This window comes from Xanthomonas sp. AC360 (assembly GCF_979258225.1).
In genome coordinates, this window is record NZ_OZ409846.1 from 2,528,911 (window position 1) to 2,583,350 (window position 54,440).

The 54,440-nt window shown below is 65.7% G+C and carries 55 protein-coding genes and 2 other RNA genes (2 of these 57 only partly in view); 23 read left to right on the forward strand and 34 right to left on the reverse strand.

Features of this window, described 5'->3' with window-relative positions; all coding sequences use genetic code 11:
• The 3 genes from ACZZ0O_RS10800 to ACZZ0O_RS10810 form a co-directional block, all read right to left on the reverse strand.
• Positions 1-217, reverse strand: partial view of an EF-hand domain-containing protein gene (locus ACZZ0O_RS10800; protein ID WP_323521724.1) — the 5' portion only. Its footprint begins 179 nt before the window's first position; only the first 217 of its 396 coding nucleotides appear in the window; its start codon is at positions 215-217; its stop codon lies beyond the left edge, outside the window.
• Between the two features lie 180 nt (positions 218-397).
• Entirely contained in the window at positions 398-1,120 is a 723-nt protein-coding gene (locus ACZZ0O_RS10805) for a hypothetical protein (protein WP_463590767.1), read from the reverse strand.
• An 82-nt stretch (positions 1,121-1,202) separates the two neighbouring features.
• Complete coding sequence (locus tag ACZZ0O_RS10810) at positions 1,203-2,108, reverse strand: SMP-30/gluconolactonase/LRE family protein (protein WP_463590768.1); 906 nt, start codon at positions 2,106-2,108, stop codon at positions 1,203-1,205.
• 256 nt (positions 2,109-2,364) lie between these two features.
• Here ACZZ0O_RS10810 and ACZZ0O_RS10815 point away from each other — a divergent pair, with 256 nt between their 5' ends.
• Positions 2,365-3,474, forward strand: coding sequence for a Gfo/Idh/MocA family protein (locus tag ACZZ0O_RS10815; protein WP_463590769.1), 1,110 nt, complete (start codon positions 2,365-2,367; stop codon positions 3,472-3,474).
• Positions 3,475-3,907: 433 nt separating this feature from the next.
• Here ACZZ0O_RS10815 and rlmM read toward each other — a convergent pair whose 3' ends face one another.
• The 5 genes from rlmM to ACZZ0O_RS10840 form a co-directional block, all read right to left on the reverse strand.
• Positions 3,908-4,951: a 23S rRNA (cytidine(2498)-2'-O)-methyltransferase RlmM gene (rlmM, locus tag ACZZ0O_RS10820; RefSeq protein ID WP_323515171.1), complete on the reverse strand. Its 1,044-nt coding sequence runs from the start codon at positions 4,949-4,951 to the stop codon at positions 3,908-3,910.
• Positions 4,952-4,972: 21 nt separating this feature from the next.
• Complete coding sequence (locus ACZZ0O_RS10825) at positions 4,973-5,533, reverse strand: nucleoside deaminase (protein ID WP_055851196.1); 561 nt, start codon at positions 5,531-5,533, stop codon at positions 4,973-4,975.
• Positions 5,534-5,557: 24 nt separating this feature from the next.
• Positions 5,558-5,926 (reverse strand): hypothetical protein, encoded by a 369-nt coding sequence (locus ACZZ0O_RS10830; protein WP_463590770.1) that lies wholly within the window; start codon positions 5,924-5,926, stop codon positions 5,558-5,560.
• A 265-nt stretch (positions 5,927-6,191) separates the two neighbouring features.
• Positions 6,192-6,431, reverse strand: coding sequence for a hypothetical protein (locus ACZZ0O_RS10835; RefSeq protein WP_055851202.1), 240 nt, complete (start codon positions 6,429-6,431; stop codon positions 6,192-6,194).
• Between the two features lie 60 nt (positions 6,432-6,491).
• Entirely contained in the window at positions 6,492-7,421 is a 930-nt protein-coding gene (locus ACZZ0O_RS10840) for a DMT family transporter (protein WP_463590771.1), read from the reverse strand.
• Between the two features lie 376 nt (positions 7,422-7,797).
• On the opposite strand from ACZZ0O_RS10840, the gene ACZZ0O_RS10845 reads away from it, so the two are divergent.
• Positions 7,798-7,874, forward strand: a non-coding RNA gene (locus tag ACZZ0O_RS10845) — sX9 sRNA.
• 59 nt (positions 7,875-7,933) lie between these two features.
• Here the strand turns inward: ACZZ0O_RS10845 and ACZZ0O_RS10850 are convergent.
• A complete protein-coding gene (locus ACZZ0O_RS10850) occupies positions 7,934-9,673 on the reverse strand; it encodes a glutamine--tRNA ligase/YqeY domain fusion protein (protein ID WP_463590772.1) in 1,740 nt (579 codons plus the stop codon).
• 310 nt (positions 9,674-9,983) lie between these two features.
• Here ACZZ0O_RS10850 and ACZZ0O_RS10855 point away from each other — a divergent pair, with 310 nt between their 5' ends.
• Positions 9,984-10,625, forward strand: a complete 642-nt coding sequence (locus ACZZ0O_RS10855; RefSeq protein WP_463590773.1) for a glutathione S-transferase family protein — start codon at positions 9,984-9,986, stop codon at positions 10,623-10,625.
• Entirely contained in the window at positions 10,625-10,855 is a 231-nt protein-coding gene (locus ACZZ0O_RS10860) for a putative signal transducing protein (RefSeq protein WP_055851211.1), read from the forward strand. The genes ACZZ0O_RS10855 and ACZZ0O_RS10860 overlap by 1 nt, the downstream gene beginning before the upstream one ends.
• Before the next feature lie 151 nt (positions 10,856-11,006).
• On the opposite strand, the gene ACZZ0O_RS10865 is transcribed toward ACZZ0O_RS10860, so the two are convergent.
• From ACZZ0O_RS10865 to ACZZ0O_RS10875, 3 genes are read right to left on the reverse strand one after another with little or no spacing between them, the layout of a single operon-like run.
• The gene (locus tag ACZZ0O_RS10865) at positions 11,007-11,471 is read right to left on the reverse strand and encodes a response regulator (RefSeq protein ID WP_055851215.1); all 465 of its coding nucleotides are present in this window, start codon (positions 11,469-11,471) and stop codon (positions 11,007-11,009) included.
• The gene (locus tag ACZZ0O_RS10870; protein WP_055851218.1) at positions 11,468-13,378 is read right to left on the reverse strand and encodes an ATP-binding protein; all 1,911 of its coding nucleotides are present in this window, start codon (positions 13,376-13,378) and stop codon (positions 11,468-11,470) included. Before ACZZ0O_RS10870 ends, ACZZ0O_RS10865 begins: the two co-directional genes overlap by 4 nt.
• Entirely contained in the window at positions 13,375-14,082 is a 708-nt protein-coding gene (locus tag ACZZ0O_RS10875) for a helix-turn-helix transcriptional regulator (protein WP_463590774.1), read from the reverse strand. The genes ACZZ0O_RS10870 and ACZZ0O_RS10875 overlap by 4 nt, the downstream gene beginning before the upstream one ends.
• Positions 14,083-14,206: 124 nt before the next feature.
• Between ACZZ0O_RS10875 and ACZZ0O_RS10880 the strand changes: the two genes are divergently transcribed.
• Positions 14,207-14,722 (forward strand): SgcJ/EcaC family oxidoreductase, encoded by a 516-nt coding sequence (locus ACZZ0O_RS10880; protein ID WP_323521732.1) that lies wholly within the window; start codon positions 14,207-14,209, stop codon positions 14,720-14,722.
• Positions 14,723-14,818: 96 nt separating this feature from the next.
• Entirely contained in the window at positions 14,819-15,469 is a 651-nt protein-coding gene (msrA, locus tag ACZZ0O_RS10885; protein ID WP_463590775.1) for a peptide-methionine (S)-S-oxide reductase MsrA, read from the forward strand.
• A gap of 314 nt (positions 15,470-15,783) precedes the next feature.
• On the opposite strand, the gene ACZZ0O_RS10890 is transcribed toward msrA, so the two are convergent.
• From ACZZ0O_RS10890 to ahpC, 6 genes are all read right to left on the reverse strand, one after another.
• A complete protein-coding gene (locus ACZZ0O_RS10890; protein WP_055851227.1) occupies positions 15,784-16,353 on the reverse strand; it encodes a type 1 glutamine amidotransferase family protein in 570 nt (189 codons plus the stop codon).
• Positions 16,354-16,768: 415 nt separating this feature from the next.
• Positions 16,769-17,737: a transaldolase gene (gene tal / locus ACZZ0O_RS10895; RefSeq protein WP_463590776.1), complete on the reverse strand. Its 969-nt coding sequence runs from the start codon at positions 17,735-17,737 to the stop codon at positions 16,769-16,771.
• A 51-nt stretch (positions 17,738-17,788) separates the two neighbouring features.
• Positions 17,789-18,229: a nucleoside diphosphate kinase regulator gene (gene rnk / locus ACZZ0O_RS10900; RefSeq protein WP_055851460.1), complete on the reverse strand. Its 441-nt coding sequence runs from the start codon at positions 18,227-18,229 to the stop codon at positions 17,789-17,791.
• Between the two features lie 397 nt (positions 18,230-18,626).
• Entirely contained in the window at positions 18,627-19,568 is a 942-nt protein-coding gene (locus tag ACZZ0O_RS10905; protein WP_055851233.1) for a LysR substrate-binding domain-containing protein, read from the reverse strand.
• Between the two features lie 90 nt (positions 19,569-19,658).
• The gene (ahpF, locus tag ACZZ0O_RS10910; RefSeq protein ID WP_463590777.1) at positions 19,659-21,251 is read right to left on the reverse strand and encodes an alkyl hydroperoxide reductase subunit F; all 1,593 of its coding nucleotides are present in this window, start codon (positions 21,249-21,251) and stop codon (positions 19,659-19,661) included.
• A gap of 190 nt (positions 21,252-21,441) precedes the next feature.
• A complete protein-coding gene (gene ahpC / locus ACZZ0O_RS10915; RefSeq protein ID WP_011036070.1) occupies positions 21,442-22,005 on the reverse strand; it encodes an alkyl hydroperoxide reductase subunit C in 564 nt (187 codons plus the stop codon).
• 203 nt (positions 22,006-22,208) lie between these two features.
• On the opposite strand from ahpC, the gene prmC reads away from it, so the two are divergent.
• Positions 22,209-23,063, forward strand: coding sequence for a peptide chain release factor N(5)-glutamine methyltransferase (gene prmC, locus ACZZ0O_RS10920; RefSeq protein ID WP_463590778.1), 855 nt, complete (start codon positions 22,209-22,211; stop codon positions 23,061-23,063).
• Positions 23,064-23,198: 135 nt separating this feature from the next.
• A complete protein-coding gene (gene pip, locus ACZZ0O_RS10925; RefSeq protein ID WP_115512442.1) occupies positions 23,199-24,140 on the forward strand; it encodes a prolyl aminopeptidase in 942 nt (313 codons plus the stop codon).
• Positions 24,141-24,276: 136 nt separating this feature from the next.
• Here pip and ACZZ0O_RS10930 read toward each other — a convergent pair whose 3' ends face one another.
• The 4 genes from ACZZ0O_RS10930 to ACZZ0O_RS10945 are packed head-to-tail and all read right to left on the reverse strand — an operon-like array spanning position 24,277 to position 27,161.
• On the reverse strand, positions 24,277-25,074 hold the full coding sequence (locus tag ACZZ0O_RS10930; protein WP_463590779.1) for an N-formylglutamate amidohydrolase: 798 nt from the start codon (positions 25,072-25,074) through the stop codon (positions 24,277-24,279).
• A complete protein-coding gene (locus tag ACZZ0O_RS10935; RefSeq protein ID WP_005988855.1) occupies positions 25,055-25,606 on the reverse strand; it encodes an NUDIX hydrolase in 552 nt (183 codons plus the stop codon). The genes ACZZ0O_RS10930 and ACZZ0O_RS10935 overlap by 20 nt, the downstream gene beginning before the upstream one ends.
• The gene (locus tag ACZZ0O_RS10940) at positions 25,603-26,589 is read right to left on the reverse strand and encodes a 5'-3' exonuclease (protein WP_463590780.1); all 987 of its coding nucleotides are present in this window, start codon (positions 26,587-26,589) and stop codon (positions 25,603-25,605) included. Before ACZZ0O_RS10940 ends, ACZZ0O_RS10935 begins: the two co-directional genes overlap by 4 nt.
• A complete protein-coding gene (locus ACZZ0O_RS10945) occupies positions 26,586-27,161 on the reverse strand; it encodes a nitroreductase family protein (RefSeq protein ID WP_115553101.1) in 576 nt (191 codons plus the stop codon). Before ACZZ0O_RS10945 ends, ACZZ0O_RS10940 begins: the two co-directional genes overlap by 4 nt.
• A 133-nt stretch (positions 27,162-27,294) precedes the next feature.
• Here ACZZ0O_RS10945 and ACZZ0O_RS10950 point away from each other — a divergent pair, with 133 nt between their 5' ends.
• Both ACZZ0O_RS10950 and ACZZ0O_RS10955 read left to right on the forward strand, forming a co-directional pair.
• Complete coding sequence (locus tag ACZZ0O_RS10950) at positions 27,295-29,526, forward strand: DUF1631 domain-containing protein (RefSeq protein ID WP_463590781.1); 2,232 nt, start codon at positions 27,295-27,297, stop codon at positions 29,524-29,526.
• Positions 29,527-29,748: 222 nt separating this feature from the next.
• A complete protein-coding gene (locus tag ACZZ0O_RS10955; RefSeq protein WP_463590782.1) occupies positions 29,749-32,103 on the forward strand; it encodes a DUF1631 domain-containing protein in 2,355 nt (784 codons plus the stop codon).
• A 332-nt stretch (positions 32,104-32,435) separates the two neighbouring features.
• On the opposite strand, the gene ACZZ0O_RS10960 is transcribed toward ACZZ0O_RS10955, so the two are convergent.
• Together ACZZ0O_RS10960 and ACZZ0O_RS10965 are read right to left on the reverse strand one after the other, a co-directional pair.
• A non-coding RNA gene (locus ACZZ0O_RS10960) (sX9 sRNA) lies at positions 32,436-32,511 on the reverse strand.
• A 135-nt stretch (positions 32,512-32,646) separates the two neighbouring features.
• On the reverse strand, positions 32,647-33,510 hold the full coding sequence (locus ACZZ0O_RS10965; protein WP_463590783.1) for an alpha/beta hydrolase: 864 nt from the start codon (positions 33,508-33,510) through the stop codon (positions 32,647-32,649).
• A 130-nt stretch (positions 33,511-33,640) separates the two neighbouring features.
• On the opposite strand from ACZZ0O_RS10965, the gene ACZZ0O_RS10970 reads away from it, so the two are divergent.
• Complete coding sequence (locus ACZZ0O_RS10970) at positions 33,641-34,240, forward strand: TetR/AcrR family transcriptional regulator (RefSeq protein ID WP_115512436.1); 600 nt, start codon at positions 33,641-33,643, stop codon at positions 34,238-34,240.
• Between the two features lie 132 nt (positions 34,241-34,372).
• Positions 34,373-35,464, forward strand: coding sequence for an NAD(P) transhydrogenase subunit alpha (locus ACZZ0O_RS10975; RefSeq protein WP_323517739.1), 1,092 nt, complete (start codon positions 34,373-34,375; stop codon positions 35,462-35,464).
• 111 nt (positions 35,465-35,575) lie between these two features.
• Here the strand turns inward: ACZZ0O_RS10975 and ACZZ0O_RS10980 are convergent, their stop codons facing one another.
• From ACZZ0O_RS10980 to ACZZ0O_RS10990, 3 genes are read right to left on the reverse strand one after another with little or no spacing between them, the layout of a single operon-like run.
• Positions 35,576-36,067 carry a DUF3106 domain-containing protein gene (locus ACZZ0O_RS10980; RefSeq protein WP_463590784.1) on the reverse strand — a complete coding sequence of 164 codons (492 nt, stop codon included), beginning with the start codon at positions 36,065-36,067 and terminating at the stop codon, positions 35,576-35,578.
• Between the two features lie 5 nt (positions 36,068-36,072).
• On the reverse strand, positions 36,073-36,420 hold the full coding sequence (locus ACZZ0O_RS10985; protein WP_463590785.1) for a hypothetical protein: 348 nt from the start codon (positions 36,418-36,420) through the stop codon (positions 36,073-36,075).
• Positions 36,417-36,980, reverse strand: a complete 564-nt coding sequence (locus ACZZ0O_RS10990; RefSeq protein WP_323538825.1) for an RNA polymerase sigma factor — start codon at positions 36,978-36,980, stop codon at positions 36,417-36,419. The genes ACZZ0O_RS10985 and ACZZ0O_RS10990 overlap by 4 nt, the downstream gene beginning before the upstream one ends.
• Before the next feature lie 113 nt (positions 36,981-37,093).
• Between ACZZ0O_RS10990 and ACZZ0O_RS10995 the strand changes: the two genes are divergently transcribed.
• Together ACZZ0O_RS10995 and ACZZ0O_RS11000 are read left to right on the forward strand one after the other, a co-directional pair.
• Positions 37,094-37,405 (forward strand): NAD(P) transhydrogenase subunit alpha part 2, encoded by a 312-nt coding sequence (locus ACZZ0O_RS10995; protein WP_055851467.1) that lies wholly within the window; start codon positions 37,094-37,096, stop codon positions 37,403-37,405.
• A gap of 131 nt (positions 37,406-37,536) precedes the next feature.
• Complete coding sequence (locus tag ACZZ0O_RS11000) at positions 37,537-38,979, forward strand: NAD(P)(+) transhydrogenase (Re/Si-specific) subunit beta (RefSeq protein ID WP_407078658.1); 1,443 nt, start codon at positions 37,537-37,539, stop codon at positions 38,977-38,979.
• 771 nt (positions 38,980-39,750) lie between these two features.
• Here ACZZ0O_RS11000 and ACZZ0O_RS11005 read toward each other — a convergent pair.
• Positions 39,751-40,170 (reverse strand): hypothetical protein, encoded by a 420-nt coding sequence (locus ACZZ0O_RS11005; protein ID WP_463590786.1) that lies wholly within the window; start codon positions 40,168-40,170, stop codon positions 39,751-39,753.
• 174 nt (positions 40,171-40,344) lie between these two features.
• Here ACZZ0O_RS11005 and sufT point away from each other — a divergent pair, with 174 nt between their 5' ends.
• The 5 genes from sufT to ACZZ0O_RS11030 all read left to right on the forward strand — a co-directional run bounded on the left by sufT (position 40,345) and on the right by ACZZ0O_RS11030 (position 47,823).
• A complete protein-coding gene (sufT, locus tag ACZZ0O_RS11010; RefSeq protein ID WP_011260066.1) occupies positions 40,345-40,899 on the forward strand; it encodes a putative Fe-S cluster assembly protein SufT in 555 nt (184 codons plus the stop codon).
• 65 nt (positions 40,900-40,964) lie between these two features.
• On the forward strand, positions 40,965-42,050 hold the full coding sequence (locus tag ACZZ0O_RS11015; protein WP_463590787.1) for a branched-chain amino acid aminotransferase: 1,086 nt from the start codon (positions 40,965-40,967) through the stop codon (positions 42,048-42,050).
• Positions 42,051-42,365: 315 nt separating this feature from the next.
• Positions 42,366-44,111: a S8 family peptidase gene (locus ACZZ0O_RS11020; RefSeq protein WP_463590788.1), complete on the forward strand. Its 1,746-nt coding sequence runs from the start codon at positions 42,366-42,368 to the stop codon at positions 44,109-44,111.
• A gap of 263 nt (positions 44,112-44,374) precedes the next feature.
• Positions 44,375-45,784 carry a S8 family peptidase gene (locus tag ACZZ0O_RS11025; protein ID WP_463590789.1) on the forward strand — a complete coding sequence of 470 codons (1,410 nt, stop codon included), beginning with the start codon at positions 44,375-44,377 and terminating at the stop codon, positions 45,782-45,784.
• Positions 45,785-46,125: 341 nt separating this feature from the next.
• Positions 46,126-47,823, forward strand: coding sequence for a S8 family peptidase (locus ACZZ0O_RS11030; RefSeq protein ID WP_463590790.1), 1,698 nt, complete (start codon positions 46,126-46,128; stop codon positions 47,821-47,823).
• 177 nt (positions 47,824-48,000) lie between these two features.
• On the opposite strand, the gene ybaK is transcribed toward ACZZ0O_RS11030, so the two are convergent.
• The 4 genes from ybaK to wrbA all read right to left on the reverse strand — a co-directional run bounded on the left by ybaK (position 48,001) and on the right by wrbA (position 49,990).
• The gene (ybaK, locus tag ACZZ0O_RS11035; protein WP_323517733.1) at positions 48,001-48,474 is read right to left on the reverse strand and encodes a Cys-tRNA(Pro) deacylase; all 474 of its coding nucleotides are present in this window, start codon (positions 48,472-48,474) and stop codon (positions 48,001-48,003) included.
• 4 nt (positions 48,475-48,478) lie between these two features.
• Entirely contained in the window at positions 48,479-48,964 is a 486-nt protein-coding gene (locus ACZZ0O_RS11040; RefSeq protein ID WP_055851295.1) for an asparaginase domain-containing protein, read from the reverse strand.
• Between the two features lie 88 nt (positions 48,965-49,052).
• The gene (locus tag ACZZ0O_RS11045; RefSeq protein ID WP_323538831.1) at positions 49,053-49,397 is read right to left on the reverse strand and encodes a DUF2069 domain-containing protein; all 345 of its coding nucleotides are present in this window, start codon (positions 49,395-49,397) and stop codon (positions 49,053-49,055) included.
• Positions 49,394-49,990, reverse strand: a complete 597-nt coding sequence (gene wrbA / locus ACZZ0O_RS11050; protein WP_055851304.1) for an NAD(P)H:quinone oxidoreductase — start codon at positions 49,988-49,990, stop codon at positions 49,394-49,396. Before wrbA ends, ACZZ0O_RS11045 begins: the two co-directional genes overlap by 4 nt.
• A 110-nt stretch (positions 49,991-50,100) precedes the next feature.
• Here wrbA and ACZZ0O_RS11055 point away from each other — a divergent pair, with 110 nt between their 5' ends.
• From ACZZ0O_RS11055 to ACZZ0O_RS11070, 4 genes are all read left to right on the forward strand, one after another.
• The gene (locus ACZZ0O_RS11055) at positions 50,101-51,378 is read left to right on the forward strand and encodes a YihY family inner membrane protein (protein WP_115527186.1); all 1,278 of its coding nucleotides are present in this window, start codon (positions 50,101-50,103) and stop codon (positions 51,376-51,378) included.
• Positions 51,375-51,983: a TlpA family protein disulfide reductase gene (locus ACZZ0O_RS11060; RefSeq protein ID WP_463590791.1), complete on the forward strand. Its 609-nt coding sequence runs from the start codon at positions 51,375-51,377 to the stop codon at positions 51,981-51,983. Before ACZZ0O_RS11055 ends, ACZZ0O_RS11060 begins: the two co-directional genes overlap by 4 nt.
• On the forward strand, positions 51,983-52,249 hold the full coding sequence (locus ACZZ0O_RS11065; RefSeq protein WP_463590792.1) for an acylphosphatase: 267 nt from the start codon (positions 51,983-51,985) through the stop codon (positions 52,247-52,249). The genes ACZZ0O_RS11060 and ACZZ0O_RS11065 overlap by 1 nt, the downstream gene beginning before the upstream one ends.
• 84 nt (positions 52,250-52,333) lie before the next feature.
• A complete protein-coding gene (locus ACZZ0O_RS11070) occupies positions 52,334-53,563 on the forward strand; it encodes a hypothetical protein (protein WP_323521760.1) in 1,230 nt (409 codons plus the stop codon).
• Here the strand turns inward: ACZZ0O_RS11070 and ppk2 are convergent.
• Both ppk2 and moaB read right to left on the reverse strand, forming a co-directional pair.
• Positions 53,545-54,327: a polyphosphate kinase 2 gene (gene ppk2, locus ACZZ0O_RS11075; protein WP_311240289.1), complete on the reverse strand. Its 783-nt coding sequence runs from the start codon at positions 54,325-54,327 to the stop codon at positions 53,545-53,547. The genes ACZZ0O_RS11070 and ppk2 overlap by 19 nt on opposite strands.
• Positions 54,328-54,358: 31 nt before the next feature.
• Positions 54,359-54,440: the 3' end of a molybdenum cofactor biosynthesis protein B gene (gene moaB, locus ACZZ0O_RS11080; protein WP_463590793.1), read on the reverse strand. It continues 437 nt past the right edge of the window; 82 of the gene's 519 nt are visible here — the last part of the coding sequence; its start codon lies beyond the right edge, outside the window; its stop codon occupies positions 54,359-54,361.

Genomic DNA, 54,440 nt, shown 5'->3' on the forward strand with positions numbered 1-54,440 from the left:
TGGGCTGGATCGAGCGCACGATCACGCTCGATTCGCCGCGCGGGCGTTCCAGTTGGGTCTGGTGCGTGACTTCGCCGCTGGACAGCGGTTGGGTGCGGATGACGTTGGGTACATCGATCAGCGGCATGCTGCTGGCCGGCGTAGGTGCCTGCTGGGCGGAGGCGATGCCGCAAACGAGCAGCAGTGCGGTGAGTGTGGCGATACGGCGGATGGTCATCAGATCCCCCTGATGTGGAACAGCCGGCAAGGATAGAGGGTGCGGGCAGCTTGCGGTGGGTGGCATGCGGGTGGGATGTGGCGCATCGCCAGATCCTTTGCGCAAGCTGGGCGCAGCGGCGTCGGCATCAACGCTGGATCTGGCGGGGCGACGGCACGTTGCCGTCGCCTTGCAGGTCACTCAGCCGGGGATGAAGGGAAACACGATCTTGAGCAAGCCCTTCAAGCCGCCTTCCGCGGTGCTGGCCACCGCTTTGGCGCCCAGACTGTTGAGTGCGCGACGCACATCGTCCCAGCGCAGCTGCGCAATGTCCTTTTTCAGCAAATCCGCCACTTCTTCGGCGGTGGGCGTGAGCTTCTGCAATTCGCGTACCGCCGCCTGCGGATCCTGCTGCAGATAGCCCCAGCGTTCGGCGATTTTCAGCAGCGTGTCGAAGCGCACCGCCACCACTTCGCGATTGCGTTCGTATACCGGCAACGCGCCGACATCGAGAATGGCTTGCTCGAATTGCTGTGCGTCGTCGGGATGTTCGATCCGCACCGCCAGAAAACCTTCTTTGCGGCTGCGTTCGCTGACGTGCTTGGCACCAGAGCGCAGGTTGTCTTCGGTGAGCACGTTGGCCACGATGCGCTGCATCGCCGCGTCGCCTTCTTCGGGCACCAACGCGCGCCAACGCGCATAGCCATCGCGACGCAAGGCCTTGACCTTGGCCGAGGTGACACGCAGCTGCAGTGCGACAAGGGCGTTGGAGCTATTGCGCGAGATGGCGCCATCGCGCTCCAGCAGCACGAAGATCAACAGTTCCAGGTCGCGTTTGGTCAGCGACTGAAACCCCTGCAACAGGGTCAATCGCAGGAATTCGCTGCCAAAGGCGGCCGCGTCCTTGAGTTCGATGGCTTGCATGGGGGAGTCCTCCGCGGGTGACCTGCAGGATGCCAGGATGCTGTTGCGCGGCCTGAGAACCAATGCGACGCGCGCAGCAGTTTCAGCGTCCGGTTTCGCGCCCGGGGCGATCGGATCTGAACGTTTCAACTGCGCCGCGATCCTGCAGGGTGACGAACACCTGTTTGCCATCGCTGCCACCGAAGGCGACGTTGCTGGCCTTGCGGCCTTTCAGCGCGACCGTGCGCAGCAACTTGCCTGCCGGCGACACCACCGCGATCTGTCCGGCATCGTAACGGGCGATATACAGATTGCCGTCGGCATCGCAGCGCATGCCGTCCATACCGAAATCGGGAAACGCGATCAGCAGACGTTTGTTGCGCACGCTGCCATCGTCCAGGCGGTCGTACACCCACACCTTGCGCGACATGCTTTCGTTGACGTAGAGGCGCTTGCCGTCCGGGCTGACGTCCAGTCCATTCGGCGTGGTCATGCCCGATTCCAGCAGCCGCACTGCGCCATCGCGACCGATGTGCCACAAACGGCCGCTGTTGTCTTTCCAGTTCGGATCGCTGGCATAGAAACTGCCATCGGGTGCCAGTGCCAGATCGTTGGGACCATCGGAATCGGGCAGCGAAGCGAAGGTGCTCACCGCGCGCGTCTGCAAATTCACTCGCAGGATCTTGTGGCTGGTGTAATCGGCCACGTACATTGCGCCGTCGCGAAAGCGAATGCCGTTGCCGGTGCTGCCGGCAGGCAAGGTGACAAACACCTCGGCAGTTGCGCTGCCGTCTGTTTGCAACGCGATGCGTGCAATGGTGCCGTCCTTGCCCAGATTCACCGCATACAGCGCGCCGTCCGGGCCTGCTGCCGGGCCCTCGGCGTTATGCGTGAATGCGCCATCTCCGATCAGGTCGCGCGCAACGAACGGCGGATCGGCAGCGATGGCGAGCGAGCTGGACAACAGCAGCGCCAGTGGCAGGAAACGATGGCGGGCAGCAGCGGTCATGCGGAGTCCTCCAGAGATGATCGTCGGCAGTGTGCCAGACCGTGCAGCGCGACCATGGCGATGATCACGTGCGATCAAGTAAGGTGCGCGGGCAGTAGTGGATCGGAGCAGCCGATACATAACGGCGTGTCGTCGAGCCGATGTGGCCGATGCGTGTCATGTCGCGCCTGCATCGCAGCGTCCGCTGCGCTAATGCTGTCTGCACGATGCCGCTTGGCAAACGCTGGTCGCTATTCTTTCTAAGAAGGAGGTTTGCATGTCCGTGGAATCCTTGACACGTCGCCGTTTGCTTGCCGCCTTCGGCAGCGCCGGCATCCTGCTTGGCGCACCTGCATGGGCGTTGCCGAAAAAGAAGCCGGGAAAACCGCTCAATGTGGCACTGGCAGGCTTGGGAAGTTATGCCAGCGAGCAACTCGCGCCGGGCCTGGCTTTGACCAAACACTGCAAGCTGGCGGGCATCGTGACCGGCACGCCGTCGAAGATTGGGCAGTGGCAATCCAAGTACGGCATTGCCGATCGCAATGTCTACAACTACGACAACTTCGACCGTATCGCCGACAACGACGACATCGATGTGGTCTACATCGTCACGCCGACTCACATGCATGCACCGCTTGCATTGCGTGCGGCGGCGGCCGGTAAGCACGTGTGGTGCGAAAAGCCGATGGCAATGCATGCGGGCGAATGCGAGGCGATGATTGCCGCCTGCAAACGCAACAAGGTGGCGTTGACGATCGGCTACCGCATGCAGCACGAACCCAATACGCGGCGCCTGATTACGATGGCCGGCGAGAAGCCGTTCGGCGCGATGCAACGCGTGCGTGCCGAGGCCGGTTACAACGGCTATCGCGATACGACCAAGGCCGATCGCCCGTGGCGGCTACGCTCGGAATTCGGTGGCGGTGCGATGTACGACATGGGCGTGTATCCGCTCAATGCCGCGCGTTACACCGTGGGCGCCGAGCCGCTGGCGGTCACCGCCAAGCGCTGGACCGACCGTCCCGAGTTGTTCGACGAGGTCGACGAACATATGGATTTCACGCTGGAATTTCCCAATGCCGTGCGTGCGGCATGCAAGACCAGCTTCGGTGCCAACATGAACGTGCTACGCGCCGACTGCGAGCGCGGCTGGTACGAGCTGTCGCCGTTTCAGAGCTATCAAGGCGTCACCGGCAAGGCCAGCGACGGCAGCGTCTTCGATGTCAAAGTGCCGCATCAGCAGGCATTGCAGATGGACGAAGACGCATTGGCGATCATCAATGGCACGCCGTTGCGTGCGCCGGGCGAAGAAGGCTTGCGGGATATCCGTATCGTCGATGCGATCTACCGCTCCGCGCGTGAAGGCAGCAAGCGCATCGTGCTGTAAGTCGGCAGGTGTCGGCGGTCGACAGGCCGCCGACATAGTGAATCAGCAAACCGCAGGAATGTGCGACCGAAGCATGGGGCTGGAAGCTGCCACCAGCCTTCAAGATCCACCACCAGCCACCGCTGCTCCAATTCCATTCCAACACCTGTGCACGACAGGCACAGAGCTCATCGCGCAACGATTGCTGGAATTCATGGCGAACATGTGCCGGCAACGCGCCGATCAAACGCTTCTACGAATCCCGAGTCTCGAACTCCTGTGTCCCCGCATCTGCTCCAGCGTCTGCAGGAGCATCACAAAGGCAGTGCTCACTGCGCAATAACTGCCGGAATCTACGGCTAACACGTGCAAACAACGCGCCGCCCAACCGCTTCTACCACTCCCCAATCCCGACTCCCCAATCCCAGCTCAGCTCAGCTCAGCTCAGCTCAGCTCAGTCACGCATCGCAAGCACGGTGATCTCTTCGCGATCGTGATACAGCTGCTTGGCACGCACGGTCAGCGATTTTTCGGCCTGCTGTTCGAACAGGTCCAGGCACAGGCGCGTCTCGTCCCAGCGCTTTTTCATCGGCAGTTTGAGGTTGAAGATGGTGTGGCGGCACCAGCCTTCGCGTACCCAGGTGGCCATGCGTTCGGCCACGCGGCGCGGTTGCTCGACCATGTCGCAGACCATCCAGTCGAGCGGTTGCGCCGGCTTCCAGTGAAAGCCGTCGGCGCGCAGATGTTCGACCAGCCCGGTTTCCAACACATGCTCGCGTAGCGGGCCGTTGTCGACGCTGGTCACATGCACATGCTGGCGGGTGAGTACCCAGGTCCAGCCGCCGGGAGCGGCGCCCAGATCGGCCGCGCGCATGCCGGGTTTGACCAGACGCTCGCGTTCCTCGGGCGTGAGCAGGGTGAGCAGCGCTTCGTCGAGCTTCAGTGCCGAGCGCGATGGCGCTTCCGGCAGCAACTTCAGGCGCGGAATGCCCAGTGGCCACGGCGCACTGTCGTCGGCATCGGCTACCGCCAGCAGTGCGTGGTCGCCATCGAGAAAACACACATGCAAGCGCGGCAGTCGCGGTTGCGGCTTGTCGGTGAGCAGGCCGGCCTTGCGCAGTGCCGGGCGCAACGCATTGCCGAAGCTGCGCGCCAGGCCCGCCAGCGGTTTGCCAGCGTCCGAATCCGGGTGCTCCACCCACAAATCGCCAAAGCGCGCCTGCCCTTCCAGTGCGGCCAGGATCGGGGTGATGCGGTCTTTGGGGTCGATGCCCTTGAGTTCCGCCAGTACCACCAGTTTCTGTCGCGCGAAGATCAACTCGCGCCAGTGCAGCTTTGCAGCCAGTTGCGCTGCCTCATCGCAGACGAACAGCACATAGCCATCGTTGCGCTGCGTACGCGCATAGCCGGCGATGCCGACGAACGCGGCGCGCGCACTCAGTTCGGCCGCCAGTTCCGGCTCGAAGCCTTGGCGGCAATAACACAGCAGCCCGCTCATCGCAGTGCTCGCAAGGACAGGTCAATAATGATCACCGCCGCCCTCGCCGTAGCTACGCAGCACCGCACAGGCCTGTTCGCGTTGCACATCGCGGACCACCTCGATGCCGCGGCGGGTGAGCTCGCCCACCCAGTCGGCAGGCAGCGGGCCTTCATCGAATTCGGTCAGTGCCATCACGTCTTCGGCGCGTGCGCCGATCAACAGGCGGTCGATACCGGCCCAAACCGTGGCGCCATAGCACTGGCAACATGGCTGCGCAGAAGTGGCCAGCGTTACCGGCGACAGCACGTCGTTCAAGCGTGGCGTCTGCAGGCGCTGCTGCGCGAGCATGTAGGCCATGTTCTCTGCATGCGCCAGCGAGGTATTTTGCGGCACCACGCGGTTGACCGCAGCCGCGATGATGTGATGATCCGGGCCGAACACGACAGCGCCAAACGGGCCGCCGCTGCGCGCTTCCACGTTCATCCGCGACAGCGCGATGGCCAGCGCCACCTTGTCGTCGTCGCCGGGATAGGCGCGGCTGGCGTCTACAAACTCATGAATCCAGGCGGGCAGGGTGAGGTGGACTTGCGCGTAGAGCATCAGTGGACCGGTTGCTGAGACGAATCAAGGTCTCAGTGTATCGGTCGTTGCCCGCGTTGCGGCACATTGGCCGGAAACGCACTGGCAGGCGTCGATCGGGCGGAAGCCGCAGACACCCACCATCCCGCTAGCCTGGCATTGCGCCGCAACGGCCTTGGGGTTGGTGGGGCTGTTGACGTTGACGCAGGCCGGCAACTTGCCGCAACAGCTGCCCACGTCCTTGACCATGCAGTCGGCATCGGTGCGGCAGGTGGTATTCACCTGGGCGAGCTTGATCGGCGACACCACCGGACGGGTTGCAGCTTCGGTGGGCGGGGCAGTCACACAGCCCATCAGAACCAGGGATGCGATCAGGAACAGACTGCTCAGACACCAGGACAAGGCACGGGACATGTGGCTGCTCCGATCACGGTAAGTGAGTTTCATGGTAAGCCCTGGCCGCCGCGAATGTGGTCCGTATGACACCTGACGCATCGCAGAGTGCCCGGCCGGGTGACGCACTGCGCCATTTGCCGGTCACGACGCGCGCGCGAGCGAGCCGGCCGTAGAAGCGCGCGCCGATGTGCAGTGGTGGAACGCGCGTTGGTCATCGCAGTGGCGGGCGCCGTCACAGGCAATCGCCATTCGCTGGTGGGGACTGCCGGTTTTTGCGACCTCATCATCGGCGCCGGCGCAGCGCAGAGCTGCAACGGTTGGCAAGCGCTAACTGCTGCATGCTTTCATCGCGGTCGGCGTTGGGCAGCTCGGCGTCGGGCGGGTTGGGGACGAACATGCACAGCACGTCGGCCGGAGTGACCGCTTGTACGGTTTGCTGCGGCTGCGAGCAGCCCGCCAAGCCGATCGAAAGTGAAAAGACCGCTCCGTAGAGCGCTCGCTTGCCTTGTCGTGGGAGGCACATGGTGGCGTTCCATTGAAGACAGCGTGCAATCTAGGCCGATGCGCGCGCAGGCCGGTTGCGTCAATTCGCTTCCGCATGCAGCGCTGCGCACCACAGCACGCCGACCAGCAGGCAGGCGATCGCTGCCAGCTCCAGTGACGTGGGCAGGCGCATTTCCCAGGCAAACCCGTAGAGCAGCGCAAACACGGTTTCGAACACGATCATCTGCCCGACCAGGGTCAGTGGCAGCACGCGGCTGGCGCGGTTCCATAAGGCATTGCCGATCACCGATGCCAGGATGCCCAGCAGCAGCGAAACACCCCAAAAACTTGCCCAATCGATCGTTGCATGCGCTGCGCTGCCAATCATCGCCGCCGGCGCCAGCAACGCGGCCAGTGCGCCGGTGACAACACCGGTCAGCAGCGACCAGTCGCCACCGGAGAGGTCGGGACGGCGACGCAACCAGCGCGCATTGGCGATCGAATACGCCGACCACGAGACCAGTGCACCGACCGCGCACAGCAAGCCGGCAATGCGGGTGAGACGGTCGCTCGCCTGTTGCCCGGAGTCGTCCTGCACGGTGTCCAGCGCGACCAGCGCCACGCCGATGACGCACAGCGCGCACGGCGCGGCAAGCCGCCGCAGTTGCACCGCGCCGGCAGCGCGCGTGCCGATGATGGTGACCACCACCGGCAGCAACCCGATGATCAGCGCCGTGGCCGCGCTACCGGCCCACTGCACGGCGCTGCCCAGCAAGACGTAATAAATCAGATTGCCCATCAGGCTCAGACGAACCAGCGCCCACCACTCGGCGCGGCCCAACCGGGCGGCGGTTTGTCGTGCACGCGGTGCCAGCACCAGCGCGGCGACCGCGCCATACGACAGGTAGCGCGCCACCGCCAATTGCAGCGGGGTAAACGCCGACAACAACTGCGGTGCCAGAAACACCAGTCCCCACAACGCGCCCGCACCGATGCCGCAGGCGACGCCCATCATCATGCGCTCACGCATCGTGCGTCTCCTTCATGCCATCCACTGCAGCGTGCAGTGCAGCGCGGCGTTGATCAAGCTCGCCGATCACGCATGCTTGCCGCCCTGAGATGGCTGTGTCGCGATGAAGCCGTCAAAGCGGTGCGCCCGTAAACAGCGTGCCCTATGCGATCTGGCATTCCCTCAGCGATCGTTCGATTGCCGGCGTCGCGCCGGACGATTGGCCGCCGCGTGCACGGGTGGGCATTGCGACTACGACACCGCAGCGATCAGCAGCCGGATGGCCGCACGCTGGTTGTTCGAACAACGTGGGTGAACGCTTGCATGCGCACATCAAGAGCAGCTAGCAACACTCCTGTGCAGACGCCAGGCGAGTGAGGCCGGTGGCCGGTGCGGCATAGACCACTCGTACATACCGCCTCTGAGTGCGCCGTCCGCACCCACTTCACGATTGCTCGCTACGTTTTATTGGCCGCTCCAACCACTCAGCGACGCCTGCGTTGCCGCAAGCATCGCCGTAGTGGTTGCCGCACTTACTTGGCCCAGGTATCGCGCAAGGTCACGCTGCGGTTGAACACCGGCGTGGCCGCGCTGTGATCGCGGCGGTCGGCAACAAAGTAACCGGTGCGTTCGAACTGGAACGCCTGCTCCGGTGCCGCCTGCGTCGCCGACGGTTCCACATAGCCGCGCACGCTGCGCTTGGACTCGGGGTTGAGATAGTCGCGGTAGGTCTTGCCTTCGGATTCGTCGTCGGGTTTCTCCACCGAAAACAGACGGTCGTACAGGCGGATTTCCGCTTCCACCGCATGCACCGCGCTGACCCAATGGATGGTGCCCTTGACCTTGCGGTTCGCACCTTCCATGCCGGGGCGCGATTCCGGATCCAGCCAGCCGCGCAGCTCGATGATCTGCCCGGCGTCGTTCTTGATCACCTCATCCACGCGCGCGATGCCGGCGCCACGCAGACGGATTTCGCCGCCCGGCACCAACCGCTTCCAGCCCTTGGGCGGGACTTCGGCAAAATCTTCGCGATCGATCCACAGCTCGCGTGCGAACGGCACCTCACGTGTGCCGAAGCTCTCGTCCTTGGGATGATTGGAAAACTGCAGTGTCTCGGTATGGCCGTCGGGCAGGTTGGTCAGCACCAGCTTGAGCGGGTCGATCACCGCCATGCGGCGCGCTGCGGTGGTATCCAGATCTTCGCGCAGGCAGCCTTCCAGTACCGAGAAATCGATCAGCGAGTTCTGCTTGCTGATGCCCACACGGTCCACAAACAGGCGCATCGCCGCCGGCGTATAGCCGCGACGACGCAGGCCCTGCAGCGTGTACATGCGTGGGTCGTCCCAGCCATCCACCAACTGTTCTTCCACCAGCGCGGTGAGCTTGCGCTTGCTCATCACCGTGTAGTTGATGTTGAGGCGCGAAAACTCGATCTGACGCGGCTTGGCGGCTTCGCGCGGCAGGCCCTTGTCCAGCAGCGGCTGCAGCAGCGCCGGATGCCCGGCCAGGTCCACCTTGTCCACGCACCAGTCGTACAGCGGGCGGTGGTCTTCGAATTCCAGCGTGCACAGCGAGTGGGTGATGCCTTCCACCGCATCGCCCAGCGAATGCGCAAAGTCGTACATCGGATAGATCGGCCAGGCGTTGCCGGTGTTCTGATGCTCCACATGCTTGATGCGGTACAGCGCCGGGTCGCGCAGATTGATATTGCCGCTGGCCATGTCGATCTTGGCGCGCAGCGTGCGTGCGCCATCGGGGAATTCGCCGGCGCGCATGCGGCCGAACAGGTCCAGGTTTTCTTCGACGCTGCGCTCGCGGTACGGCGAATTGCGGCCCGGCTCGGTCAAGGTGCCGCGGTATTCGCGCACCTGCTCTGCACTCAGATCGCAAACGAACGCATGGCCGTCGCGGATCAGCTTCTGCGCAGCCAGGTAATACACATCGAAGTAGTCCGACGCGTGGCGCAGCTGCGCCCATTCGTAGCCCAGCCAGCGCACGTCGTCCTGGATGGCGGCCGCAAACTCGGGGTCTTCCTTGGCCGGATTGGTGTCGTCCAGGCGCAGATTGCATAGCCCGCCGAACTCGGCTGCCAGGCCGAAGTCCAGGCAGATCGCCTTGGCGTGGCCGATGTGCAGGTAGCCATTGGGCTCGGGCGGGAAGCGGGTGCGGATGACCGTGTGCTTGCCGCTGGCCAGGTCCTCGCGAACGATCTGGCGGATGAAGTCTTTCTTCTCCGCCGGGGCGGTGGCGTCGGTGGCTGGAATCTCGGACATGCGGGGCATCGGCAATAAGTAAACCGCAAGTTTAGGCGGTGGCACCGGTTAGGGGTAGGCGGTGGGGCAGTGCGGCGCCTTTTGCGATGTTTTTACCGCCGTCGGCACCGTCAGTGGGCTCCGCGCGCCCGGCCAGCAGCGACATCCAATGGTCAAGGGCCAGTCTCAAGGCGTTATCGAAGGAAGCGGCGGCAGGCGGTGGTGCCATCGCAAGCGTGCGTGAAGGGCGCTGGCAGCGCCCGATCGGCCACGGCTGGCGGTGGCCGGCCCCGACGCGTACGCTGCGCCGACCCTCTGCAGCGAGCTGCGCATGCCCTTGCCCCGTCTGGTGATCGGCGACAAAACCCTGTCTTCCTGGTCGTTGCGGCCGTGGCTGCTATTGCGGCATTTCCAGGTGCCGTTCGAGGAAGTCTGCCTGCCGCTGGACACGCCGCAGTTCCAGACGCGCATCGCCGGTTATTCGCCCACTCGCAGGGTGCCGGTGCTGTGGGACGACACCCTGCATGTCTGGGACTCGCTGGCGATTTGCGAATACATCAACGAGCGCTGGCTCGACGGCCGCGGCTGGCCGGCGGATCTGGCGGTGCGGGCCCAGGCGCGCGCGGCTGCGGCCGAAATGCATTCGGGCTTTGCCGCGTTGCGCACGCAGCTGCCGATGGATCTGGCCCGTCCGCCCGGCCCGGCGCAGTGGGATGCAGCGGCCGAGCGCGACATCACCCGCATCCAGGCCCTGTGGGCCAGCCTGCGCGCCGAGCACGGCCATGCCGGCAACTTCCTGTGCGGCGAATTCGGCATCGTCGATGCGATGTACGCCCCGGTGGCGCTGCGTTTTGCCAGCTATGGCGTACCGCTGTTCGAGGCCGCTGGCGATTACCTGGCCGCCCTGGATGCGCTGCCGGCGCTACGCGAATGGCGCAACGGCGCAGAACGCGAACGCGCGGAGCGCGGCTGATGCAGATCGCCTATCGCGCCAGTCACATCATCGATGCGCATCTGGCCAAGCACGCGCTGGAAGATGCCGGCATCACCGCCTTCGTGTTCGGCGAATCGCTGCTGGGCGGCGCCGGCGAATTGCCGGCCTTCGGCGTGCTGCAGGTGTGCGTGGCCGACCTGCAGCTGAGTCAGGCGCAGGCGGTGCTGGCCGACATCGGCCTGTGCGGCGAAGTCACCCGCGCGCTATAGCGTTGAAGCAGCGCAGCGCCACCCGTAGGAGCGCACCTGGGCGCGACGTGGCGTTTATCGACAAAACTTCATCGCGCCCAGGTGCGCTCCTGCTCGGGCGTTATCGGCAAAGCCCGGTCGCGCCCAGGTGCGCTCCTACGACGCGCACCCATCATTCCGACTGACGCCATCCTGGCGGCGCGGCCTCTGGCGCGGCCAGCGCGCGCAGGCGTTTGAACAGCACCGTGGTTTCGGCCACGTTCCAGACCCGTAGCGCGACTTCGAAGGTGTCCAGCGGCTTGGTCAAGAAGTCCTTGGCGCCCAGGCCCAGGGCGCGGTGGCGCGCGCTGCGGCTGGGGTCGGCGGTGAGCACGATCACCGGCAAGAAATGCCCCGGATCGGACAGCCGCGCCAGCTGTTCCAGCAGCGCGTAGCCGTCTAGCTCGGGCATCTTCAGATCCAGCAGGATCAGGTCCGGCGCGAACGCCGACACCAGCCCCATGACCCGCAGTGGATCGGTGGTGGCGATGACCTGCTGGAAGCCTTCGCGCTGCAGCAGGTCTTCGAGCAGCCGCACATTGGCCGGCTCGTCGTCGACGATGAGGATGCGGGAGCCCAGGATTTCGTCGCGTGTCATGCCAGCAGCCTGTCGATCACGGTGAAGAATTCCGCCACGTCGAGCGGTTTGGTCAGATACGCACGCACGCCCTGATTGCCGACGCGCGCCAGGGTGGCGGTGGTGGCATCGGCGCTGATCACCACCACCGGCACCTGCGCCGTGGCCGGCTGCGCTTGCAACTCGCGCAACAGCTCCTCGCCGTTGCCGTCGCTCAGGTGCAGATCCAGCAGGATCAGATCCGGCACGCCCTGCTGCAACAACTCGCGCGCCTGCGCCAGGCTGGCGGCTTCGAGCAAGTGCCATTGCGGGCGACGCTCGGTGAGGGTGCGGATCAGCGCCTGGTTGGACGGGTTGTCCTCGATGCTCAGCAGCCGGCACACCGCGCTGCCGCTGGTGCTGGGCGGCAGCAGGATGCGTGCTGGCTCGTTGGGCTGCGGCTCGCCTTGCGGTAGCGAGATCCAGAAGCGTGCGCCATCGCGGCTGCTGTCCACGCCAATCTGCCCACCCATCGCCTCGATCAGGCGCTTGCTCAGTGCCAGGCCCAGACCAGTCCCTTCCACGGCCGATCGCTCGGCGCCCAGTCGCTCGAACGGCGTAAACAAGCGCTCGATCTGCGCAGGCGTCAGCCCCGTGCCCTGATCGGCCACGGTGATGCGCAGTTGTTCGCCATCTGCCTGTGCGGTGACCTGCACCTGGCCGCCGGGGCGATTGAACTTGACCGCGTTCGACAGCAGATTGAGCAGCACCTGACGCAGCCGCTGCGCGTCTGCGCGGACCGTCCACGGCCCCTCGATGGCGGCCGGTTGCAATGCAATGCCGTACTTGTCGGCATCCGGCGCGATCAGGCCCAGCGCTTCGTGCACGGCAGCGCGCACCGAAATGGGTTCCGGGCTGAGATCCAGTTGATCGGCTTCGATCCGCGCGATGTCCAGCAACTCGGTGATCAGCCCCAGTAAGTGCCGGCCGGCGCCAAGAATGTGCTGCAGATGGCGGCGGTGGCCCGGTTCGGGCAGGTCCATTTCCAGCACCTGCGCATAGCCCAGAATTGCGTTGAGCGGCGTACGCAGTTCATGGCTGCTGCGCGAGAGAAATTCGGTTTTCGCGCGGTTGGCGGTTTCTGCATCGCGCCGTGCCAGTTGCGCTTCGGCCGCGCGTGCGGCCAACAGTTCGCTGGCCTGCGCCAGCCGCTGGCCGACCTGGCCCAACTCATCGCCGGCGCGCGGTTGCGGTGCCAGCGGCAGGCCTTCGCCCAGTCGGTCGGCGTTGGCCGCCAGCGTGCGCAGCCGCCCGGACAAGGCCGAGGCGAACCACGCCACCGCAAACACTGCGCCCAGGCCGCCGAGCATGGCCGCGCTCAGGGTGATGATCAGATTGCGCTGGCGCAGCCCTTGCGCCTTGGCGGTGCGCACTTGCAACTGCGCGGTTTCGTAATTGCGTAACTCGCGCAGTTCCGCACGCAGGATGTCGAGCTTGTACTTGCCGTCCCAGAGCTGACGGATCTCTTCTTCGCGGCTCAGGTCCGGTGCCAGCAAACGACGCCAACCCTGCATTTTTTCCGCAAATAGCGGCTTGATGCGCGCAAATCGCTGCGCCTGCACCGGGTCAGTGATGCGTTGCGAGAGTCGTTCGGCCACGCGTTGCAACCGCGGTTCGGCATCGCGGTACGGGGTGAGGAATTCATCGCGGCGCACCAGGCGATAGCCGCGCACACCGGCTGCGGTTTCGGCCAATAGCGCATGTGCTTCGTACAGGTCGCTCAACACTTCCAGTGTCTGGCGCACATCGTTTTCGGCGGCGATGTTCTGCCGCTCCACGCTGTAGATCGCCATCAGCGCCACGGCCAGCAACAGCAGCGGCAGGGTCACTACCGCCAGACTTTTACGGGTGATTGGCCAATCGTTCCAACGCACTGCCAATGCATTCATAGCGCGAGTCCGGCATGGACCGCGTACACCGCGGCCTGGGTGCGATCTTTTACCTCAAGTTTCTGCAGGATTCGCTCCACATGCACTTTTACCGTGCCGGGAGAAATCCCCAGTTCAGCTGCCAGCGTGGCATTGGTGAGTCCGCGCGGCAGCAGCGACAAGACCTGTTTCTCGCGTTTGCTCAGCGCACTGAGGCGGTCGTCCTGCTGGGGTTTGCGCCGACGCGTGGCGATCGGCTTGGCCGGTTCGGCCACCATTGCCGGCAGCAACAGTGCGAAGGCCTGCAGCGCCTGCACGTCATCGTTGCCGGGCGCAGTGCGGCTGTCGGTCCAGGCCACGCACAGCATGCCGTGGGTGGCGCCCAGGGCATGGATCGGTACTTTGGCTTCGCGCATGTCGCTTGGGCGCGGCGGCATCAGCCAGGCGGCTTCGTGACCGTCGCCGGCCGCACTGGCGCCGGGCGGCAGTGCCCGCCCGCGGCTGGCAAGCACCTGCGCGCGCGGCCCGCGCTGCGCCAGCACGGCGCCGTGCTCCAGGCCCAGCAACAGCAGCACGCGGCTCAGTACTGCATCGCAGGCTTGCTCCGGAGTGTGGGCCTGACGCAGGGCCACGGCCGCCTCCAAGAGCGCCTGCCAACGTGCGCTGTCTGAGGCCTCGCGCCGCAAGGTCAGGCGCCAATCGCCAGCATTGGTAGGGGCTTCCATAGGTTCGTTCTAGGCCGATCAGCATATTTGAGTATATGCCAATCGGCAGAATTGTTGGGGGTGTTTGATTTCGATACTGAGCTTGCCCGATGAGGCACCCACAACAACCTAACGGAGATTTTCCATGCGCCGCACCCTGTTCTCTTTGGTTCTGGCTCTGGCTGCCACCCCGGCGCTGGCCGGCGGTGTGATGCACTACGCAGACAAGGCCGCACTGCCGGCTGGCGGCGAAGAGCGCGAAGTCGCTGCGCTGTTCGACACCTGGAATGCCGCGCTGGCGACAGGCAACCCGCACAAGGTGGCCGATCTGTACGCGCCGGACGGCGTGCTGCTGCCGACGGTCTCCAACGAAGTGCGCGCCTCGCGCGAGCAGATCGAAAACTACTTCGAACTGTTCCTGACCAAAAAGCCCAAGGGCGTGATCAATTACCGCACCGTGCGTGTGCTCGATGACGACAGCGCGGTGGATGCCGGCGTCTACACCTTCACGCTGACCGACAAGAGCGGCAAGAAGAGCGACGTGCAGGCGCGCTACACCTTCGTCTACGAGAAGCGCGACGGCAAGTGGTTGATCATCAACCACCACAGCTCGGCGATGCCGGAAGTCGATACGCGTGCGGCGGTCGCCAAGGCCAAGTAAGCGCTGCATCGGCGGCGAGCGCCGGTCGGGCAGGCTTGAAAGCTGCTGCGGCCGGCGCCATCCAGCAGGCAATCCTCACGATTGCGGAGTTGCACCATGCTGGGAATCGGCGCCTTTAAACAACGTATGCCACGTCCGGGCGATGCACTGCCAGGACGCGAGCAAGCGCTGCCGCTACACAACACGCACCTGATCAACGGTCACCCGTTGCGCGGGGAATTTACCGGCCTGGCCCAGGTGCAATTCGGGCTTGGTTGCTTCTGGGGCGCGGAACGCAAGTTCTGGAGCGCACCGGGGGTGTACACCACCGCAGTGGGCTATGCGGGCGGCGAGACACCCAATGCGACCTACGCGGAAGTGTGCTCCGGACAGACCGGCCATACCGAAGCGGTGTTGGTGGTGTACGACGAAGCGTCGGTGTCGTTCGCGCAGTTGCTGCGCACGTTCTGGGAAAGCCATGACCCCACCCAGGGCATGCAGCAAGGCAACGATGTCGGCACGCAATACCGTTCGGCCATCTATTGCACGACGCAAGCGCAATACGACGCGGCACTTGCCAGCCGCGACGCCTATCAGCAGCAGCTGGATGCCGCAGGGTATGGCGCAATCACCACAGAGATCCGTTTCCCGGCGCCCACGTTCTACTACGCCGAAGACGATCACCAGCAGTATCTCGCCAAGCACCCCAATGGCTATTGCGGGCTTGGCGGCACGGGAGTGAGCTGCCCGATCGGGCTGGATGCCTGACGGAAAGGCAGGCCGGATTGAAGCGCTGTCAACCACGTGATCGTGGCAGCGCGCCGATGGCCAATAGTGACCGGCAGCGTTATCACGATCAGGCAGCGCATGGGAGTGCATGCCAGGCAACTTGAATGGCTACGTCGGAGACGACGTAGCCATCTTTTTTTGTGCGGCGTGCGCAAGACGCGCTGCCGTCGCCGTGTGTGGCTGCTAGACGAACTGGCCCAGCGGATCATTGCAGCCAATCGGTGCAATGATCGGTGCGGTGAACCACGGCATTCAGTGAGTGCAATGCGCTGGGCGTGCTTGTATCCGTTGGTTCAGACGAATTCGCCGGCAAACATGCCGCGCAGCTGCGCAAGCGTATCGGTGCGTTCGGGATGCAGCAGACGCATGCAGGCTAGCGCAAAGCCGACCGGGCTGGTGCCGGGTGCGGTGATGACGCCGTCAGCGGTGACGACTTTCTCATGGCGATACTGCGCGGCCCCGGCATAGGGCACCACATGTTCCTGCAAAAACGCCAGCGCGTTGCTGGTATGCGCGCGGTCGTCGAGCAGGCCGGCATAGGCCAAAGCGATGGTGGCGCCGCAGATCGCCGCGACCGGGCGCTGGTGTTGCACGCGCTCCACCAAGAGACCGCTTAAGCCGGGGATTTCGCCTGCCTGCCAGCGCTCGCTGCCGGGCAGGATCCACAGGTCCGCGTCCAGCGGCGCCAGATCAGAGAGCGCGAATTCCGGAGCGATCCGCAGCCCGCCGATGGACTGCACCGGCTGACCATCGATGCTGGCAATGGCTACCTGATCGCCAAACCACTCGCGCGCCGCTGGCAGCACCACACCGATTTCCCAATCGGCCACACCATCGACCATCACCACTGCAATGTTTGCCATTGTCCGCTACACCAGTTGAGGTCTCTGGATTCTAGGCAGTGCACGCGCGGCGATTGTAAGCAAGGTGTGCAGACGCGCAGGGGGCGGGCGGTATCGCGGCCTGGTCCATCGGCTGCTCGAACGGAGCTTGCTTGACAGATGCGCGGGGCGGCGGAGGATGGCAACGCTGTGCGAGGCACGCAGTGTCGATCAGATCCGTCGCGTTACCTGCTTTACCTCAATAGACAGCGTGGGCCAGCGCCAGAGAGGTGCACGACGCAGCGACATCGACTTGCGGGTGTTGTATCGGATACGCGGGCGGTTGTGTCCGACCGGGATTCCACGCCCCGGTGCGACTGCCGCTGCAACCCCGGAAACGACAACGCCCGCAGCATCGGCTGCGGGCGTTGGTGATCGCACTTGTAGGTTGAGACGATCAGCCGGCCAGCTTGTCGGCGATGGTCTTGCGCAGGGCCTGAAGATCCTTGGCGAAGGTGTCGATGCCGCCGGCCAGCTTTTCGGTGGTCATGGGGTCGGCCGCCAGGTCGGTGGCGAAACTGTCGCTATCGATCGGCGTGATCTGCACGGTTTCGGCTTTGGCCGGGGAGAGCTTGCGCGGCAACTCGCCGTGTTCGGCGTCGAGCTTTTCCAGCAGATCCGGCGAGATGGTCAGGCGGTCGCAGCCGGCCAGCGCTTCAATCTGCGCGGTGGAACGGAACGAGGCGCCCATCACCACGGTCGACGAGCCGCGTCGCTTGAACTCGTTGTAGACGGTGCGCACGAACACCACGCCCGGGTCTTCATCGATGTTGGCCGGGGTCTGCCCCTGGGCGACGTAGTAATCCAGGATGCGGCCCACGAACGGGGAGATCAGGAACACGCCGGCTTCCGCGCAGGCCAGCGCCTGCGAGTGGTTGAAGATCAGCGTGAGGTTGCAGTCGATGCCTTCGCGTTGCAGCTGACGGGCGGCTTCGATGCCTTCCCAGGTCGCTGCGATCTTGATCAGGATCTTGTCCTTGGACACGCCACGCTCGGCGTACATCGCAATGAACTTGCGCGCCTTGGCGATGGTGGCCTCGGTGTCGTGAGCCAGGTCGGCGTCCACTTCGGTAGACACGCGCCCCGGCACCAGTTCGGCCAGCTTGACGCCCACGCCGATGGTCAGACGGTCGGCAACCTCGTGGATGGTGGCGGTGCGATCGTCGCCGCCGTGCTCACGGCCCCAGGCCAGTTCGCGCTCGATCAGATCGGCATAGACCGGCAGGTCCAGCGCCTTCTTGACCAGGGTGGGATTGGTGGTGCAGTCGACCGGCTTCAGTCGCTTGATGGCGTCGTAATCGCCGGTGTCGGCAACAACGACAGACAGGTCGCGCAGTTGGGCAAGCTTGGAGGGGGATGCAGTCATGCGGGTTCTCTCGAATCGTGGAACGGGTCGGGGATGACGCAGCGCGCTACGTTAGCGCGCCGCGCGCTGGAAGTCGCCCGCGGCTGCGGGTTGATCGTGCACGGCGGTCACGCGCAGGCGCAGGTCGCGCCCGTCAGGCGTGCGCCAGTCGATGCTCTGGCCGACCGACAGGCCAAGCAGCGCACTGCCCACCGGCGCGAGCACCGAGATGCGGCTGTGCTGGACATCGGCTTCATGCGGGTACACAAGGGTGAGCGTATGCCGTTCGCCGTGCAGCTGGTCTTCGCATTCGATGCGCGAGTGCATGGTGACGACATCGCCGGGAATCTGGTCGGGCGGCAGCACACGTGCGCGGCCCAGTTCGTCGCTCAGCGCAGTGGCGGCGGGATGCTTGTTGAAGGCGGGGGAATCGAGCAAGGCCTCAAGCCGGGCGAGGTCGTGGCTGGAAACAAGGATGGATGGCGGCAAGCCGCTGTGGTGTTGGGAAGTCATGGCACTCTCCTGACGAATACGGCTCGCCAACATGGCAAGCGGCACCGACAAGATGAGGGCGCCGTTGGCCGATCCCAACACATGCTGCCTGGAGGAAACGTGCGGCGACTTGGGTCAGGCCGACGCGGTTCTTTTTTCAGGTCACTTTCGTTAACGAGGCGATCAAGCGAGCGCTGCAAGAAAGTTGTAAGGGCGCAGATGGCAGGATCAAATGCCTGCCCAGGTAAGCCAGACGGAGTGGCTACACCGATGAATCTGCAGCCGAAGAAAAACACCAGCTGGAAAAAACAAAAGGCGCCGCTTGCGCGCCGCCGATGTTTGTTGTCTACGACTGTCGCGCAAAGCGACCACAGCCATGAAACGCTTTTGCGATTCCCGATTCCCGATTCCCGATTCCCTAAGCCGCCACCGCCTTGGGGCCTGTCGCAGGCTGATCCAGCGTAAACAGACTCTCCGGCAATTCCTTGAACAACTGCGACAGCTGCTCCAGGAAGGCGGTCATGGCCGAGCTGCGACGCCACGCCATGGCAATGCGACGGCTGGGTTGCTTGTCTTCGCGGAAGCGAATCAGGCGGATGTTTTCCGAGCGGGCGACCGGCGGTTTGACTGCCAGGAGCGGTAGCAGGGTGACGCCGACATTGGCAGCGACCATCTGACGCAGGGTTTCCAGGCTGGTGGCCTGGAATTCCGACTTTTCCAGCGCGCCGGCCAGATGGCAGACATCCAGCGCCTGTTCGCGCAGGCAGTGGCCGTCTTCCAGCAACAACAGGCGTTGTTCGGACAGATCGTCCAGCGTCATGCTGTCGTGGCGCGACAGCGGATGGCCTTCCGGCACTGCCAGCACAAAGGGTTCTTCGAACAAGAATTCCGCATGCAGCTGGTCGTCCTGCAACGGCAGCGCCAGCAGCGCCGCATCCAGGCGGCCTTCGCGCAACTGGTGCATCAGTCGGTCGCTTTTTTCTTCGATCAACAGCAGCTCCAGCCGCGGAAACCGCTCGCGGATGCGCGGCACCACATGCGGCAACAAATAGGGCGCCAGCGTGGGGAAGATACCCAGCCGCACGGTGCCCGCTTCCGGATCCTGGCTGCGCCGCGCGGCTTCCTTCATCTGTTCCACTTCGGCAACGATGCCGCGTGCGCGCATCGCCGCTTCGCGGCCGGCCGGCGTCAGCATCACCTTGCGCGGTGCGCGCTCTACCAGCGGCACACCCAGCTCGTCCTCGAGTTTCTTGATCTGGGTGGACAGCGTCGGTTGACTGACGAAACACGCCGTCGCGGCGCGGCCGAAATGCTTGTGGTCGGCCAGGGCTACCAGATACTTCAAGTCACGCAGATTCATGTGCAGCAGCCCTCAAGGCGGTGACGGTTAACGACTGACGCGTGATGCAGCTTAGCGCCCGGCGTGGCCGGGCGATGGCTGTCGTTGCGCTTATGCGGCCTGCGCAACGTTTTCGGCGCTGACCGGTGCGCTGGAGCGGATCAGGTGATCGAATGCGCTCAGTGCGGCCTTGGAGCCTTCGCCCATCGCGATCACGATCTGCTTGTACGGCACCGTGGTGGCATCGCCTGCCGCAAACACGCCCGGCACGCTGGTCTGGCCACGGTCGTCGACGATGATCTCGCCGCGCGGCGACAGCTCGACCGTGCCACGCAGGAACTCGGTATTGGGCAGCAGGCCGATCTGCACGAACACGCCTTCCAGATCGATGTGCTGGCTGTCGCCGCCGGTGCGGTCCTTGTAGACCAGGCCGGTGACCTTTTGCCCGTCGCCCAGCACTTCGGTGGTCTGTGCGCTGGTGATGATGCGCACGTTGTGCAGGCTGCGTAGCTTGCGCTGCAGTACCTCATCGGCACGCAGCTTGTCGTCGAACTCCACCAGGGTGACATGCGCCACGATGCCGGCCAGGTCGATCGCCGCTTCCACACCCGAGTTGCCGCCACCGATCACCGCAACGCGCTTGCCCTTGAACAACGGACCATCGCAGTGCGGGCAATAGGCCACGCCCTTGTTCTTGTATTGATCTTCGCCCGGCACGTTCATCTGCCTCCAGCGCGCACCGGTGGACAGGATCACGGTCTTGCTCTTGAGTGAAGCGCCATTGGCCAGCTTGATCTCGACCAGGCCATCGGCACCGGCCGGGATCAGCTGCTCGGCGCGCTGCAGATTCATGATGTCCACATCGTACTGACGCACGTGCTGTTCGAGCGCGGCCGCCATCTTCGGGCCTTCGGTTTCCGGCACGGAGATGAAGTTTTCGATCGACATGGTGTCCAGCACCTGCCCACCGAAACGCTCGGCGGCCACACCGGTGCGGATACCCTTGCGCGCGGCATACACCGCTGCTGCCGCGCCGGCCGGGCCACCGCCGATCACCAACACGTCGAAGGCGTCCTTGGCAGCGATCTTGGCGGCATCGCGCTTTGCGGCATTGGTGTCGAGCTTGGCGACGATCTGCTCCAGCGTCATGCGGCCCTGGTCGAACAGCTCGCCGTTCAAGTAGACGGTGGGCACCGACATGATCTGGCGGGTTTCGACCTCGTCCTGGAACCATGCGCCATCGATGGCGACATGCTTGATGCGCGGGTTGAGCACGGCCGCCAGATTCAGTGCCTGCACCACGTCCGGGCAGTTCTGGCACGACAGCGAGAAATAGGTTTCAAACTGGTAGTCGCCATCCAGATGCTGCACCTGCTCGATCAGCTCGGCGGCAGCCTTGGACGGGTGACCGCCCACCTGCAGCAGCGCCAGCACCAGCGAGGTGAACTCGTGGCCCATCGGCAGGCCGGCAAAGCGCAGCGAGATGTCCTGGCCCGGCGTGTTCAGCGCGAACGAGGGCTTGCGCTGGTTGTCATCGCGGTGGACGTCCAGGCTGATCTTGTCCGACAGCAGCACCAGGTCTTCGAGCAGGTCGAGCATTTCGCGCGAGCCGTCGCTGTCGTCGATCGATGCGTGGATCTGGATCGGGCGCGTGACCCGTTCCAGGTAGGCAGTCAGCTGGGTCTTGAGATTGGCATCCAACATGGAAAACTCCTGGGAATGGGCAAGGGGAGGGCGTGGCGTCGCTGCCGAAAGGCAGGTCGCCGGGGAAGGAAGGAGGTGAACCGCAGCCGGCGCGAGGTCGGGATGCGTGCTGGCGATGGCTGGCGGGCAGCCCGGCACCGGCTCCGGTTCACCCCCGGCCCGATGAACCGGGCCAGGGATGCGCGGCGGCTTAGATCTTGCCGACCAGGTCCAGCGACGGAGCCAGGGTCTTGGCGCCTTCCTTCCACTTGGCCGGGCAGACCTGGCCAGGATTGTTGGCCACGAACTGCGCTGCGGTCAGCTTGCGCAGCGTCTCGGTGACGTCGCGGGCGATCGAGTTGTCGTGGATTTCCAGGGTCTTGATCACGCCTTCCGGGTTGATGATGAAGGTGCCGCGCAGAGCCAGGCCTTCTTCTTCAATGTGCACGCCGAAGGCGCGGGTCAGCTTGTGGGCCGGGTCGCCGATCAGCGGGAACTGCGCCTTGCCAACGGCCGGCGAGGTCTCGTGCCACACCTTGTGCGAGAAGTGCGTGTCGGTGGTGACGATGTACACCTCGGCGCCAGCCTTCTGGAACGCGGCATAGTTGTCGGCGGCGTCTTCCACTTCGGTCGGGCAATTGAAGGTGAATGCGGCGGGCATGAAGATCAGCACCGACCACTTGCCCTTCAGGCTGGCCTCGGTGACTTCGATGAAGTTGCCGTTGTGGTACGCATTCGCCTTGAACGGCTGGACCTGGGTGTTGATGAGAGACATTGAGTTTCCTCGTGCGATGAAAGGGGGGCAGGGGATGGAACAGCCGTCATGGTAGGCAGGATCGATAGATTTCTCAAATCGATTAATGGAATTGCATAGATAGGTTTTGGCTATCGATATTGCAGACGGCATCTGGCGCTGCGGGTGGGCCGTTCCATCTCCGATAATGGTCGGCCGATGTTTCGCATGAGTGAATGATCCGTATGAGCGACGATCCTGCAGGCATCCCCGCCGAACAGCTGCTGCGGCAGGCTGCGCTGCGGATCGAGCGTGCCGATGCCGAGCCGCTGCTGCTGCATGCACTCGGCCGCGACCGCGCCTGGCTGTTCGCGCACGGCCGCGACCCGGTGCCGCCGACCATCGCGCAGGCCTTCGACGCCTTGGTGCAGCGGCGGCAGGCTGGCGAGCCGGTGGCCTACCTGACCGGTTCGCGCGGGTTCTGGACCCTGGACCTGTCCGTCTCCACGGCCACGCTGATTCCGCGTGCCGACACCGAAGCGTTGGTCGAGCTGGCGCTGGAGCGTCTGGACCAGGCGCCCGGCCGGCGCGTGGCCGATCTGGGTACCGGTAGCGGCGCGATCGCGCTGGCGATCGCCAGCGAGCGGCCGCAGGCGCAGGTGATCGCCACCGACGCCAGCGCGGCCGCGCTCGCCATCGCCCAGCGCAACGCCGACAGCCACCGCCTATCGAACGTGGAATGCCGGCAGGGCAGCTGGTTCGTACCACTGGCCGGCGAGCGCTTCGATCTGATCGCCAGCAACCCGCCGTATATCGCAGCCGGCGACCCACATCTTGCGCAGGGCGATCTGCGTTACGAGCCGGCCAGTGCACTGGCCTCCGGCAGCGACGGGCTGGATGACATTCGTTCGATCGTGGCCGATGCGCCCGCACATCTGCGCGCAGGCGGCTGGCTGCTGCTCGAGCATGGCTGGGATCAGGGCCCGGCCGTGGCCGAGTTGCTGCGCACGCGCGGGTTTGCGCAGGTGGCCACGCATCAGGATCTGGAACAGCGCGATCGGGTGACGTTGGGCTGCTGGGAGGAGGGCACGACGCGGTAGTGCTGGCTGGTGCAACGTCGCCGACGGTGCAGTCATTGCGCGCCGGCATGCGCAGTCACACCTCGCCACGGGAAGACGCAGCCGTTGGCTCCATCGTCGATCGCTACAATGCGGGTTTTCGCCCAGGACCGACGCATGCGCACGCTCTATCCCGAGATCACGCCCTACGAGCAGGGCAGCCTGAAGGTCGACGACCGCCACACGCTGTATTTCGAACAGTGCGGCAATCCGCAGGGCAAACCGGTGGTGATGCTGCACGGCGGCCCGGGCGGCGGCTGCAACGACAAGATGCGGCGCTTCCACGACCCGGCCAAGTACCGCATCGTGCTGTTCGATCAGCGCGGCTCCGGGCGGTCCACCCCGCATGCCGATCTCACCGACAACACCACCTGGGATCTGGTCGCCGACATCGAGCGCTTGCGCACGCAGTTGGGCATCGACCGCTGGCAGGTGTTCGGCGGCAGCTGGGGCTCGACGCTGGCTTTGGCGTATGCGCAAACCCACCCGCAGCAGGTCACCGAACTGGTGCTGCGCGGCATCTTTTTGCTGCGTCGTTTCGAGCTGGACTGGTTCTATCAGGAAGGCGCCAGCCGGCTGTTCCCGGATGCATGGGAGCACTACATCAACGCCATCCCGGCCGACGAACGCGGCGATCTGGTCGCTGCCTTCCATCGCCGCCTGACCAGCGACGACGAGGCCACGCGCCTGGCCGCCGCCAAGGCCTGGAGCGTGTGGGAAGGCGCCACCAGCTTTCTGCATGTGGACGAAGACTTCGTCACCGGGCATGAGGACGCGCACTTTGCGTTGGCCTTCGCACGTATCGAAAACCACTACTTCGTCAACAAGGGCTTCTTCGAGGTGGAAGGCCAGTTGTTGCGCGATGCGCACCGCATTGCCGACATCCCCGGGGTGATCGTGCATGGCCGCTACGATGTGGTGTGCCCACTGCAAAGCGCCTGGGATCTGCACAAGGCGTGGCCGAAGGCGCAGCTGCAGATCAGCCCGGCGTCGGGGCATTCGGCCTTCGAGCCGGAAAATGTCGATGCACTGGTGCGCGCGACCGACGGGTTTGCCTGAGCGAGCCGGTCGGGCGCAGGCGAGTGATGTGCCAGCTCACGCTGGTGCATGACCCGTAGGAGCGTGCCTGCGCGCGATGAGGCGTTATCGATAACGCTTCCTCGCGCGCAGGCACGCTCCTACGGGGGGTGTCGTTTCAGCGTGGCAACAGCGCCCGGGCCAGCGGCGGCAGGATGCGCGCCAATCGATCTGCCCATGCCTGTTGCCCGGCGGTGTCGCCGATCAGGTCCTGGCGGATTTCCAGCTCCACATGCAGCAGCCCGCGGCCTTCGCCATGGACCGGGATGGCGTAGTCGGTTGCATCGCTTACCGCGTACGGTTGATTGTCGCCAACCACCAGATCCGGTTCCGCGCGCAAGGCATCCAGCAAGCGATGCGCCAGTCGCGTATCGCGGTGGTACAGCACGCCCGCATGCCAGGGCCGCGCGTTGCCGGCCATCACCGGGGTGAAGCTGTGCATCGACACCAGCAGCGTCGGTTGGGCGCGCTGCGCGCGTGCATCCAGTTCGGCCGCAATGCGTGCGTGGTAGGGCGCGAAGATCGCATCGATACGTTGCTGGCGATCGGCGGCGGTCAACGCCAGATTGCCGGGAATGGATGTGCCGTCGCTGATCTCCGGCATCCGACTGGCCGCGTCATCGGGCCGGTTGCAGTCGATCACCAGGCGCGAATAAGTCTGGGTGATAGCGATCGCATCCAGCGCCTCGGCCAGCAGACGGGTGACCTGTGCGATGCCGATATCCCAGCCGATATGGCGGTCCAGCTCCTGCTGCGGCAGGCCCAGATTGGCCAGCCGTGCAGGCACGCGCTGACCTGCGTGATCGGCGATCAACAGCCACGGCGATGCCGCCTGCGCGTTGTGCACGGTGAACGCTGGCGGATCCTCGGGGCCAAGCAAGTGACCGGCAGCGGCATCAACCACGCGGCGTGCCATCCAGTGCGTGATCGACCAGATACAGCCCGGCCCACAACTTGGGATCCATCTGATAGCCCTCGGCCATCTTCTGCACCAGCCACGCGCCGACCTGCGCGCGCGGGATTTCGTGCACGGTGATGTCTTCGCTGGCATCGCCGCCGCCTGCGCCGACCTTGCGCAGCCCGGTGGCGCGCACGAACGCGATCTTCTCGCTGCTGGCGCCGGCCGAGGTGGGGCCGATCATCAGCACTTCGGCGTGTTCGGCGGTCCAGCCGGTTTCTTCTTCCAGTTCGCGGATCGCTGACAGCTCGATCGATTCATCGGCATGCACATCGCCGACCAGCCCGGCCGGCATTTCGATGGTGCGCGCTTGTAACGGCACGCGGAACTGTTCGACGAACAACATCGCATCGTCCGGCGTCACCGCCACGATGATCGCGGCCAGGCCGCCGGCGTGCACACGCTCGGAATATTCCCAGGTGCCACGCACGACCATGCGCTGGTACTTGCCTTCGTAAACCACGGTGGGCGGGGTGTCGTGTCGGTTCATGGGTAGGTGCCTTGAGACAGGGAAGCGGGAGGGGACGGCAGTGCGGCGCCGTCGCACACGGCCAGCAAGCGTCGGCGCGTGAGCGGCCCGAAACGCAGGCTGTCGCATAAGCCGATCAGCATGTCCGCATCGGCCTGCGTGCGCGTGAAGCCGGCATCGGTCAAGCCGAGCGGTGCGTCCAATGCAATGGTAGTGAGCTGGCGCCATAACAACGCATGGTCGCGCTGTTCGCGCAGCCGCACGGCCATTTGCGCAGCGCCGCGCAAGCGCAGAAACGGGATCTCGTCGATGCGTTCCAGCAAGGCATCCAGGCTGCCGAAATGCGCCAGCAGCACGGCTGCCGATTTGGCGCCGATGCCGGTGATGCCGGGAATGTTGTCGATCGCATCGCCGCACAGCGCCAGATAGTCGGCAATCTGATGCGCATGCACACCATGGCGCGCCTTTACCCCGTCCATGCCCCAGCGCAAGTTGCGCGCGTAATCCCACTGTTCGTCGTGTTCGAACAGCAATTGCGACAGATCCTTGTCGGCCGACACGATCACCCCGCGCAAGCCTTGCGCGCGCACGCTGTGCAAGGCGCTGCCGATCAGATCGTCGGCCTCGTACTCGCGGTGCGCCAGCACGCTCAGGCCCAGTGCCGCGCACAGTGCCTTGCAATGCGCAAACTGGCGCCGCAATGCATCCGGCGCCGGCTCGCGGTTGCCTTTGTAGGCTGGGTAGATGGCATGCCGAAAGCAGCTGTCCAACGCTTCGTCGAAGGCAATGGTGATGTACTGCGGGCGCTCGCGTTCCAGCAGGTCCAGCAGAAAACGCGCAAAGCCGTGCACCGCATTGGTCGGCCAGCCTTGCGCGTCCTGAAACTCGTCCGGGATCGAATGCCAGGCGCGAAACACGTACAAACTGGCATCGATCAGATACAGCGGCTCCGGGCGCGGACCGCCCGGCAGCGCCGCGGCAATGGCACCCGGCAGCGTGCTCATGGGGTCCAGTCGCGCAACAAGGCGCGCGGGTCCGGACGCTCGCGCTCCGGCACCTGCATGCGCGGCGTGCCGATATGGATGAAGCCGGCGATGCGCTCGTTTTCGCCCAAGCCCAGATAGCCGCTGACGGCCGGGTCGTAGGCCATCCAGGCGGTCAGCCACTGCGCGCCGAAGCCATGCGCCTGCGCGGCCTGCAGCAATGCAAAACACACGCAGCCGGCGGTGAGCAGCTGTTCCTGCTCGGGCACCTTGTGCTCGGGGCGCAGCGAGGCGATGACTACGATCGCCAACGGTGCGTCGCTGAAGCGGTTGCGGTCTTTTTCGACTACGGCTGGCGGCGCCAGCGGATCGGCGGCCTGGGTGCGTTCGGCCAGAAAGTCGCCCAGGGCATGCCGCGCGTCGCCGCTGATGCGCAGGAAACGGAACGGCACCAGCTTGCCGTGGTCGGGCACGCGCACGGCCGATGTCAGCATGCGCAGCAAGGTGTCTTCATCCGGGCCGGGCTCGCCCAATTGTTTGGAGGGGACCGAACGACGCGCGTCCAGCGCCTGTAGCGAATACGGTGCATGCATAATTTGCGTTTCTGGGCGACGAATAAGTCAATTATAGACGGGCCCTTCCCAACGCCCGCCGCATGATGGCCGGCCGGGTGACGCCTGCTGCAACGGCATCGCCCCTTCCTGCCCGCTCCTTCAGCGTTGTCCGATGACCCAGTTCGCGTCCACCGATCCTCTGCCCAGCCGCAACCCGCAACTGCTCGATCAGGTGCGCGATATCGTACTGGTGCCGCTGGCCGATGCGTTCATCGACGTACAGGACGCGCTGGCCGAGGCGTTGTTCCGCCTGGCGGCCGATGCCGGCGCGGCCCAGAACGATTTCATGGAAGCCATCCAGGCCTTGCGGCAGCAGCGCGAACCGATCACTGCGCGCTTTCGCGGGCATCTGGCCAAGGCCTGGCAGGGCCTGGAGTCCGCGCGGCCGTTGTCGGCCGAGCGTAGCCTGGCACGCGGCGCTGCCGGGCTGACTCTGCTGCCCGAACAGGATCTTGAAGTCCGGCTGGCGGTGCGCAATCTGGCCGGCGCGTTGCAGCATCAATGGCGGCCGGAGCTGATGCGGCTCAATCGCTATCTGGGCTTCATCGCCGGCGGGCTGCGCATCGATGGCGACAGCAATCCGTTCGGCCCTGAGCACCTGGGCGTGGCGCTGTACGAGGCCTTCCAGGGCGTGACGCTGGCGGCTAAGGTGCATCTGGCGGTCATCAAGGTCTGCGAGCAGCAGCTGATGCCGCGCGTAGGCCAGCGCTACGCAGAGCTGGAACAGGCGTTGGCGCAGGTTGCCAGCCTGCGCGAGTTGCCGCAGGCGCGCCATCGCCGCGGCGGCATCCCGCGCCAGGGCAAGACCGGCAACGAGGACACCACCGAGACGCCGGACTGGATCGCACGGTTCTTTGCCGACTGGTCCGGCGGGCAGGGGGCATTGGTCGACGTCAAGGTGATCGACGTGCATCTGCGCAGCGGCCGCGAAGTGCTGCCGGCCGCGTTGCACCAGCGTTTGCAACAGGCGCGCCACCTGCGCGAGCCCGATGCCGGGCGGTTGGAGTCGGTCGCGCAGCGGCGGCTGTCGCCGCGTGAGGTGGTTTCGGCGTTGTCGCTGCTGCAGACCATGCCCGGCGCCGGGTTCGACAGCATCGACGACGGGCAGCGCGGCTTGCCGCACGCACTGCGGCAGCACCTCATGCGCGCGGCTGCCTCGCTTGGCGTCGACCCGGTCACCACCTGCCTGGACCCCAACGATGCCGATGCGCTGGATCTGATCGCGCTGCTGTTCGACGCGATCCTGGTGCAGAGCCAGCTTTCCGATGCGCAACGCCGCCTGCTGGGGCAGTTGCTGGTGCCGATGGCCAAGATGGCGATGCTCGACGGCCATCTGTTCGTGCGCGATGGCCACCCGGCGCGTCGTCTGCTCAATCTGCTGGTGGATGCCTGCGACGGCAATGGCGGCGAAAGCCCGGCCGAACAGGCCTTGCTGGCGCAGGTGGAGGCGGCAGTCGTCACCGTCGTGCGCGACTTCGACGAGCATCCAGCGGTGTTCTTGGCGTTGGAAGCCGAGTTCGGCGCCAGTTACGAGCAGTACCGGCGACGCGTGGAGATTGCCGAGCGCCGCGCCAACGAATTGCAACGTGCCGAAGAACGCCGCGAACGCGCACGCAGCATTGCCGCCCAGGCGCTGGCCGAGCGGCTGGCACGCGGATCGCTGCCGCCGGTGGTGGAGCATTTTCTCAGCCGCGTCTGGCATCCGAGCGTGCAACAGGTTGCGTTGCGCGCCGATGGCGCCGGCCCGGGCCTGGACGCCGCCATTGCGGTGGGCGACGCCGTGTTGGCGCAGCTGACGCCTGCGCGCAGCGATACCGGGCTGGATGCACAGCGTGCGCCGTTGCTGCAGGCGTTTGCGTTGGCCGGGTTGGGGCCGCGCGAGGCCGAACAGGCCTTGCAGGAACTGCTGCGCGCGCTGGCACCCACCCCGGCTGCTGTCCATGCGGAAGCGCTCGCCCCCACCTTGACCGCATTGCGCCTGGTGCCCAGCCCCGTCGACCCGGTGGCAGAGCCGTTGACCCCGATGCTCGATGCGGGCGGGCAGGTGGAATTCGACCGCATCACCGCCGACTTCTTTCGCGCCATGGCAATCGGCACCAGCCTGGACTTCGTCGACCGCGAAGGCCGTGTCCAACCGGGCAAGCTGTCGTGGATCAGCCCGATTTCCGGGCGGCTGATGTTCGTCAATCGGCGCGGCGGGCGGCTGTGCGTGTCCTCGCCGGAAGAGCTGGCCATGATGGTCTGGCTGGATCGCCTGCGCCTGCACCGTGAAGAAGACGCTTTCTACAGCGCGATGCAGGACGTGGTCGACGGGCTGGACGCGTCTGACCCCCTCAAGGCTTAACCCCCGCAGGCGTATAACGGGTGCCGGCAGGCTCCACCGCAAGGTTGCGGGCTACGATGTCTCCTTGACACGCAAACCCTGGGCGGTCACGAGTAAAGTGAGAGCTGCGTCACACTTAACGAACGAGCGAAACGCCTACCATGCGAGGGCGGAATTTGGGGCCGCGTCTGTTTTTACTCGTTTGAATATTTTCACGCCTGCAGAGGCGGGGAGCCTTTGCGCATGACTTTTCAGCCCAGTCCGTCGGGACAGCCGGGCCGTGACCAACGCTTGCTCGAACAGGCGCATGACGTGTTCGTGCCCGCGCTGGTGCAGGTGTTTGCAGCTGCAGTCGCACATTTCGATGATGTCCTGTTCGATCGCGCCGAATCCGCCGGCGCGTCACAGTTGCTGTTTCTCGATGGCATGCGCGAGTTGCGCCGCAAGCGCGAAGACGTGACCACCCAATTCCGCCAACAGCTGGAAGACGGCTGGCAGGCGCTGTTGCTCGGAACGCCGTTGTCGGCCGAAGTGGTACTGGCCGGCGACATGGGCACCGGCCCGCTCAGTCTGGTGCCCGAGCACGTACTCGAATCGCGGTTGGCAGTACGCAACCTTGCCACCGTGCTGCTGCGCGATTTCAAGCAGGTGCTGGCGCGTGTCGACCGCCGCCTGGGCTGGATTGCCGGTGGCCTGGAACTGGTGGCCGACACCAATCCGTTCGGTCCGGAACATCTGGGTGTGGCGATCCACGAAGCGTTCGCCACCTGCGATCTGGCGCCGGAAGTGCGCCTGGTGGTGATCAAGCTATGCGAGCGCGACCTGGCCGAACCGATCGGCAAGTTGTATGCGCGTCTGGACGAAACTCTGGTCAAGGCCGGCGTGATGCCGGAAATTTCGCAGCCCAAGCGCCCGCCGCCGCGCATGCAGCCACGTGGCGAGACGCCCGAAGCGCGCGCGCAAGCCGACGCTTATGGCGGCGATACCGAAATGGGCGGCGACGATCAGAACGACCAATACGCGCCAGCCTGGGCCAATCGCTTCCTGGACCGCTGGGCGCATAGCCGCGGCCGCATGCAGGCCGCCGCGCAACGCGGTCATGCCGATGGTGGCGGCGCTGGCGGCATGGAAGGCGAGGCCGATCATCCTGGCGGCAGCCAGGGCATGCTGCTGGATGCACTGCACGAACTGCTGCAGCAGACCCGTAGCGTGCGCGACAGCACGGCCTCGGCTGCGTCGGTGGCGGTGGGCCAGCAACGCCCGCTGAGCCAGCGCGAAATGATGTCGGTGCTGTCGTTGCTGCAGGCCACGCCCAGCGCAACGCTGCAGGCGGCCATCGGCGACGACAACGAATCGCTTGCGCAGCGTCTGAAGAACGAAGTGCTCAACAGCGCTACGCGTCTGGGCGTGGACCCGGCCACCGCAAAGCTGGACCCGATGGACGAGGATGCGATCGACCTGGTCGGCATGCTGTTCGACGTGATGCTGGACGAGCGCGATCTGGAAAACCGCTCGCGCGAAATGATCGGCCGGCTGGTGGTGCCCTTCGTCAAAGTGGCGCTGCTGGACCGCAAGATGTTCGTGCAGAAGACTCACCCGGCGCGGCGCCTGCTCAATTCGCTGGCCGAGGCCTGCGAGGGCAACAACGGCGACAGCGCCGCCGAGCGAGTGCTGATGGGCAAGGTCGAAGAAATCGTCGACCGTCTGGTGGCCGAATTCAACGAGAACCTGGCGATCTTCCTGACCCTGGAAGAAGAGTTCCGCGACTTCCTGTCGCAGCACCGCCGCCGTGTGGAAATTGCCGAGCGCCGCGCCACCGAAACCCAGCGCGGCCAGGAAAAACTGGAGTTGGCGCGCAACCGCGCGCTGGCGGAGCTGGAGCAGCGCGTGCTGGCCGGTGCGCCGTTGCCCAAGGCGGTGGAAGACTTCCTGCGCCAGCCGTGGCTGCATCACCTGACCATGGCGATCCTGCGCGACGGCGACGAAGGTCCCGGCACGGTGGAAGCATTGGCGCTGGCCGATGGCGTGTTGGAAGAACTGAGCGAGGCGCGCCGCCACATCATCGGCAAGCCGTGGCTGCAGGTCTGGCAACCGGCGCTGCATCGCGTGTTCGCCAGCGTTGGCCTGCATGGCGACGCGGTGGTGGTGGCGATCACGGCATTGCACGACACCTTGCAAGCCATCGCCGAGGCACGCCCGGAGCTGGAAAAAGCCTTGCCGGAACTGCCGCAGGTCAACCTGCCGCCGCCAGCGGCCGAAAGCGTCAGCGTAGTGCTGGGTGCCGAAGCGGTGGCGCAGAGCATCGACAGTGCCGACGCCGAACGGTTCCGTGCGATGGACATCGGCACCTGGCTGGATTTCGTCGACAAGGACGGCAAGGTGCAGGCCGGCAAGCTGTCGTGGGTCAGCCCGATTTCGCAGCGGCTATTGTTCGTCAACCGCCGCGGTGTGCGTTTCTGCGTCGCCTCGCCGGAAGAACTGGCGGTGATGGTGCGGCTGGGGCGCCTGCGCGAACACATCAACGACGGCGCGTTCGACAGCGCGATGCAGGGCGTGATCGACCGGCTGGATCCGCACAACAACGGCACGGTGCACTGAGCGATTGCATCGACTGCGCAGCGCTGTCGCTGCGCGTCGGAGGCTGTATCGCCGTCTTCGGCGAGCGTGCTTTGAAGAGTGGATATGCGTCGCTGGCGCGACCATCGCGAGGGTCTTGCCGTGTCGGCGTTTGGACTCCTGGAGTCGTCGGGCTCCTGCAGCAGACGCCGGATGTTTGCGGCGTCGTGGCGGTTCGGATGGCCAGGCGACTCTTTCGAAGTGACTCATCGGCAGGCGCGGAATCATTGCACCAGCAAACGCGACGTGTGCTGCCTTGTCGCGCAATACGTAAGCGCTGCATTTGCGATTGGATTGCGCAACACGCTTAGAGCGGCTAACAAAACGTAGCGAGCATTCGCCAGGTGGGTGTGGACAGCCCGGAGGAACCGGAGTCTACGCGTGGTACATGCGGCACCAAGCATCGGCCGCGCCCGCTTGGCGGTGAGCACAGTCCTTTTGTCAGCCGCTCTTAACCGACGGATTCCCCTGACGCCTGTACTCCGGCACCCACGCCCGCGATGACCGCATCCCGGAGCGCGCTACTCAGCGCGATGCCGGGCCGATGAACTCCAGCGCCCGCGCGATCACCGAGGCGTGATCGACCATGCGGTTATGGCCCAGTCCTTCGGTACTGAACAGCTGCGCGCCTGGCCAGAGTGCGGCAAAGCGTGCGCCTTCTTCCCACGGCGTCTCGCGGTCGCGGCGGTCGTGGATGATCAGCGCCGGGCGATCGAAGTGCGGCAGGTGCGCGGTCGCATCGAAGTCGGCAAAACACTTGCCGGTGAGCTGGATCAGCCAATTTTCGAACGGTGCGAATGCGCCGGGTGCAATACCGAACGCACGGAACTGACGTTGCGCGCTGGCGGCCGGCGCCACCAGCGGGGCGATCAACACATAACGGGACGGACGCCATGCCGGGTCGTCGGCAAACACCACTGAGGCCGCCCCCAGCGAGTGGCCGATGAACATCGCAGGGCGGCCAAAACGCTCGCCGATCTGGCGCAGCATCTTGACGAAATGCGGCATGTTGCTGATCTTGCCGCTGCTCAGACCATGTGCCGCCTGATCGAACGCCAGCACCGCATAGCCAAGCGCGCGTAGCTGCGGCACCCAGGCCGCAAAGCGCAGGCCATAGCTGGCCCAGCCATGCGACAGCAGCACATACGGCTGCTGCGCAGGGTCGCCCCATTGGTAGACGGCGATGTCGATGCCGTCGATGTGCAGGGTTTGCTGCTGCACATCGGTCAACGTTGCGGCGATGGTGGCCGCCTGCCGACGCCCTGCCGCACCCGGGGTGACGAAACGGCGCGCCAGAGAGCGGCCGGTCGGGCCGGGGGCCAGGCGACTGACTGTGCGCATCAGGCCGCGGAGCAGCCGCGCACGCAATTTGGCGATGGACGAGCTCATGGGGGAGTCCTTGTAGGGGAGGGCGCGTCGCACATCTTGTCGCCGACAAGATGCGACACAAGTCTGCCGATTGAATCTTGTCAGCGTCAAGATGATCTGCTCCACTGAGCTCCCGATAAACGAAGCCGCCATGTCGCGATCAGACGTTCCTGCTGGCTATCACCACGGCGATCTGCCGGCCGCATTGCGTCGCGCTGGCTGGGAGCTGGTCGGCGAATCGGGCGTGCGTGGGCTGACCTTGCGCGAATGCGCGCGCCGCGCCGGGGTCTCGCATGCCGCACCCGCGCACCACTTCGGCTCGCTGGACGGGTTGTTGGCGGAAGTGGCGGCCGATGGCTACGAACGCATGCTCGCGCGCATCCACGCAACCCAGCAGGAACTTGCCAACCCGCTGCTGGGCTGCGGACTGGGCTACCTGCGATTCGCCATCGACTATCCGCAGCAGTTCCGGCTGATGTTGGGCCTGGACCTGCGTTCGCGCAGCCTGCCACGGCTGCTGCAGGCCAGCGAGGCAGCCATGGCCTGCCTGCGCGACACGGTGCGCACACAGTGGAGTGCCCGTCACGGCAGCGCGCCAGACGCCGAGCTGCTGGAACAACGCACCCTGCTGGCGTGGAGCGCAGTGCACGGCTATGCCTCGCTGGCGATCGACCGCAAGCACGACGCCTTGCGCGCGTTTGCGCCGGAACTGGTGTTCGCCCCGTTGCTGCATGCGGTGCTTGAACCCTGATGCGCGATCTGCGGGGAAAACGCGGTACAGGCTGACGTGCGACCTGGCCGACAGCCAGCGCAGCACACGTGCCAGGCGCCGCGGCCACGCTCTGCTAGCATCGCCGCACTGAGCGCGAGACCGGAGCAACCCATGGCTGTGCAGGTGCTGGTGCTGAAAGAACAGGCGGCAGGCGAACGCCGGGTGGCGGCAACGCCGGAAACGGTCAAGAAGCTGGTCGCGCTCGGCGCCCATGTGTGGATCGAGCCGGACGCCGGCCGCGCCAGCAGCATGGACGATGCGGCGTATCTGCAGGCCGGTGCGCAACTTGCCAGCGCACACACGCTTGATCAGGCCGACATGCTGCTCTGTGTGCAGGCACCGCCGACTGATGTCTTGCTGTTGTGCAAACCGCAGACAGTGGTGATCGGCATGCTCGCACCCGATGCCGACCCGGCGCGTGCGCAGGCATTTGCCACGCGCGAACTGGTGGCGTTTCCGCTGGAGCGCCTGCCGCGCACCACGCGTGCGCAATCGATGGACGTGCTGAGTTCGCAAGCCGGCATGGCCGGTTACAAGGCGGTGTTACTGGCCGCGCAACTGGCGCCGCGGTTCTTCCCGATGCTCACCACCGCCGCGGGCACGATGCGCCCCTGCAAGGTCGTGGTAATCGGTGCGGGTGTTGCCGGCTTGCAGGCGATCGCCACGGCCAAACGGCTGGGCGCGCAGGTGGAAGGTTTCGATGTGCGCCCGGAAACCCGCGAGCAGATCGCGTCCCTGGGCGCGCGCTTTCTGGATCTGGGCGTCAGCGCTGCCGGCGAAGGCGGCTACGCACGCCAACTCACCGACGACGAACGCGCCGAGCAGCAGCGCCGCCTGGCCGAGCATCTCAAAGGCGTGGATGTGGTGGTCTGCACTGCGGCCGTGCCGGGGCGACCAGCGCCAAAGATCGTGACCACGGAGATGGTGCAGGGCATGCGCGCCGGCAGCGTGATCGTGGATCTGGCTGCGGAAACCGGCGGCAACTGTGCGGCTACGCGTCCGGGCGAAACCGTCGATCTCGATGGCGTGGTGGTCGCCGGGCCGCTCAATCTGGCAAGCCAGGGCGCGGTGCATGCCAGCGAGATGTTTGCGCGCAACGTCTACGCATTCGCCGCGTTGTTGATCAGCGACGGTGCGCTGTCATTCGACTGGGACGATGAGTTGCTGGCGAAGACGCGTTGGTCGGCCACACCGGCGGCCTAGCGCGCTGCGTGCGCGCAGTGGCTGTTCGACGTGTCGCTGGTGCGCGATGGAGATGACCGTCAAGGCTTGATTGCACGCCGTCGCGCTGCTGCGCGGCCAGTGCGGCGGCGTTCAATCGTCCGTCGGCGGGTGGTCGCGTAACCAGGCGCTGCGTTCGGCCGGGCTCATCTTCTGCCAGCGTTGTTGCAGCTCATTGCGCTGTTGCGGGTTGAGCGCGCGCATGCGGTCGAACAAGGCCTTGGCTTCGCGGCGCTGGTCCGGACTCATGTTGCGGAAGCGGTCCATGCCGGCCTTGGCCTGCTTGCGCTGTTCGGGAGTCATGTCCAGCCAGCGACTGGCATGCCGGTACATGCGCGGACGTTCTTCGGGCACATCGTTCCAGCGCTCGCGCAGCGCATCGATCAGCACTTGACGCTGTTGCTGGGTCAGCTTGTCCCACTCCGGCATCGGCGTTTCGTTGCGTGGGCCTGGGCCATGCGGGCCGGGTCCGTCCATCGGCGGTGGCCCTGGCGGGCCCGGCGGCGGGCGATCCTGAGCCAACAGCGACGCGCACGGCCCGGCGCAGAGCAGCAGGGTCAACAGCAGGCGGGTGGTGCGGGTCATCGTGCTCATTCCATGGCCAAAGCGGTATCGGACCCGAGCCAGACATACAGGTCGGGGTTCTGGGTCAGCAGGTCGTCGGTGTCGGTGCCGGCGCTGTTGCCGGCCACTGCCTGGGTCGGCGCGACGCTTGTGGGTGCAGTGTCGCCCGGTCGCAGTTGCAGGCCGATAGCGACGGCCAGCAGACCCGAACAGGCGGTGGCCAGCAACCAGTAACCGCGGCGTGGACGCGGCGCCGACGCGTGACGTGCCTGGCGCAGGCGTGCCAGGGTCTGCGGCGGCAGGCTGGTGAGCGCGGCGGCGTGCAGTTGGCGCAGTTGCGCATCGAACTGGGCCGGATCGTGGGAGTGGTTCACAGGAAATCCTCGAACTGTTTTTGTAACGCGTCGCGCGCGCGCGATAGGTGAGTTTTGACCGAGCCTTCGGAGCAGCCCATCGCCTTGGCGGTGGTGGCCACATCCAGGTCTTCCAGTACGCGCAGCGTGAACGCCTCGCGCTGGCGCGCCGGCAGGCTACGCAACGCCTGGACCAGCCGCTGGTAGGCCTGCTGATGTTGCTGCGCGCCGACCGGGCCGATGCCGGGGTCGGCCCACTCGATCGGGCCTTCGTCATCGGCGCGCTCGGCCGGTGCCCAGAACTTCAGCCGGAACGTGCGGCGGCGCTGCAGGTCGATGATGCGGCTGCGCAGGATGCTCCAGAACAGCGGCGTCCATTCCTCGGCCGGCCGTTCACGGTAGCCGAGCAGCTTGACCATGGCGTCCTGCACGGCATCCAGCGCGTCTTCGCGGTGACGCAGACCGGCCTCGGCAAAACGGAACGCACGCGGACCGATGCCCGCCAAAAAGGCGTCCAGCGACACCGGGACGGCAGCGGCCGTTGTAGAAGGCTGCGGATCGAAAGGGGTTCCCACCAGCACAGCGTAGCTTCCGCGAAGACGATACGACGTCAACGGCCCAGCGCCGATTCGGTTGACATGCCCGATGCGTGGGTATGATCGGCGGGCCGCACCGGCCAGTGGAGCGAAAGACGATGAGCGACGGGTTCGTAGCGCTGTACATCTTCATGCTGGCGGCCATCGCCGGCCACGTGATCATCTCGCGGGTGCCGGTGATCCTGCATACCCCGCTGATGTCCGGCTCCAACTTCATCCACGGCATCGTGCTGATCGGCGCGATGGTGGTGCTTGGGCATGCCGATACCACGCTGGAAAAAGCGCTGGGGTTCGTCGCGGTGGTGCTGGGCGCGGGCAATGCAGCCGGGGGTTACGTGGTGACCGAGCGGATGCTGGACATGTTCAAATCCAGCAAGCCGGATCCGGCCAAGCGCGACGCGAAAGATTGAACGTACGGCGCCTACGCATCGCAGCGGTGGTGGCCGCGGCCGTGCTTGTCCCGCTGCTCGGCTTCGCGCTGGGCTTCCTGGCTTATGTGCTGCCGTTCGGGCAGATGTCCTTCTCTGGAGCGTGGCTGCTGATGCACCTTTTGCCGATCCTCATCAAGAGTAGCTACCTGATCGCCGCGACCCTGTTCCTGCTCGGCCTGCAACGCATGGCCTCTCCCAGGACCGCGCGTAGCGGCATCCGCTGGGCCGGCGCCGGCATGCTGATCGCCACGGTGGCCACGTTCTTCCTGCCGGAACTGCACAACGTGCCGCTGATCCTGGCAGCGCTGGCGATCGGCACCGGGGTGGCATGGTGGTCGGCCAAGAAGGTGGCCATCACCGACATGCCGCAGATGGTGGCGCTGTACAACGGCATGGGCGGCGGCTCGGCGGCGGCGATTGGCGCGGTGGAGCTGCTGCGGTTTTCCTTCTTCGCCAATCGCGATACCGCGCACTGGAGCGCGCAGGCGATCGCCGAACTGGCGGCGCGGCGGCCGGACACCACCACGGTGATGCTGGCGGTGATCGGCTCGGCGATCGGGGCGGTGTCCTTGTCCGGCTCGATCATCGCCTGGGCCAAACTGGATGGCCGGCTCGACCGACGGGTGACCTTCCCCGGCCAGCAGGCGGTCAATCTGCTGGTGGCGCTGGCAGTCCTGGCGCTCGGCATCTGGGCCGCCACCAGCCTGCAGCCGCTGGCGATCATCGCCTTCTTCGCCGTGGCGCTCGCGCTGGGCGTGTTGATGACGCTGCCGATCGGCGGTGCCGACATGCCGGTGGTGATTTCGCTCTACAACGCTTTTACCGGCCTGGCGGTGGCGTTTGAAGGCTATGTGCTGGGCAATGAGGCATTGATCATTGCCGGCATGATGGTGGGCGCGGCCGGCATCTTGCTGACCCGGCTGATGGCCAAGGCGATGAACCGGCCGATCAGCGGCGTGCTGTTTTCCAACTTCGGTGGCGGCGGGCAGGCGCAGGAGATCAGCGGCGCGCAAAAACCCATCGAGGCCAGCGATGTGGCCGCGATGATGGCCTTCGCCGAGCGGGTGGTGATCGTGCCCGGCTACGGCATGGCGGTGGCGCAGGCGCAGCACAAGATCTGGGAGCTGGCGCAGCGGCTGATCGCGCGCGGGGTCAAGGTGAAGTTTGCGATCCACCCGGTCGCCGGGCGCATGCCCGGGCATATGAACGTGCTGCTGGCCGAAGCCGGCGTGCCGTACGACCTGATCGCCGACATGGACGACATCAATCCCGAGTTCGCCAGCACCGATGTGTCGCTGGTGATCGGCGCCAACGACGTGGTCAACCCGGTCGCCAAGACCGACCCGGCCAGCCCGATCTACGGCATGCCGATCCTGGACGTGGTCAATTCACGCAATACCGTGGTGATCAAGCGCGGCAAGGGCACCGGCTTTGCCGGCATCGAAAATGCGCTGTTCTACGCCGACAACACCCGCATGCTCTACGGCGACGGTGCCGAAGCGGCCAGCGCGCTGGTCAGCGAGTTGAAGGCGCTGGATGGGGGCGGGCATTGAGGCCTCGTACGACTGATGTCGCGGATGCACTTGAGAAGCCGATTGGTCGAGGGCGGTGTGCTCGCTGCCAAGTTCCTTGCAGCTGAGGCGCAGATCGGCAGCTCACGCGTGATCTATCCGCAATCTCCAGCCAGTCGCAAACAAGCTGCCGAGCTTTCGAATCGCAGCAGTGTCCAGAGGTAGTCCAACGCTCAGCTCGTCGAGGGCGCGGTGCCCTCACCGCTTGCGGGACACGCCGTGAATCCGTCCCTGGAGGCTCCTTGGCGGCATCCATGCCGCCAAGGGTCCCGCAAGCGGCGAGGACACCGCACCAGAGAGTTGGTCGGCTGCTTTCTTGAAAGCGTGTTACCGGGCTTGCGCTGCGCTATGCAAATGAAAGTTTTGGATTGCGTGTTGAAAGCCGGTCTGCTGCTCCGCTTGCGATGAGAAGGTGCTGAGAAGCTGGTCGACGAACAGTGACCCGGTCAGCGCACGTCATGCCCTGCTCGCAACCACGCACACCGACCAGCTTGACTGGTCCTTGCCCGCCCACCCTCGCGGGACCTTTGGCGGCATGGATGCCGCCAAAGAGCTTACAAGGACGTACTTGCAGCGTGTCCCGCGAGGGTGGGCGGGTAAGGGCCCTGCAGCCAAGTCGCAGAGCTCCAGGCATCGCTGCGTCGGCACAATGAGCACGACAGTCCTCGAAGAACAGCGCCATCTGGATCTATGTGACCGAGGCATCCGCTTCAACGCATTGCTGCTTCGGCTACCGCGACAACTGCGCCTTGCTCAGCGCGCAGCCCACCACGCCACGAGCACCGCTGCGAAGTAACACAGCAGGTCGAACGCATTATTGGCCAGTTGCACCAGGGTCCAGGCCAGGCGAGGGCCCATTTTCTGGGCCGAGGTCCACGGGTCCAGGCCCAGCGACCCGCCCAGTTGCGCCGAGGCAATGCCCCAGTTAGCACCGACGATGATCAATGCGGTGGTCGCCACCGCCACGCCGATACGCAACCGGCCGGCGCGCAGTGTGCCCAGGCGCAGCATCCAGACCACTTCCAGTGCGACCAGTACCGCCATCCAGCCGGCCTGGTTGCCGAGCGCAAGGGCGATGAGCAGCCAGGCGATGAGGGCGGTGACGCTTCCCAGCAACAGGAGCGGGGGCCAGAGCCAGTGGGCGCTTCTGGCGGACGCGGAGGTGGGCGGCATTGGAGCTCCTGACAGTGCGCACATGATAGAGCGCATGCCGCACTTTGCGACGCACTGCATCGGCAGATGGAATGCAGCGTCGTTGAAGGGATTGGCGGCCAGCGGCGGCGGCGCCATCTCGGTCGGCTAGAATGGCCGACTTGCGCGCGTCCGGCGCGGCCCCATATCCAGCCCATGTACTCCCGTAGCAGCGAACCCGTCCAGTTCGAACGCGATTGCGATGCCGTCATGGTGCCGCAGGGCGATTCGGTGACCCTGCCCGCAGGCAGTTATGGCTATATCACCCAGGCCCTGGGTGGCAGCTACACGGTCTTTGTCGAAGGCAATCTGTTCCGCATTGCCGGCAAGGATGGCGATGCGATCGGCAAGGAGGCTCCGCCGGGGCTGGAATTGCCCGCTAACGCCAGCGACGAAGAAGTGGAAGCACTGGTATGGCAGCAGTTGCGCACCTGCTTCGACCCGGAAATTCCGTTCAATATCGTCGATCTGGGCCTGGTCTACGAAGCGGTGGTCAGCCATCGCGAAGAGGACAACCAGCGCCGGGTGGACGTCAAGATGACGCTCACCGCGCCCGGCTGCGGCATGGGTGAGATCCTGGTCGACGACGTGCGCAGCAAGGTGGAAATGATCCCGACCATTGCCGAGGCCGATGTCGAGCTGGTGTTCGACCCGCCGTGGGGCCGGCATATGATGTCCGAAGCGGCCCGTCTCGAGACCGGCATGCTCTGATCGTCAGGCGCCATGTCCGCAGATGTGGCGCCGCGTCCTTCCGCCCGCCATACAGGAATCTTCCGGTGTCCGTGTCCTTCGCTTCCACCCGTTCTCCGTCGCCGCGCAGCGTCGACGAACTGTCCGTGATCCTGGCCGCGCCCGGTTTCGGGCTGCATTTCACCGACCACATGGTCGCCATTTCCTGGAACAACGAGCAGGGCTGGCACGACGCGCAAGTGCGTGCCTACGGCCCGCTGCAGTTGGACCCGGCCGCGTCGGTGCTGCATTACGGCCAGGAAATCTTCGAAGGCATCAAGGCTTACCGGCATGCCGATGGCTCGATCTGGACCTTCCGCCCGCAGTCCAACGGCGAACGCCTGCAGCGCTCGGCGCGTCGTCTGGCGCTGCCGGAATTGCCGGTGGACCTGTTTGTCGAATCGCTGCGCCAGCTGGTGGCCGTGGATGCCGGCTGGGTGCCGTCGGCGCCGGAGACCAGCCTGTATTTCCGCCCGTTCATGATCGCCGATGAGGCCTTTCTGGGCGTGCGCGCCGCGCACAAGGCCTCGTACTACGTGATCGCCAGTCCGGCCGGCCCTTACTTCGCCAAGGGCGTGGCGCCGGTGTCGATCTGGTTGTCCACCGAGTACGCACGTGCGGCCAAGGGCGGCACCGGCGCGGCCAAGTGCGGCGGCAACTACGCCGCTTCGCTGCTGCCGCAGCAGAAAGCCTATGCGCAGGGCTGCTCGCAGGTGCTGTTTCTGGATCCGGTCGAAGGCAAGTACATCGAAGAACTGGGCGGCATGAACGTGTTCCTGGTCTACCAGGACGGCAGCCTGGTGACCCCGGAACTGTCCGGCAGCATCCTGGAAGGCATCACCCGCGACAGCATCCTGCAGCTGGCGCGCGACCGCGGCATGCGTGTGGTCGAGCGCAAGGTGTCCATCGACGAATGGAAGCAGGGCGTGGCGTCGGGCGAGATTGTCGAAGTGTTTGCCTGCGGCACTGCTGCGGTGGTCACCCCGATCGGTGAGCTCAAGGGCGACGGCTTTGCGGTGGGCGATCTGTCCGCGCCGGCGGGCGAGGTGACCATGTCGCTGCGCCAGGAATTGACCGATATCCAGTACGGCCGCGTGCCGGACCGGCATGGCTGGTTGGTGCGCTTGTCCTGAGTCAGCGGTACAGCGTCAAAAACAGGCCTCTGCGCGTCAGCGCAGGGGCTTTTTTTTTGCCTGCCATGCAGCAGGGCGACATGCATCCCGTCAAAAAACTGTGGGAAGCGGACTGAGCAGACATGACGCTTGTCACAAAACTGATATTTAAGTTTCAAAAGTGTCGATTTCGTATTGTCCAGTCTGGTTGGAGTGGGATAGGTTCGCTGAACGGATCAATAACAGGGGATTGATTCGGGGACTCGGCGCCGACCTATGCAGGCGGTGCCGGATTACACCGCCAAGGCGGTTCTCTTTGATTTGGAAGGGAATTCGATGTCGAACGAGTCATTCCGCAAGCGTCCTCGCACGCTTACCGTCCTGGGCGCCACTGCGCTGACCTCCCTGTTGCTGGCAACACCTGCGTTTGCCGGTGAGGTCTACCTGGACGGTCTTGCCACTGCCCAGACCCACCAGAAATTCATCGTGACCTACAAGGACGGCAGCACTGCGCTGGCCAGTCCCACTGTGCTGAGCACCTCGCTACGCACCGCCGCACGCGCAGTTCCGGCCAAGGCCGGCAAGGCGCTGGGTCTGAACGCAGTGCGCCGTCTGGCGCTGGGGCCCGAGCTGATCAAGGCCGACCGCGCGCTGGACCGTGCCGAGGCCGAGACCCTGATGCGTCAACTGGCCTCCGACCCGAACGTGCAGAGCGTGGAAGTCGACCAGATCCTGCGCGCCACGCTGACCCCGAACGACACCCGGCTGTCCGAGCAGTGGGGCTTTGGTACCACCAATGCCGGCCTCAACATCCGTCCGGCCTGGGACAAGGCCACCGGGACCGGCGTCGTGGTGGCGGTGATCGACACCGGCATCACCACGCATGCCGACCTCAGCGCCAACATCCTGCCCGGCTACGACTTCATCAGCGACGCGACGGCTGCGCGCGATGGCAATGGCCGCGACAGCAACCCTGCAGACGAGGGCGACTGGTATGCCGCCAACGAGTGCGGCACCGGGATTCCGGCCTCCAACTCCAGCTGGCACGGCACCCATGTGGCCGGCACGGTCGCTGCGGTGACCAACAACAGCACCGGCGTGGCCGGTACTGCCTACAACGCCAAGGTCGTGCCGGTGCGCGTGCTCGGCAAGTGCGGCGGCTCGTTGTCGGACATCTCCGACGCCATCGTCTGGGCGTCGGGCGGCAGCGTCAGCGGCATTCCGGCCAACGCCAACCCGGCCGAGGTCATCAACATGTCGCTCGGTGGCGGCGGTGCCTGCTCGACCACCATGCAGAACGCCATCAGCGGTGCGGTGTCGCGCGGCACCACGGTGGTGGTGGCGGCCGGCAACAGCTCGGCCAACGTGTCCGGCTCGCTGCCGGCCAACTGCGCCAACGTGATCGCGGTGGCGGCCACCACCTCGGCGGGTGCCAAGGCCAGCTATTCCAACTTCGGCGCCGGCATCGATGTGTCCGCGCCGGGCTCGGCGATCCTGTCCACGCTCAATAGCGGCACCACCACCCCGGGCAATGCCAGCTACGCGTCTTACAACGGCACCTCGATGGCGGCGCCGCATGTGGCCGGCGTGGTCGCGCTGGTGCAGTCGGTCGCGCCGACCGCGCTCACTCCGGCAGCGGTGGAAACCTTGCTGAAGAACACCGCACGCGCGTTGCCGGGTGCCTGTTCCGGCGGTTGCGGCGCCGGCATCGTCAATGCCGACGCCGCGGTGACGGCGGCCATCAGCGGCAGCAACGGTGGTGGCGGTGGCGGAACCGGCAACACGCTGACCAACGGCACGCCGGTCAGCGGCCTGGGTGCGGCCAGCGGTGCGGAGCTGAACTACACCATCGCCGTTCCCGCCGGCAGCGGCACGCTCACCGTGGCGATCAGCGGCGGCACCGGCGATGCAGACCTGTACGTGCGCGCCGGCAGTGCACCGACCGACACCACCTACGCCTGCCGTCCGTACCTCAGCGGCAATACCGAAACCTGCAACATCAGCGTGCCCTCCGGCACGTATTACGTGCGGGTCAAGGCGTACAGCACGTTCTCTGGCGTGACCTTGAGCGCCAGCTACTAAACGTTGCCGTTCGACGCTGTTGCGCTGTCTGGTCGCGTGGCCAGGCAGCGCTGTCCCAGCGCGACACCTCATCTGCGATGTCCGCCCACGTCTGCCGTTTCGGCAGGCGCAGGCAGGGCATTGCCGCTCGGCCGGAATGGACACCGGTCAGTCGTTTCGACGGGCGCCAGCGCCCGTTTCGTCCGGCCCGATCCGCGGTGTTGCGGCAAGGGCTCGGTCATCTCGCCGCAGCTGCGGCACTTCTACTTCTTGAGGAACGATCGATGTCCAATGTGTCGCAACGTCGTGCACCTGCACGCGCACTGGTAGTGCTGGGTGTTTCCGCGCTGACCTCCCTGCTGGCCGTGCCGGCGTTTGCCGGTCAGGTCAATCTGTCCGGTCTGGAATCGCAGCCCACGCTGGACCGCTTCATCGTCAAGTACAAGGACGGCAGCAGCCCGACAGTGAGCCCGACGTCGATGCGCGCATCGCTCAATTCGGTCGCCTCCGCCGTGCCGGCCCGCGCCGGTCGCGCGCTGGGTCTGAGCCACGTGCGCCGCACCGCGCTGGGGTCGGAAGTGCTCAAGGCCAGCCGTGGCCTGGACCGTGCCGAAGCCGAGACGCTGATGCGCCGCATCGCCGCCGATCCGAGCGTGGATTACGTGGAAATCGATCAGATCATGTATCCGACGCTGACCCCGAACGACACGCGGCTGTCCGAGCAGTGGGGCTTCGGCACCACCGCATCCAGCATCAACGTGCGTCCGGCCTGGGACACCGCCACCGGCACCGGCGTGGTGGTGGCGGTGATCGACACCGGCATTACCAGTCACCCGGATCTCAATGCCAACGTGCTGCCGGGCTACGACTTCATCAGCGATGCGGCGCGCGCGCGCGACAACAACGGCCGCGACAACAATCCGGTTGACCAGGGCGACTGGCGTACTGCCAACCAGTGCGGAACCGGCGTGCCGGCCGCCAATTCGAGTTGGCACGGCACCCATGTGGCCGGCACGATTGCCGCGGTCACCAACAACAGCACCGGTGTTGCCGGTACCGCGTTCAATGCGCGCGTCGTGCCGATCCGTGCCCTGGGCCTTTGCGGTGGCACAACATCCGATATCGCCGACGCCATCGTGTGGGCCTCCGGCGGCACGGTGTCCGGCGTACCGGCCAACGCCAATCCGGCCGAGGTGATCAACATGTCGCTGGGCGGCAACGGCACCTGTTCCAGTACCTACCAGAACGCCATCAACGGTGCGGTGTCGCGCGGTACCACGGTGGTGGTGGCGGCCGGCAACAGCAATGCCAACGTGGCCAACTTCACCCCGGCCAGCTGCGCCAACGTGATCTCGGTGGCGTCGATCACCTCGGCCGGTGCGCGTTCGAGTTTCTCCAACTTCGGCACCACCATCGACATCTCCGGCCCGGGCTCGGCGATCCTGTCGACCTTGAACAGCGGCACCACCACGCCGGGCAGCGCCAGCTACGCGTCCTACAACGGCACCTCGATGGCGGCCCCGCACGTGGCCGGCGTGGTTGCGCTGGTCCAATCGGCGGCCAGCCGTCCGCTGACGCCGGCGGCAGTGGAAACCCTGTTGAAGAACACCGCACGTCCGTTGCCGGGCGCCTGCTCGGGCGGCTGCGGCGCCGGCATCGTCAACGCGGCGGGTGCGGTCAGCCAGACCCCGTAACGCGAAGGCAAGGCGCGATGCCGGCCTGACCGCCGGCATCGACGTCGGGCCGGCCCCGACGCCGCTGTCGGTGTTTTGAATCCTGCACTGCCCCGCTTCGGCGGGGCAGTGTGCGTTTGGGCATAGGCCACGACTGGGCGTCGGCCAACCGGCGGCGGCAATGGCTGAACAAAGCGCATGGAGCAGCCTTGCTGCCGCTTCAGCCCCGCAAACGGCGCGCCGATAGCCACCGCACGTGAGGCATGGCCGTGTGCAACCGCCCCACGATCAGGCAGCGCGCGTCGCAGAGGGCGTCAGCGCGTTGTCTTCCGAATTTTCGGCTCCTTGGGGAGGGTTGATCCATGTCGCATGTCTCGGTTGGTGTGCTGCGCCACGCTGCGTTTGTCTGTGCGTTGTCCTGCACGTTTTATGCCACTGCCGGCGAGGTCAGCCTGCAAGGGCTGGCGTCCAGTTCCACCCATCAACGTTTCATCGTCAGCTACAAGGACCGTGTCGGCAGCAGCCGTGCGACCGGCCTGTCTGCGCCGTGGCGCGAGATCGCCCGCGCCGTGCCTGCACAGCGCGGGCGCGCGCTGGGGTTGTCCGCCACGCGCCGGCTCAGCACTGGCCCGATGTTGTTGGTGGCCGATCGCAAACTGGATCGCGTGGATGCGGAAAGCCTGATGCGGCGCCTTGCCGCCGACCCGGCCGTCAAGCGTGTGGAAGTGGACGTATTGATGCGCGCCTTGCTGGTGCCCAACGATCCCGGCGTGCCGCAGCAGTGGGCGATGGGCACCAGCACCGCCGCCCTGAATATCCGGCCGGCGTGGGACCGCACCACCGGCAAGGGCATCGTGGTGGCGGTGATCGATACCGGCATCACCAAGCATCCGGATCTGGACGCCAATGTGCTGCCCGGCTACGACTTCATCGTCGACCCGGCGACGGCGCGCGACGGCAATGCGCGCGACGCCACTGCCGCCGACCAGGGCGACTGGACGGCGGCAAACGAATGCGGGCCCGGTGCGTCCGCCTCCAGCTCCAGCTGGCATGGCACGCATGTGGCCGGCATCGTGGCGGCGGTCGGCAACAATGCCGGCGGCGTGGTCGGCACGGCGTTCAATGCCAAGGTGCTGCCGCTGCGCGTATTAGGCCGCTGCGGCGGGTACATGTCCGATATCGCCGATGCGATCGTCTGGGCATCGGGCGGCAAGGTCACCGGTGTGCCGGCCAATCCGAATCCGGCCACGGTGATCAATCTGTCGCTGGGTGGTGCGGGGAATTGTTCGACAACGCTGAGCACGGCCATCGCCGGTGCGGTGACGCGCGGTAGCTCGGTGGTGGTGGCGGCAGGCAACAGCAATATGGATGTGGCCACCAGCGTGCCGGCCAATTGCCCGAACGTGATCGCAGTGGCGGCCACCACCTCGGCGGGCGCCAAGGCCAGCTTCTCCAACTTCGGCAAAGGCGTGGATATTGCAGCGCCGGGGCAGGCCATCGTCTCCACGCTCAACAGCGGCACCAAGGTACCGGGGAATGCGGCGTATGCGTCTTACAGCGGCACCTCGATGGCTGCACCGCATGTGTCTGGTGTGGTGGCGCTGATGCAGTCGGTGGCACTGAATCCGCTCACGCCGGCCATGGTGAAAGCCCTGCTCAAAAGTAGCGCCCGGCCGTTGCCGGTTGCCTGCACGCAGGGGTGCGGTGCGGGGCTGGTCAATGCCGATGGCGCGGTGGCGGCGGTGATCGCGTCGACCACCTTGGACAGGAATGTGGCACGTACCGGTTTGAGTGCAGCGCAGTCGGACGTGTTGTATTACCAGATCAACGTGCCGGCCGGTACGCGCTCGCTCAAGGTGGCGCTCAACGGGGGCAGCGGCAATGCGGATCTGTCGCTACGCGCAGCTGCACTGCCCACCGACACCGCCTACACCTGCCGCAGTCTGCTGCCGGGCAATGCCGACAGCTGCACATTGAACGCACCGGCGGCCGGCACGTATTACGTGCGGTTGAAGGCGACGCTGGCGTTTTCAGGGGTCAGCGTCACGGCGACGTACTGAGCATCGCGGGAGCATCGGCTTCCGATGCGGGCTTAAGACCGCCGAGACACCGGCTGCGCTCGCCACCAGGTGGGCGCGGCCGATGCTGGGTGCGGGATGTATCACGCCTACGTTCCGGTGCTAAGCATGCCGTCCATGCGGACCTGACGGGTGCGCGCTACGGTTTGGTGGCCACTGTTACTCGCACAGCACGCAAGCCCGTGCAGTGAGTGCCTGCAGCAGCTGCGCGCCGGGCAATTCCAGCAGCAAGCCACGCTGGCCGGCATTGATCCACAGTGCCGGTGCGTCCAGCGCGGTGGCTTCGATCAGCACCGGCGCCTGCCGCTGCTGACCGAGCGGGCTGATACCGCCCACCTTGTAGCCGGTGCGGCGTTCGGCATCGGCCACGTCCATCATGCGAGCGGACTTTCCGCCGCATGCGCTGGCCAGTTGTTTCAGCGACAGGCGCCGGTTGCAGGGAATGACTGCACACACGGCCAGGTCGTCGACCCAGGCCATCAATGTTTTCAGTACCGTCTGCGGTGCCAGCCCAAGCGCGTTTGCCGCCTGTAGGCCTTTGGCGTCTGCGTCGGGTTGATAGTCGTAAGGGTGAAGCACGTAGGCCACGCCGGCAGCATCCAATGCCTTGGTCGCGCGAGTGGCCTTGCTCATGACCTCAGAGCGATTCGAAACGGTTGGCAGCGACGTTCTTGCGCACCTGTTCCGGATTCCAGATCCGCCCGTTCATGGCGATATACACGCCGGCCGGCAGCGACTGCACCGCACCGACCGCGCAACCGATATTGAACTCCGCATCCGAGCCGCGGAAACGCGCCGGGTTGAGCGCGCCGGTCATCACGATGGTCTTGTCGGCGATCGACTGCAGCACCTTGCCGGTTGCCACCATCGAATCGGTGCCATGGGTGATCAACACGTGGCGGGTCGGTTGGGCGGCAATGGTGGCGCGGATCAGCTCGCGATCAGCCTCGGTGATGTGCAACGAATCCTTGCGGATGATCGGAATGACCGAGAAGCGGAAGGTCACGCCCAGCTCCTTGAGGATCTGGCCAATCTGCGGGTCGCCGATCTGGTAATCGGATTTGTCGTCGAAGTAGATCTTGTCGATCGTGCCACCGGTGGTGACGATCAGGAGGTCTTCCATTGCTGCGGATCCTTCAAGCGTGCGCGGTGCAGGCCGCGCGAGGGCCGTCATGATACGGCGCGGCGGCGCGCCCTGCAGGGCGCAGCCGTTAGCGCGGGATGCGTTTTTTGCCGAAGCGCGCGGCAACGCCGGGCCCGCTGACCAGCCCGATGACCAATAGCGCCAGCAGCAGTTCCAGCCACGCCAGTCCGCGGACGTGGGGCTGACTCCAGGCCGCCATCACGCCGTGACTGAACCAGCCCAGCGCAAAGGTGCCCGCCCAGAAGCGGGCACGGGCACTGCGCACAGCCAGCAGGCCGGTCAGTGCCGGCGGCAGCGCGAAGACCAGCAAGGCGGCGGTGCGACGCGGGTCGTCGTGAAACCAGATCACGTACACCACAGTCAGCGCCAGCAGCGCAAACGTCAGCAGCCAATGCACGGCGCGCAGGCTCACGGCGCGGCGAGCCGGCGTGCAATGTCGGCCACGCGGCGGCCGAGCGCGCGCGCCAGCAGGGCTTCGTCCTCGCTGGGTTGCGGGTCGCCACCGGCGCCGGACACATGGCTGGCGCCGTACGGGGTGCCGCCACTGGTGGTGTGGCTCAGCGCGGCCTCGGTAAACGGGATGCCGACAATCAGGCAACCGTGGTGCAGCAGCGGCAGGTGCATCGATAGCAGGGTGGATTCCTGGCCGCCATGCATCGAGGCGGTGGAAGTGAACACGCCTGCCGGCTTGCCGGCCAGGGTGCCGGTGGCCCATTCGGCGCCCAGGCTGTCGAGGAAGTGTTTCATCGGTGCGGCCATGTTGCCGAAGCGGGTCGGGCTGCCCAGCAGCAGGCCGCTGCATTCGGCCAGATCGACGCGGTCCACATACGGCGCGCCTTCGTCCGGCACCGGCGGGGCGCTGGTCTGTGTCACCGCAGCCACCGGCGGCACCGTGCGCAGCCGCGCACTCATGCCCGTCACCTCGCCGATGCCGCGCGCGATCTGCCGCGCCAGCCGTGCCACCGAGCCGCCACGGCTGTAATACAGCACCAGAATCTCCGCCATCGTGCCTCTGCCGCATGTTGAGTTGCTGCAGTATCGGCCATGCCGCCGCCTGCCTGCACGCCGCAGGTGCGACAAGGCCGCGATGACGGCGCATCGGGTACCCTTGCGCGATGTCGCGTGTGAACAAACTCCACCAATGGAAAGAGCGTCTGCGCGATCGCGCGCGGACGGTGAGCTTCGGGCGTTTTCTGTGGCGCCGCTTTCTGGACGACCGCCTGTTCCAGGCCGCGGCCTCGCTGGCCTACACCACGGTGTTTGCGCTGGTGCCGCTGGCAATCGTGGTGTTCGGCGTGTTGTCGGCGTTTCCTGCATTCAACGAATGGAAGGACGCGCTCACCGACTTCATCTTCAACAACTTCGTGCCCGGCGCTGCGCGCTCGGTGCAGAACTATCTCAACCGTTCGCTGGAAGATCTGGGCAAGTTCACCGTCGCCGGTATGGTGGCGCTGGTGGCCTCGTTGTTGATCACCCTGCACAGCATCGAACAGACCTTCAACAGCATCTGGCGGGTGGCTGCCGCGCGGCCCAAGGTGACCCGGTTTTTGATTTACTGGACCGTGCTGACCCTGGGCACGATGCTCGCCGCCGCCTCGATGGCGATGGCGGCCTACGTGTTCGCGCTGCCGCTGTTCCGCACCACCGAAGGCCAGTGGCTGGCCGAATTCGCCTGGCGGCTGGCGCCGATGGCGGTGGAGTTCGTCTGCATCGTGCTGATCTACCGCGTGGTGCCGCAGCATGTGGTTCGCCTGCGTCACGCGCTGCCTGGCGCGCTGCTGGCGGTGATCCTGATGGAAATCGTCAAATGGGGCTTCGGCTTCTATCTGGGCAATTTCCAGACCTATCAGCGCATCTACGGCGCGCTGTCGGCGCTGCCGATCCTGCTGCTGTGGATTTATCTCAGCTGGGTGTCGGTGTTGCTGGGTGCGTCGCTGGCATCGTCGATGTCCGCATTCCGCTATCAGCCCGAAGCCATGCGCCTGCCGCCGGGCTTTGAAATTTATGGCCTGCTGCGTCTGCTCGGCCGTTTCCGGCAGGCACGCATCCACGGCAACGGCCTGGACGAAGATCGCATTCTTGCGCTGGAGCCGATGCTCACCGACACGCTGATGCAGGAGCTGCTGTGCGAGCTCAAACGCATCCGCCTGCTGCGGCGCGACGAGCGCGGCCAATGGCTGCTGGCGCGCGATCTGGACGTGGTGCCATTGGCCGAACTCTACGAAAACTGCCAGCTGCGCGTCCCGATCGAAGACCGCCCGCTACCGTGCCGCGACGATGCCTACGGCCAGGCCGCCGCCGCCGCGCTGGAACAATTGCGTCAACCGTTGCGCGGCGTGCTGGCGCAACCGGTCGGCGACCTCTACACCCACCTCCCCGGAGATCCTCCATGACGATGCGTCTTGTGCGCGGCGCGTGCGCGCTGCTGTTGCCGCTGTTGCTGCTGACCGCCTGCAAGCCCACCGGCGAGGGCACCCCCGCTGCGACCGATTCGGCGGCAGCGCCTGCCACGGCCACCCAGACACCCGAAAAACCCGCCGCTGACCCGGCCAGCGCGGCCAACACCTCGGTGGTGCAACAGACCGCCGAGATGCCCAAGCTGTCGCTGCCCACAGTGTCGGGAGAGACCTACGACCTGGCCGCGCATCGCGGCAAGTGGGTGGTGGTCAACTTCTGGGCCACCTGGTGCGCGCCTTGCCTGAAGGAAATGCCGGAGCTGTCGGCACTGCACACCATGCGCGACAGCGTCGAAGTGGTGGGCCTGGCCTACGAAGACATCACCGCCGCCGACATGCAGGCGTTTTTGACGGACCACCCGGTGTCCTACCCGGTGGCGATCCTGGACCCGTATCAGCCGCCGCAGGACTTCGCCACGCCACGCGGCCTGCCGATGACCTATCTGATCGGCCCGGACGGCAAGGTCGCCAAGCAGTTCCTCGGCCCGGTCACCGCCCGCGACATCGAAGCGGCGGTCGGCATCACCGGCAAGGCGGGGTGATGCAGGCGGCGCGTTTTGTGGTCAGCGGGACGGTGCAGGGCGTGTGGTACCGCGCCTCCACCCGCGAGCGCGCGCTGGCGCTGGGTGTGTACGGGCACGCCCGCAACCAGCCGGACGGTAGCGTGGAGGTGGTCGCCGCCGGCAGCCAGGCCGCACTGGATGCGTTGGAAACCTGGCTGTGGCAAGGCCCGTCAGCGGCGCAGGTGACGTCGGTGACACGCACGGCATGTGCGGTTCCGCCGACTGAAGAATTTGTAACTGGCTGAGTGCGTGCCGGCACGGCGGGGCAACAGAGTTGCGTTGCTTCGCCGATAACCTTCTCAACGCGATCAGGCGTTCAGGGGAATGTAATGGCCGCTCCATCTCAAGATCACAACGACGGGCACGCTCCGGCGGCACATCGCCGCAATCACCAGCTGACGCAGTTCGGGCCGTGGCTGTATCTCGGCGCGCTGCTGGGCAGTGGCTGGTTGCTGTTCGTGCAGCCGTCCACCCGCGTCCTGCAGCCCGAACAGGCGGCCACCAGCTGGCTGCTGGCGTGGACGTTTGGCGGCATCGTGATCGGTGCGGTGGCGTGGAGCCTGCGCCTGGCGCGTCGCGGTCTGGCGCAGCCGGCGGCGACCTACCCGATGTCGGCACGCCTGCCCGAATCGTGGACCGATGCCTACGCGGCGCTGCTGCGCCCGGCGGCTCCGGTCGCGCCTGCCACCCCCCGCCTCGACCCGACCGACACCCAGCGTGGCGCCGCCTGGCACCGCTTTGGCGCCGGCATGCTCAGTGCCGAAACTTTCGACCCCAACGATGCCACCCGCGCGCCGTGGGATGGAATGGATGCCCAGGCCTGTATCGCACGTCTGGACGAGGGACGCACCGCCTGGCAGAACGCCTCGGTCAACCGCGCGCTGCAGCAGGATCGCCGCTACTGGCTCGACGTGGTGCTGTCGCTGCTCGATCACGGTGTGATGCGCCCGCTGCAGGACGGTTATCTGCCGGACACCGCCGCGCTGCGCACCGAGCGTTTCCTGCTGGGCGCCGATGCGGGCCCGGTGGTCCTGGCCGATGTGCCGGCCCTGTTCTCGCGCCGTCTGGCACTGGCGATCGAAGCGATGCCGACCGCACAACGCGACGCGGCCGGCGTGCAGTGGCGGCTGCTGCAGCAACTGCATGCATTGGTGGCCGAAGGCCGCATGCTGGACGAGCGCTCGCAGGTGATCCAGGTGCTGGCATGGAACCCGGACGTGGACCTGGACCAGGTCGAAGTGGCCTACATCCTGGCCGCCGAATACCGCGAAGGCATGCGCGACTGGTTGCGTCGCGCTGCGCTGGTCCGTTTGCCCGACAGCGCCTTACGCCTGGACGAAGTGCTGTTGTCGTCCTGCAGCCCGCTCGGCGCGCAAGCCGACGATGTGGACTACATGGAAGCGATGCGCCCGCTGCACCGCGGTTTCATGCAGTTGTTCAGTCAGCGCCTGAGCCAGCTGGTGCTGCAGGCCGAGCAGGCCGAACGTCAGGCCGGCCTGCATCCGCTGCCGCGCGCCACCACGGCCAGCGACGAAGTTTCTCAGGACTGGCCGGCGTAATCGTCGATCGGTTCCAGCACCCCGTAGCGCTCCTTGTGCGGCTTGCCGTGCAAGGGCGGCAGCGCTAGCGGCTCGTCGGGCACCGCGGTGTCCGGCAGCCGATCCAGCAGATCGCGGATCAGACTCAGCCGGCCACGTTTCTGGTCGTTGAAGTCCACCAGCGTCCACGGCGCATCCGGGATGTGGGTCACTTCGAGCATGCGCTCGCGGGCGGCGGTGTAATCGTCGTATTTGGTGCGCGATTGCAGATCCACCGGCGACAGCTTCCAGCCCTTGAGCGGGTCTTCGTGACGCTCGGCAAAGCGGTCTTCCTGCTCGGCCTGGTCCACGCACAACCAGTACTTGAACAGCAGAATGCCGTCATCGACCAGCATCTGTTCAAAGCGCGGCGCCTGTTCCAGAAACGCCTCGTATTGCGCGTCGGTGCAATAGCCCATCACCCGTTCCACACCGGCGCGGTTGTACCAACTGCGGTCCATCAGGACCAATTCGCCGCCGGCCGGCAGATGCGTCACATAGCGCTGGAAATACCATTGCGTGCTTTCGCGGTCGTTGGGCTTGGGCAGCGCCACCACCCGGCACTGGCGCGGGTTGAGATGGCTGGCGATGGTCTGGATCACGCCGCCCTTGCCGGCGGTGTCGCGGCCTTCCACCAGCACCAGGGCGCGTTGATTGGTGTGGCGCAACCAGCGCGCCATGCCGACCAGCTCCAACTGCAGCGGTGCCAGCAACTTTTTATAGGCCTTGCGTTTCAGGTGCGACATGCGGGTTCCGTTCGACGATCGAACGCGCAGGCTATTCGCCCAGCCGTGGACGCAATGTCGCCAGATTGCATGGCTTGGTGCGCGCATCCAGCTGCGCACGCACGATCTTTTCC

Bases quoted from the DNA above. Each gene is read 5' to 3' on its own strand.
- ACZZ0O_RS10905 (WP_055851233.1), bottom strand. From the start codon at position 19,568: ATGAATCTGCGTGACTTGAAGTATCTGGTAGCCCTGGCCGACCACAAG.
- ACZZ0O_RS10865 (WP_055851215.1), bottom strand. From the start codon at position 11,471: ATGACACGCGACGAAATCCTGGGCTCCCGCATCCTCATCGTCGACGAC.
- ahpC (WP_011036070.1), bottom strand. From the start codon at position 22,005: ATGTCTCTCATCAACACCCAGGTCCAGCCGTTCAAGGCGAATGCGTAC.
- ACZZ0O_RS11025 (WP_463590789.1), top strand. From the start codon at position 44,375: ATGTCCAATGTGTCGCAACGTCGTGCACCTGCACGCGCACTGGTAGTG.
- ACZZ0O_RS10965 (WP_463590783.1), bottom strand. From the start codon at position 33,510: ATGAGCTCGTCCATCGCCAAATTGCGTGCGCGGCTGCTCCGCGGCCTG.
- ACZZ0O_RS10975 (WP_323517739.1), top strand. From the start codon at position 34,373: ATGGCTGTGCAGGTGCTGGTGCTGAAAGAACAGGCGGCAGGCGAACGC.
- ACZZ0O_RS10850 (WP_463590772.1), bottom strand. From the start codon at position 9,673: ATGTCCGAGATTCCAGCCACCGACGCCACCGCCCCGGCGGAGAAGAAA.
- ACZZ0O_RS11005 (WP_463590786.1), bottom strand. From the start codon at position 40,170: ATGCCGCCCACCTCCGCGTCCGCCAGAAGCGCCCACTGGCTCTGGCCC.
- ACZZ0O_RS10855 (WP_463590773.1), top strand. From the start codon at position 9,984: ATGCCCTTGCCCCGTCTGGTGATCGGCGACAAAACCCTGTCTTCCTGG.
- ACZZ0O_RS10870 (WP_055851218.1), bottom strand. From the start codon at position 13,378: ATGAATGCATTGGCAGTGCGTTGGAACGATTGGCCAATCACCCGTAAA.
- ahpF (WP_463590777.1), bottom strand. From the start codon at position 21,251: ATGTTGGATGCCAATCTCAAGACCCAGCTGACTGCCTACCTGGAACGG.
- ACZZ0O_RS11000 (WP_407078658.1), top strand. From the start codon at position 37,537: ATGCACCTTTTGCCGATCCTCATCAAGAGTAGCTACCTGATCGCCGCG.
- ACZZ0O_RS10830 (WP_463590770.1), bottom strand. From the start codon at position 5,926: ATGTCCCGTGCCTTGTCCTGGTGTCTGAGCAGTCTGTTCCTGATCGCA.
- prmC (WP_463590778.1), top strand. From the start codon at position 22,209: ATGAGCGACGATCCTGCAGGCATCCCCGCCGAACAGCTGCTGCGGCAG.
- ACZZ0O_RS10880 (WP_323521732.1), top strand. From the start codon at position 14,207: ATGCGCCGCACCCTGTTCTCTTTGGTTCTGGCTCTGGCTGCCACCCCG.
- ACZZ0O_RS11060 (WP_463590791.1), top strand. From the start codon at position 51,375: ATGACGATGCGTCTTGTGCGCGGCGCGTGCGCGCTGCTGTTGCCGCTG.
- ACZZ0O_RS11055 (WP_115527186.1), top strand. From the start codon at position 50,101: ATGTCGCGTGTGAACAAACTCCACCAATGGAAAGAGCGTCTGCGCGAT.
- wrbA (WP_055851304.1), bottom strand. From the start codon at position 49,990: ATGGCGGAGATTCTGGTGCTGTATTACAGCCGTGGCGGCTCGGTGGCA.
- ACZZ0O_RS10860 (WP_055851211.1), top strand. From the start codon at position 10,625: ATGCAGATCGCCTATCGCGCCAGTCACATCATCGATGCGCATCTGGCC.
- ACZZ0O_RS10980 (WP_463590784.1), bottom strand. From the start codon at position 36,067: ATGACCCGCACCACCCGCCTGCTGTTGACCCTGCTGCTCTGCGCCGGG.
- ppk2 (WP_311240289.1), bottom strand. From the start codon at position 54,327: ATGTCGCACCTGAAACGCAAGGCCTATAAAAAGTTGCTGGCACCGCTG.
- msrA (WP_463590775.1), top strand. From the start codon at position 14,819: ATGCTGGGAATCGGCGCCTTTAAACAACGTATGCCACGTCCGGGCGAT.
- ACZZ0O_RS10950 (WP_463590781.1), top strand. From the start codon at position 27,295: ATGACCCAGTTCGCGTCCACCGATCCTCTGCCCAGCCGCAACCCGCAA.
- ACZZ0O_RS10935 (WP_005988855.1), bottom strand. From the start codon at position 25,606: ATGAACCGACACGACACCCCGCCCACCGTGGTTTACGAAGGCAAGTAC.
- ACZZ0O_RS11070 (WP_323521760.1), top strand. From the start codon at position 52,334: ATGGCCGCTCCATCTCAAGATCACAACGACGGGCACGCTCCGGCGGCA.
- ACZZ0O_RS10810 (WP_463590768.1), bottom strand. From the start codon at position 2,108: ATGACCGCTGCTGCCCGCCATCGTTTCCTGCCACTGGCGCTGCTGTTG.
- tal (WP_463590776.1), bottom strand. From the start codon at position 17,737: ATGACTGCATCCCCCTCCAAGCTTGCCCAACTGCGCGACCTGTCTGTC.
- rlmM (WP_323515171.1), bottom strand. From the start codon at position 4,951: ATGAGCGGGCTGCTGTGTTATTGCCGCCAAGGCTTCGAGCCGGAACTG.
- ACZZ0O_RS10945 (WP_115553101.1), bottom strand. From the start codon at position 27,161: ATGCATGCACCGTATTCGCTACAGGCGCTGGACGCGCGTCGTTCGGTC.
- ACZZ0O_RS10805 (WP_463590767.1), bottom strand. From the start codon at position 1,120: ATGCAAGCCATCGAACTCAAGGACGCGGCCGCCTTTGGCAGCGAATTC.
- ACZZ0O_RS10835 (WP_055851202.1), bottom strand. From the start codon at position 6,431: ATGTGCCTCCCACGACAAGGCAAGCGAGCGCTCTACGGAGCGGTCTTT.
- ACZZ0O_RS11030 (WP_463590790.1), top strand. From the start codon at position 46,126: ATGTCGCATGTCTCGGTTGGTGTGCTGCGCCACGCTGCGTTTGTCTGT.
- ACZZ0O_RS10815 (WP_463590769.1), top strand. From the start codon at position 2,365: ATGTCCGTGGAATCCTTGACACGTCGCCGTTTGCTTGCCGCCTTCGGC.
- rnk (WP_055851460.1), bottom strand. From the start codon at position 18,229: ATGACTTCCCAACACCACAGCGGCTTGCCGCCATCCATCCTTGTTTCC.
- ACZZ0O_RS10930 (WP_463590779.1), bottom strand. From the start codon at position 25,074: ATGGCACGCCGCGTGGTTGATGCCGCTGCCGGTCACTTGCTTGGCCCC.
- ACZZ0O_RS10955 (WP_463590782.1), top strand. From the start codon at position 29,749: ATGACTTTTCAGCCCAGTCCGTCGGGACAGCCGGGCCGTGACCAACGC.
- ACZZ0O_RS10940 (WP_463590780.1), bottom strand. From the start codon at position 26,589: ATGAGCACGCTGCCGGGTGCCATTGCCGCGGCGCTGCCGGGCGGTCCG.
- ACZZ0O_RS10825 (WP_055851196.1), bottom strand. From the start codon at position 5,533: ATGCTCTACGCGCAAGTCCACCTCACCCTGCCCGCCTGGATTCATGAG.
- ACZZ0O_RS10840 (WP_463590771.1), bottom strand. From the start codon at position 7,421: ATGCGTGAGCGCATGATGATGGGCGTCGCCTGCGGCATCGGTGCGGGC.
- ACZZ0O_RS10970 (WP_115512436.1), top strand. From the start codon at position 33,641: ATGTCGCGATCAGACGTTCCTGCTGGCTATCACCACGGCGATCTGCCG.
- ACZZ0O_RS11020 (WP_463590788.1), top strand. From the start codon at position 42,366: ATGTCGAACGAGTCATTCCGCAAGCGTCCTCGCACGCTTACCGTCCTG.
- pip (WP_115512442.1), top strand. From the start codon at position 23,199: ATGCGCACGCTCTATCCCGAGATCACGCCCTACGAGCAGGGCAGCCTG.
- ACZZ0O_RS10890 (WP_055851227.1), bottom strand. From the start codon at position 16,353: ATGGCAAACATTGCAGTGGTGATGGTCGATGGTGTGGCCGATTGGGAA.
- ACZZ0O_RS11040 (WP_055851295.1), bottom strand. From the start codon at position 48,964: ATGGAAGACCTCCTGATCGTCACCACCGGTGGCACGATCGACAAGATC.
- ACZZ0O_RS11065 (WP_463590792.1), top strand. From the start codon at position 51,983: ATGCAGGCGGCGCGTTTTGTGGTCAGCGGGACGGTGCAGGGCGTGTGG.
- ACZZ0O_RS10995 (WP_055851467.1), top strand. From the start codon at position 37,094: ATGAGCGACGGGTTCGTAGCGCTGTACATCTTCATGCTGGCGGCCATC.
- ybaK (WP_323517733.1), bottom strand. From the start codon at position 48,474: ATGAGCAAGGCCACTCGCGCGACCAAGGCATTGGATGCTGCCGGCGTG.
- ACZZ0O_RS10875 (WP_463590774.1), bottom strand. From the start codon at position 14,082: ATGGAAGCCCCTACCAATGCTGGCGATTGGCGCCTGACCTTGCGGCGC.
- sufT (WP_011260066.1), top strand. From the start codon at position 40,345: ATGTACTCCCGTAGCAGCGAACCCGTCCAGTTCGAACGCGATTGCGAT.